This window comes from Actinomyces naeslundii, assembly GCF_001956585.1.
GTDB classification, from domain to species: Bacteria; Actinomycetota; Actinomycetes; order Actinomycetales; family Actinomycetaceae; genus Actinomyces; species Actinomyces naeslundii.
In genome coordinates this window covers 1-57671 of sequence record NZ_MSRR01000011.1, presented here as the reverse complement: position 1 = coordinate 57671, position 57671 = coordinate 1, and the positions used below count along the sequence as shown (strand labels likewise).

47 protein-coding genes (1 of these 47 running past the window's edge) are annotated in these 57671 nt (G+C 67.6%); 25 read left to right on the top strand and 22 right to left on the bottom strand.

The window, feature by feature from the left end:
* On the bottom strand, window positions 1-319 hold the 5' end (the start) of the coding sequence (locus BKH33_RS06900; protein WP_076142664.1) for a sensor histidine kinase. Its footprint begins 818 nt before the window's first position; 319 of the gene's 1137 nt are visible here — the first part of the coding sequence; the start codon lies at window positions 317-319; its stop codon lies off the left edge, out of view.
* 193 nt (window positions 320-512) lie between these two features.
* Between BKH33_RS06900 and BKH33_RS06895 the strand changes: the two genes are divergently transcribed.
* The 3 genes from BKH33_RS06895 to BKH33_RS06885 are packed head-to-tail and all read left to right on the top strand — an operon-like array spanning window position 513 to window position 3811.
* Window positions 513-1496, top strand: a complete 984-nt coding sequence (locus BKH33_RS06895; RefSeq protein WP_076142663.1) for an ABC transporter ATP-binding protein — start codon at window positions 513-515, stop codon at window positions 1494-1496.
* Window position 1497: 1 nt separating this feature from the next.
* On the top strand, window positions 1498-2640 hold the full coding sequence (locus BKH33_RS06890) for an ABC transporter permease (protein ID WP_003782258.1): 1143 nt from the start codon (window positions 1498-1500) through the stop codon (window positions 2638-2640).
* A 16-nt stretch (window positions 2641-2656) separates the two neighbouring features.
* Window positions 2657-3811, top strand: a complete 1155-nt coding sequence (locus BKH33_RS06885; protein WP_003782255.1) for an ABC transporter permease — start codon at window positions 2657-2659, stop codon at window positions 3809-3811.
* Window positions 3812-3869: 58 nt separating this feature from the next.
* Here the strand turns inward: BKH33_RS06885 and BKH33_RS06880 are convergent, their stop codons facing one another.
* The 6 genes from BKH33_RS06880 to guaA form a co-directional block, all read right to left on the bottom strand.
* On the bottom strand, window positions 3870-5720 hold the full coding sequence (locus BKH33_RS06880; protein WP_003782248.1) for a DUF885 domain-containing protein: 1851 nt from the start codon (window positions 5718-5720) through the stop codon (window positions 3870-3872).
* A 2-nt stretch (window positions 5721-5722) separates the two neighbouring features.
* On the bottom strand, window positions 5723-7207 hold the full coding sequence (locus tag BKH33_RS06875) for an amidohydrolase family protein (RefSeq protein ID WP_003782245.1): 1485 nt from the start codon (window positions 7205-7207) through the stop codon (window positions 5723-5725).
* 153 nt (window positions 7208-7360) lie between these two features.
* Window positions 7361-7636 carry a hypothetical protein gene (locus BKH33_RS06870; protein WP_003782242.1) on the bottom strand — a complete coding sequence of 92 codons (276 nt, stop codon included), beginning with the start codon at window positions 7634-7636 and terminating at the stop codon, window positions 7361-7363.
* A gap of 526 nt (window positions 7637-8162) precedes the next feature.
* The gene (locus BKH33_RS06865) at window positions 8163-9029 is read right to left on the bottom strand and encodes a hypothetical protein (protein ID WP_003782256.1); all 867 of its coding nucleotides are present in this window, start codon (window positions 9027-9029) and stop codon (window positions 8163-8165) included.
* 207 nt (window positions 9030-9236) lie between these two features.
* Window positions 9237-9647, bottom strand: a complete 411-nt coding sequence (locus tag BKH33_RS13940; protein WP_181950040.1) for an SHOCT domain-containing protein — start codon at window positions 9645-9647, stop codon at window positions 9237-9239.
* Between the two features lie 423 nt (window positions 9648-10070).
* Entirely contained in the window at window positions 10071-11657 is a 1587-nt protein-coding gene (gene guaA, locus BKH33_RS06855; RefSeq protein WP_003782244.1) for a glutamine-hydrolyzing GMP synthase, read from the bottom strand.
* 495 nt (window positions 11658-12152) lie between these two features.
* Between guaA and BKH33_RS06850 the strand changes: the two genes are divergently transcribed.
* Window positions 12153-12425: a hypothetical protein gene (locus tag BKH33_RS06850; RefSeq protein ID WP_003782246.1), complete on the top strand. Its 273-nt coding sequence runs from the start codon at window positions 12153-12155 to the stop codon at window positions 12423-12425.
* Window positions 12426-12911: 486 nt separating this feature from the next.
* On the opposite strand, the gene BKH33_RS06845 is transcribed toward BKH33_RS06850, so the two are convergent.
* From BKH33_RS06845 to iolC, 11 genes are all read right to left on the bottom strand, one after another.
* A complete protein-coding gene (locus tag BKH33_RS06845) occupies window positions 12912-14090 on the bottom strand; it encodes a zinc-binding dehydrogenase (RefSeq protein ID WP_050998494.1) in 1179 nt (392 codons plus the stop codon).
* A 157-nt stretch (window positions 14091-14247) separates the two neighbouring features.
* Window positions 14248-15528, bottom strand: coding sequence for an MFS transporter (locus BKH33_RS06840; RefSeq protein WP_076142662.1), 1281 nt, complete (start codon window positions 15526-15528; stop codon window positions 14248-14250).
* 234 nt (window positions 15529-15762) lie between these two features.
* Entirely contained in the window at window positions 15763-17217 is a 1455-nt protein-coding gene (locus BKH33_RS06835) for a sugar porter family MFS transporter (protein WP_003779293.1), read from the bottom strand.
* 195 nt (window positions 17218-17412) lie between these two features.
* On the bottom strand, window positions 17413-18285 hold the full coding sequence (locus BKH33_RS06830; protein ID WP_003779286.1) for a sugar phosphate isomerase/epimerase family protein: 873 nt from the start codon (window positions 18283-18285) through the stop codon (window positions 17413-17415).
* Window positions 18286-18591: 306 nt separating this feature from the next.
* The gene (locus tag BKH33_RS06825; protein ID WP_003779291.1) at window positions 18592-19602 is read right to left on the bottom strand and encodes a Gfo/Idh/MocA family protein; all 1011 of its coding nucleotides are present in this window, start codon (window positions 19600-19602) and stop codon (window positions 18592-18594) included.
* 62 nt (window positions 19603-19664) lie between these two features.
* The gene (locus BKH33_RS06820) at window positions 19665-20594 is read right to left on the bottom strand and encodes a sugar phosphate isomerase/epimerase family protein (protein ID WP_003779297.1); all 930 of its coding nucleotides are present in this window, start codon (window positions 20592-20594) and stop codon (window positions 19665-19667) included.
* 220 nt (window positions 20595-20814) lie between these two features.
* The gene (locus BKH33_RS06815) at window positions 20815-22308 is read right to left on the bottom strand and encodes a CoA-acylating methylmalonate-semialdehyde dehydrogenase (RefSeq protein WP_003779283.1); all 1494 of its coding nucleotides are present in this window, start codon (window positions 22306-22308) and stop codon (window positions 20815-20817) included.
* Window positions 22309-22683: 375 nt separating this feature from the next.
* Complete coding sequence (gene iolD, locus BKH33_RS06810) at window positions 22684-24591, bottom strand: 3D-(3,5/4)-trihydroxycyclohexane-1,2-dione acylhydrolase (decyclizing) (protein WP_076067126.1); 1908 nt, start codon at window positions 24589-24591, stop codon at window positions 22684-22686.
* Window positions 24592-24645: 54 nt separating this feature from the next.
* Window positions 24646-25560 (bottom strand): 5-deoxy-glucuronate isomerase, encoded by a 915-nt coding sequence (gene iolB, locus BKH33_RS06805; protein WP_003784310.1) that lies wholly within the window; start codon window positions 25558-25560, stop codon window positions 24646-24648.
* 135 nt (window positions 25561-25695) lie between these two features.
* Window positions 25696-26628 carry a Cgl0159 family (beta/alpha)8-fold protein gene (locus BKH33_RS06800; RefSeq protein ID WP_003784300.1) on the bottom strand — a complete coding sequence of 311 codons (933 nt, stop codon included), beginning with the start codon at window positions 26626-26628 and terminating at the stop codon, window positions 25696-25698.
* A 10-nt stretch (window positions 26629-26638) separates the two neighbouring features.
* Window positions 26639-27682 (bottom strand): 5-dehydro-2-deoxygluconokinase, encoded by a 1044-nt coding sequence (iolC, locus tag BKH33_RS06795; RefSeq protein ID WP_003784307.1) that lies wholly within the window; start codon window positions 27680-27682, stop codon window positions 26639-26641.
* Window positions 27683-27991: 309 nt separating this feature from the next.
* Between iolC and BKH33_RS06790 the strand changes: the two genes are divergently transcribed.
* The 3 genes from BKH33_RS06790 (at window position 27992) to iolG (ending at window position 31153) form a co-directional block, all read left to right on the top strand.
* Window positions 27992-28744, top strand: a complete 753-nt coding sequence (locus tag BKH33_RS06790; protein WP_043539623.1) for a GntR family transcriptional regulator — start codon at window positions 27992-27994, stop codon at window positions 28742-28744.
* Window positions 28745-28908: 164 nt separating this feature from the next.
* A complete protein-coding gene (locus tag BKH33_RS06785; protein WP_043539625.1) occupies window positions 28909-29985 on the top strand; it encodes a transaldolase family protein in 1077 nt (358 codons plus the stop codon).
* Between the two features lie 178 nt (window positions 29986-30163).
* Window positions 30164-31153 (top strand): inositol 2-dehydrogenase, encoded by a 990-nt coding sequence (gene iolG / locus BKH33_RS06780; protein ID WP_076069417.1) that lies wholly within the window; start codon window positions 30164-30166, stop codon window positions 31151-31153.
* A 769-nt stretch (window positions 31154-31922) separates the two neighbouring features.
* Here iolG and BKH33_RS06775 read toward each other — a convergent pair.
* A complete protein-coding gene (locus BKH33_RS06775; RefSeq protein WP_003784945.1) occupies window positions 31923-32885 on the bottom strand; it encodes an aldose 1-epimerase family protein in 963 nt (320 codons plus the stop codon).
* A gap of 102 nt (window positions 32886-32987) precedes the next feature.
* Window positions 32988-33998, bottom strand: coding sequence for a LacI family DNA-binding transcriptional regulator (locus BKH33_RS06770; protein WP_100219066.1), 1011 nt, complete (start codon window positions 33996-33998; stop codon window positions 32988-32990).
* A gap of 443 nt (window positions 33999-34441) precedes the next feature.
* Here BKH33_RS06770 and BKH33_RS06765 point away from each other — a divergent pair, with 443 nt between their 5' ends.
* From BKH33_RS06765 to BKH33_RS06690, 16 genes are all read left to right on the top strand, one after another.
* The gene (locus tag BKH33_RS06765; RefSeq protein ID WP_003784939.1) at window positions 34442-35638 is read left to right on the top strand and encodes a Gfo/Idh/MocA family protein; all 1197 of its coding nucleotides are present in this window, start codon (window positions 34442-34444) and stop codon (window positions 35636-35638) included.
* A 115-nt stretch (window positions 35639-35753) separates the two neighbouring features.
* On the top strand, window positions 35754-37409 hold the full coding sequence (locus tag BKH33_RS06760) for an MFS transporter (RefSeq protein WP_076069414.1): 1656 nt from the start codon (window positions 35754-35756) through the stop codon (window positions 37407-37409).
* Window positions 37410-37674: 265 nt separating this feature from the next.
* Window positions 37675-38601, top strand: coding sequence for a myo-inosose-2 dehydratase (gene iolE, locus BKH33_RS06755; protein ID WP_003784923.1), 927 nt, complete (start codon window positions 37675-37677; stop codon window positions 38599-38601).
* Window positions 38602-38871: 270 nt separating this feature from the next.
* Complete coding sequence (locus tag BKH33_RS06750; RefSeq protein WP_232621466.1) at window positions 38872-39318, top strand: pre-mRNA-splicing factor; 447 nt, start codon at window positions 38872-38874, stop codon at window positions 39316-39318.
* Window positions 39319-39415: 97 nt separating this feature from the next.
* The gene (locus tag BKH33_RS06745) at window positions 39416-40444 is read left to right on the top strand and encodes a LacI family DNA-binding transcriptional regulator (protein ID WP_003784933.1); all 1029 of its coding nucleotides are present in this window, start codon (window positions 39416-39418) and stop codon (window positions 40442-40444) included.
* A gap of 973 nt (window positions 40445-41417) precedes the next feature.
* Entirely contained in the window at window positions 41418-42644 is a 1227-nt protein-coding gene (locus BKH33_RS06740; protein WP_003784943.1) for a Gfo/Idh/MocA family protein, read from the top strand.
* An 88-nt stretch (window positions 42645-42732) separates the two neighbouring features.
* Window positions 42733-43731, top strand: coding sequence for a sugar phosphate isomerase/epimerase family protein (locus tag BKH33_RS06735; RefSeq protein WP_003784944.1), 999 nt, complete (start codon window positions 42733-42735; stop codon window positions 43729-43731).
* 169 nt (window positions 43732-43900) lie between these two features.
* On the top strand, window positions 43901-44725 hold the full coding sequence (locus BKH33_RS06730) for a sulfite exporter TauE/SafE family protein (protein WP_003784919.1): 825 nt from the start codon (window positions 43901-43903) through the stop codon (window positions 44723-44725).
* A gap of 156 nt (window positions 44726-44881) precedes the next feature.
* On the top strand, window positions 44882-45334 hold the full coding sequence (locus tag BKH33_RS06725; protein ID WP_003784928.1) for a hypothetical protein: 453 nt from the start codon (window positions 44882-44884) through the stop codon (window positions 45332-45334).
* Window positions 45335-45355: 21 nt separating this feature from the next.
* Window positions 45356-46372, top strand: coding sequence for a PepSY domain-containing protein (locus BKH33_RS06720; protein WP_043539782.1), 1017 nt, complete (start codon window positions 45356-45358; stop codon window positions 46370-46372).
* A gap of 199 nt (window positions 46373-46571) precedes the next feature.
* The gene (gene pta, locus BKH33_RS06715) at window positions 46572-48626 is read left to right on the top strand and encodes a phosphate acetyltransferase (protein ID WP_003784946.1); all 2055 of its coding nucleotides are present in this window, start codon (window positions 46572-46574) and stop codon (window positions 48624-48626) included.
* Window positions 48627-48737: 111 nt separating this feature from the next.
* A complete protein-coding gene (locus BKH33_RS06710) occupies window positions 48738-49922 on the top strand; it encodes an acetate/propionate family kinase (RefSeq protein ID WP_003784927.1) in 1185 nt (394 codons plus the stop codon).
* 174 nt (window positions 49923-50096) lie between these two features.
* The gene (locus BKH33_RS06705) at window positions 50097-51224 is read left to right on the top strand and encodes an ABC transporter ATP-binding protein (protein WP_232621467.1); all 1128 of its coding nucleotides are present in this window, start codon (window positions 50097-50099) and stop codon (window positions 51222-51224) included.
* A 148-nt stretch (window positions 51225-51372) separates the two neighbouring features.
* On the top strand, window positions 51373-52212 hold the full coding sequence (locus BKH33_RS06700) for an ABC transporter permease (RefSeq protein ID WP_143228586.1): 840 nt from the start codon (window positions 51373-51375) through the stop codon (window positions 52210-52212).
* Between the two features lie 32 nt (window positions 52213-52244).
* Window positions 52245-53573, top strand: coding sequence for a sensor histidine kinase (locus tag BKH33_RS06695; protein WP_003784941.1), 1329 nt, complete (start codon window positions 52245-52247; stop codon window positions 53571-53573).
* Window positions 53570-54289 (top strand): response regulator transcription factor, encoded by a 720-nt coding sequence (locus tag BKH33_RS06690; protein ID WP_003784929.1) that lies wholly within the window; start codon window positions 53570-53572, stop codon window positions 54287-54289. Before BKH33_RS06695 ends, BKH33_RS06690 begins: the two co-directional genes overlap by 4 nt.
* A 15-nt stretch (window positions 54290-54304) precedes the next feature.
* Here the strand turns inward: BKH33_RS06690 and BKH33_RS06685 are convergent, their stop codons facing one another.
* Both BKH33_RS06685 and BKH33_RS06680 read right to left on the bottom strand, forming a co-directional pair.
* Window positions 54305-54802 carry a GtrA family protein gene (locus tag BKH33_RS06685; protein ID WP_003784930.1) on the bottom strand — a complete coding sequence of 166 codons (498 nt, stop codon included), beginning with the start codon at window positions 54800-54802 and terminating at the stop codon, window positions 54305-54307.
* 109 nt (window positions 54803-54911) lie between these two features.
* On the bottom strand, window positions 54912-55475 hold the full coding sequence (locus tag BKH33_RS06680) for a ribonuclease H family protein (protein ID WP_003784935.1): 564 nt from the start codon (window positions 55473-55475) through the stop codon (window positions 54912-54914).
* A 135-nt stretch (window positions 55476-55610) separates the two neighbouring features.
* Between BKH33_RS06680 and BKH33_RS06675 the strand changes: the two genes are divergently transcribed.
* Both BKH33_RS06675 and BKH33_RS06670 read left to right on the top strand, forming a co-directional pair.
* A complete protein-coding gene (locus BKH33_RS06675) occupies window positions 55611-57329 on the top strand; it encodes a sodium:solute symporter family protein (protein ID WP_003784918.1) in 1719 nt (572 codons plus the stop codon).
* Window positions 57330-57359: 30 nt separating this feature from the next.
* Window positions 57360-57590 carry a hypothetical protein gene (locus BKH33_RS06670; RefSeq protein ID WP_076067103.1) on the top strand — a complete coding sequence of 77 codons (231 nt, stop codon included), beginning with the start codon at window positions 57360-57362 and terminating at the stop codon, window positions 57588-57590.
* Window positions 57591-57671: the final 81 nt, after the last annotated feature.

Below are 57671 nucleotides of genomic sequence, written 5' to 3'. Positions count from 1 at the left end.
TGGCCATGAGGACCACGAAAGGGATACAGCCGATAGCCGCCACCATCCGCGCGTGGCGGGTCCCGAGCGCACCGAGGCGGGCCAGGCCGTAGACGGCCAGCGGGGCCCCGACTACGGAGGCCGTCGAGAAGGATCCCACCAGGAGGTAGGCGGCCGGGACGGCGACGGTCCACCGTCCCTGCTTGACGGTCACACCCAGGCCGGCGACGGCCACAGCCGCGATCAGCCAGATCACGACAGCCGTCTCCGCCCGCCCCACAAGCAGGGCCAGTAGGACGCAGCCGCCCAGCAGCACGCCGTTGTCGATCAGGACCTTCACACCTCGATTATCGATCGATGGCCCGCACCTGCAGGCTCGGCATGCCGCTGTGAAGGTCTTGTTCGCAAGTCTCATGACAGAAGTCATGGCTGCCCGCCCAGGTCATGACGGCAGGCACTTCTGACCGCCACCACCCCCGCAGGAACATGGGAGTCATGAGCCGGGGAACACCGGTGGGAAGAAAGGAACCGAGATGGAAGTCAAAGACGGGACCAGGGATACCGGCCCGGCTGTGGAGGTCGGCTCCCTGATCAAGCGCTACGGGGAGCTGGTCGCGGTCGACGGCCTGTCCCTCAAGATCCCGCGCGGCCAGGTGCTGGGCCTGCTCGGCCCCAACGGATCGGGCAAGACGACGACGATCAACTGCATCCTCCAGCTGCTCGCCTACGACAAGGGCTCGATCCGAGTCTTCGGCGAGCCGATGACGCCCACCGCATACGAGCTCAAGCGCCGCATCGGCGTGGTGCCTCAGGACGTCGCCGTCTTCGACGAGCTCACGGTGGCGGAGAACGTCAACGCCTTCTGCGCCCTCTACGTTCGCGATCGCACCGAGCGGCGCCGCCTGGTGGCCGAGGCGATCGGCTTCGTCGGTCTGGAGAAGTTCGTGAAGTTCAAGCCCAAGAAGCTCTCCGGCGGCCTGTTGCGTCGTCTCAACATTGCCTGCGGCATCGCCCACGGCCCCGACCTCATCATCCTGGATGAGCCCACGGTCGCCGTCGACCCGCAGAGCCGGGGCGCCATCCTCGACGGCATCAGGCGTCTCAACGAGCACGGCGCCACCATCATCTACACGAGCCACTACATGGAAGAGGTGGAGCAGCTGTGCCACCGGATCGTCATCATGGACCGCGGTCGGCAGGTGGCCTCCGGAACCTCCGACGAGCTCAAGGCCATGATCGGCATCGGTGAGCGCATCCGCCTGGAGGTCGTCGACCCGGTTCCCCTGGGCGAGGACGCCCTAGAAGGACTTCGCCGGCTGGAGCATGTGCGCACGGCCACCCACCAGGACGGCGAGGTACTCATCGAGTGCTCCCCCGGGGCCCATAACCTCTCCGACGTCATGAAGGCGCTGGAAGAGGTGGGGGCGACCTGCGGCCGGGTGACCTCCGAGCCCCCGACCCTCAACGACGTCTTCCTGGAGATCACCGGGCGGGCTCTGCGCGACGAGGCGGCCTGAGATGCTGACCGTCTTCTCCTACCAGGTGCTCAGGCTCCTGCGCGACCGCATCCTGCTCGTGTGGACACTCGGCTTCCCGATCGTCCTGTCCCTCATCTTCATGGCACAGTTCTCCAACCTGAACGAGGCCTATGAGGCCAACCCCATGAGCTTCGGCGTCGTCCAGGACGGGGCCTACCGGGCGGATCCGGGACTGGACGCCGTCGTCGAGCGGATCTCAGCCGACGACGCCGACCCCCACCTCATCACCAAGGTCACCCACTCCACCGCCTCGGAGGCCGAGGCCGCCGCGAAACGGGGAGAGACCAACGGCTACCTCGCCGTCGAGAGCGGCGAGCCCGTGCTGCACGTGACTCAGAAGGGCAACGATGCCGAGACGACTCGGGTGCTGCGGGTGGTCATGGACTCCTACACCCAGAGACGGGCCGAGTACGAGGCCTTGATCAAGGCGGGAACGGCGCCCGAGCGACTGGCCACCCTTGAGACCTACCAATCCTTCACCCGCTCGCTCTCAGTGACGCCATCTCCCGTCAAGCCCGAGACCCACTACTACTTCGCGCTGCTGGCCTTCGCCTGCGGCATGGGGACGACCGTCGCCATGGTCGCCGTGCAGGGCATCATGGCCATCTCACCCCTGGGCGCGCGCCAGACCATGGCGGGTCTGCCACGGTGGAAGGTACTCACGGCCACGCTCGCGGCCTCCTGGGTGTGCGTCCTCGCCTGTCTGCTCATCGCCTTCACCTTCATCGCCACAGTCGTGGACGTGGACTTCGGACCCCACACGCTCCTGTGCCTCGTGGCGATCGGGGTCTGCAGCCTCATGTCGAGCGCAGCAGGTGCCGCGTTGGGGACGCTCGGACGTCTGGGGGTCGGGATGATCTCCGGGATTACCTCCCTGCTGTCGTTGTTCACCGGCCTGTACGGTCCCGCGGCCCAGTCCCTGGCCATTTCCGTCGAGAGCCATGCCCCGCTGCTGGCGCAGGCCAATCCCCTGTGGCAGACCGCCCGCTGCTTCTACGGGCTCCTCTACTACGACTCCCTGGAGCCCTTCACCCGCAGCTGCGCAGTCCTGCTGGGCATGACATGCCTGTTCCTGACTATCGCCCTGATCCGCGCCAGGAGGATGACCCATGAGCACCTTTAAGACGTGTGTGAGAATTATGGCCGCTCACCGGCTGTACATCCTCATCTACCTGGTGCTGCTATCCACGTTCGGCCTGTTCACAGGCATGGCCAGGTCCGAGGACTACTCCAGCCAGGTCACGACCGCCACGGCGAACGTGGCCGTCATCGACCGCGACGACTCCACGATCTCCCACGGGGTCAAGGACTACGTCGAGTCCGTCGGCAAGGTTCAGCCGCTCGAGGACTCCAGGCAGGCCATCCAGGACGCCACCGCGCAGAACCGCATCAGCTACATCCTCATCATCCCCGCCGGATACGGCAAACAGCTCCAGCAGACGGCTCATGAGGGTGCTGAGCCACCTCGAATGGACACGGTCATCGGGTACGAGTCCGCCTCCGGCGCACTCATGAACGTGCGCACCGACTCCTACGCGGGGCAGGTCGCTGACTACCTGTCAACACTCACCGACGATCCGGCTCGGGCCGTCGCCCTGGCTAAGGAGACGATGAACCGCTCCGCCCCGGCCGAGCGGATCGCCCCGGACAGCACGTCCCTGTCGCACAGCTTCCTCGTCTACGCCCGGTTCTCCTTGTACCCGCTCATGACCTTCGCGATCGTCACGATCTCCACGCTCATGACAGCGCTGGGCCGCCGGGCGATCCGTTCCCGTCTTGACTCCGCCCCGGTCAGCAGCGGGGCCCGCAACCTCGGACTGCTGGGCGCGTGCCTCGTCGTCGGGACCGTCGGGTGGCTGTGGGTCCTCGGGCTGGGGGTGGCGGTCTTCGAGGCCGGCACCGTGACGACATCAGCTCCGCTCCTGGGTGTGGTCGCAGCGGCCCTGGGCGCCTACATGCTCGTGGCGATCTCAATAGGGTTCCTCATGGGGCAGCTCGGCCTGGGCCAGAACGCGGCCAACGCCGTCGCCAATATCGGAGGCTTGGCCATGTCCTTCCTGGCCGGGGCCTGGGTACCGATCGAGTGGCTACCCGACGCCGTCGCCCGGGCCGCCAGGCTCACGCCCGGCTACTGGGCGGACCAGGCGATCTCCGGGGCCTACGATGCGACCTCGATGTCCGCCAGCATCATTCGCCCCCTGCTCGTGGACAGCGGGATCTGCGCCCTGTTCGCCGTCGCGATCCTCTCGGTGGCCATGGCCGTGGGCCGCACCCGAGCGCGGTCGTCCCTGTAGGACAACGGGTGACATCGCTGTGGACCGGTGGGTTCCTCCAGCCGGTCCACAGCGATGTTCAGCCCAGCTCGCGGGTCAGGAGGTCCAGGCCCACGCTCCCCAAGCCGATGCCGCGGTTGTGGAAGGCCCGCAGGTCGAGCCTCTCCCCCATCGCTTGGGCCCGGTCCTGCGCCCGCTCGCGGCCCGCCAACCAGACCCGCTCGCCCAGCACGTATGCCAGCCCCTGGGCGGGCCAGCCCAGCTGCTTGTCCACCTCGAACTGGAGGAAGCCCTCTCCCAGGACCGTGTGGGCGCGCAGCGCCGCCTCCACCGTGGGACGGTCCCACTGCGTGCCGCCGCCGGCACCGGGCAGGGCAGCGATCTCGGCGGGCACCGGTAGCCAGGAGTGCACACCGAGGTCCACCAGGACCCTCACGATCCGCCAGCGCCGCGCCGCCAGCCACCCGAAGCGGTCGGCGGGCTTACTCAGCAACCCGGTCTCGATCGCGAGCCTCTCGGCGTACAGGGCCCAGCCCTCGTTACAGCCAGGGACCTTCCCCAGGTGCCCCTGCCAGAGAGTCAGTGAGGGATCAAGGCTCTGCGCGCCGGAGTGGGCGTGGTGGCCGGGGACCGACTCGTGCAGCACCGTGGTGCGCTCCGCCCAGGGCCAGACCGTCTCGTCGCCGATGGCGAAGGAGCGCAGTACCCTCCCGGGCAGACTCCGGCTGAGCTCGGGCTCCTCGTAGTGGACGCCGCCACCCGGGGCGTCGAGCAGCACCGTTGGTCGGCCCAGGCCGTCCGGGACGTCGAGCAGGTGGCCGACGACGGCGTCCCAGGCCTCGTCGGCCATGCCCTGCGCCCAGCGGGGGAAGTCCTCGGGACTCATTCCGGTGGAGGGGTCGGCGCGCAGGTGCGCGTCAAGGTCGCCGGCCCGCGCTCCCGTCCCGAGGACCTCAGCGGCCAAAACGTCCTGGGCGGCGACGACGTCGACCAGCTCCTGGCGCGCCCACTGGTAGACCTCGGCGGTATCGATGGAGGTCCCGAGCATACGGCGCACCCAGCGGGCGTGGCGGCTCGGCCCGACGCCCTCGCGGGCCGGGGCGAGTGGAGCGAGCTCGCCGCGCAGGTAGCGGCCGAGGCCGACCACCGCCTGGGCGGCGTCGGCAGCGGCAGCCTGGAGGTCCCGCCCGAGGACGCCCTCCGGCAGACCGTTGCCGCCGTCGCCCGTCTCGCCGCGGGATCGGGAGGCCAGGACACGCGCCAGGTCGTCGGTCTGCCGGGCGACGGCCTCGACCTGTCCGCGAGGAGGCAGAACACCTTGGGCCGCACTGACCGCCAGGGAGTCGCGGATGCCCGCCAGGGCCCGGGGTGCGGCACGGTACCGGTCACCCAGGTCCGCCCAGTCCTGAACGGAGGAGGTGGAACCAGGCAGGTCAGTGGGCAGGGTGGTGAGCCGTCGGCGCACGCCCTGGAAGGGTGAGGTGAGGATGTTGAGCTCGGCGCCCTGGTCCGCCGAGTCGATGAGGTCGATGGAGGTCTCCAGGCGCTCGAGCAGGTGGGCGCGCAGGACGCGTACTGCCGAGGGTGCCGTTCCCCAAGGATCGCCGTTGCCGGGCCTGCTGTCTCGAGCGTCGTCCACTGGGCCGTCGCTTCTCGCCCCGTGGCCACCGGTCAGGAGCCGGGGCGTTTCGACGGCGCGGACGAGCTGATGCAGCCTGCGCTCGACCATGCTTCTCTCCGCCAGGGCCTCGGGGCCGACGTCGGGCAGGAGCGCTCGGCTCGGCAGACCGGTGGCCTCGGCCGCCGCCGGGTCCTGTGAGGCCAGGAGTCGGGCGTAGTCATCGGCCAGGTCGGTCAGCCGGACGCGAGCCGGTCCCCAGGAGCCTTTCCAACCGTCCCCCCGACTGTCCCCCGGTGCCTGATCCTGCACGCTCAGACCCCCGGGTGGCGGGCGGCCCGGGCGCTACGCTCTCGCCACTCGGCCAGGGTCGCCGAAGGACCGACTGCCTCGGTAGGAGTCTGGGAGGCGGCCAGGCCCTCGACCCGATCGGGGCGGAACTCGCGGCCGCGAGCCACCACGAGGCGCAGGTCGTGCAGGGCGGCCAGGTCCTGGCTCGGGTCCCCGGCGACCGCGATGAGGTCCGCCTCGAAGCCGGGGGCGAGCACCCCCGTGACGCCGGCGCGTCCGATCGCGGCGGCAGCCCTGGAGGTGGCGGCCAGCAGGACCTCGGTACGCGGCAGGCCCACGGACTCCAGGGCCTGGAGGCCACCGACGTAGGCGCGCTGAGGGGAGGCGGGGATGCCGGCGTCGTGGCCGGCGACGATTCTCACCCCGTGCTCCCACAGCTGGCGAGCGGGTGGGGCGAAGGACGGGTCGGCCGCGATGATGCCGGGCAGGTCAGCCACAATCGTGCAGTCGACGTACACGCCGGCGCGCGCCATCTCGTCGGCCAGGTGGGGATCGAACTCGCTGCGCCCGGCCGCCGAGACGAAGGAGGCGTGGGCGATGTAGTCGACCCCGGCGCGCACGGCCCGCTCGATGCCCTGGGTGCCGTGGGCGTGGGCGGCCGTCCACCTGCCCAGACGGTGGGCCTCGTCGAAGAGGACCCGCAGCTCCTCAGTGGTGAACTGGGCGAACCAGGGGGCGGAACCATCGGTCATGAAGCCGCCGGTGGCCATGGCCTTGATCGTGTCAGCACGCATGAGGTGGTGGTGGCGGACCTGGCGGCGGATCTCGTCCAGGGAGTCCGCGGCGCCTCCGGCGTGGTGGGCGTGTCCACCGGTCGTGGTGATCTGCGGCCCGGAGGCGATGATCCGAGGCCCGCGCAGGTCTCCGGCGTCGACGGCGTCGCGCAGGGCGACGTCGACGTAGTGGCGCGCCCCGAGGGACTGGACGCTGGTGACGCCCTCGCTGAGCAGCTCGCGGGCGGCGCGAGCGGCGTTGAGGGTGAGGCGGGCAACCTCATGGGGCCCGTAGTCGGGGTACTCGACGTCGGTGCCGGAGGTGGGCAGGTGGTCGTGGGTCTCGATGAGCCCGGGCATGAGGGTGGTGCCGGGCAGGTCCACGCGTACGACGTCGTTGGGGTCGACGTCAGGAAGGAGCTCGGCCAGGCGTCCCTCGAGCTCGGCGGTCGTTCCGACGGCCAGGATGTCCCGCCCCCGCAGGAGGACGGCACCACCCTGGCCGGCCGTACGCGCCTGGGCGACCTCGGTCTCGCTCGGGCTACTGGTCCGGATTCCAATGGTCTCAAGGCTGCCCTCCACCTGGCCGCGCCGACCGGTGAGAACGCGGTCGGCACTCACCAGGGCGGCCGAGCGCCCGTCGAGGCGCTCACCGCCGTCGGTGGGCGGAGTGATCCAGTAGGCGCCCTCCGCCTCAAAGTCGGTGGTGGTGGGCTCAGTGGGGTGATCGGTCATGGTTGATCCTCGGTCCGCAGTCGGCATCAGGCTGGCGAGCGCAGTCGGGCCGGTCGCTCAGGTGGTTCCGGCAGGGGCTGGTCCAGCGTCTGTCTGCAGATACTGTCGCAGATCCTTCCCCACCTTCTTCCGGGACGACCGGCCCCGATATCCTCACAGCCCGGTCAGGTTGCCGGCGCGGCGGGCCTCGGTCCAGCCGCGCAGCTGCTGCCAGCTGCCAGCACCGCCGGGGCCGGAGAAGAGGGGCGATCCTCCCAGGTGCTCACGATTGGCGGGGGCGTTCCAGCGCTCGGTGGGGTTGCCGTCGACCGGTTTACCGTCACCGGACTCACCGAAGGCGCTGCGCCTGGCGGCGCGCACGGCACGGGCCTCGTCGGAGTCGCGGGTGGTGGGCGCGCTGGTGGAGACAGTGGAGGAGGCGGCAGACACAGGGGTTCCTTCGGTCCCGGTTCGGCGGCCACGCGCTACGACGTCGCTGCGCTCATGGCCCTGGGGAGGGGTGAGGACGTCCGCACAGGTGGACTGCTAGCCAGTCCAGAGCGCATCCGACGTGCAAGCGTCGGGCCGCGTTCATTACGGGGGCCACCAGGAGTACAAACACCTTACGGCATACAGCGACAACAACACGCCATGACCTGCCGGTTCATGGCGTGTGAGGGAGCAAAGGACGGGGAGGGCGCAGCAGCGCGCTCGCTTCGCGCGGTGCGGACGACGAGTGGCAGCGCGGTGGCGCTTCGACCAGCACTTGTCATGGGACATCCTTCAGGGGATGCAGCCGAGGCCCAGTGCCAGCGGCGCGTTCGACGCGATCGTATGCAGACCATCACGGGAGCCCGTCAATGTCGACGCCATCACAGTCCATTTCTTGAACGGGGACAAGACCCGTCGTATATGAGGACGGGGCCGGCCGCCACCCCGGCGACCGACCCCGGCATCGAGGGCTGAGGCGCAAACGCTACTTCACGGCGACGAAGACCTTGTCGGCAACAAGGCCAGGGCTCACCGCAAGAACCCCGTTCTGGGCATTGGCTGACGGCACCGCTCGCACAACGTTGCCTGAGACGTTGGCCCCGTTGTACAGCGTCGTCAGAGTATCGATGGCGTCCGGGGCGACGGCGATGGAGTCGGCTCCATCAATGGTGACACCATCCGCCGTCACGAAGTCGACCGTCACAAACGCAGGGGTGTCCCCAGCCGGGTCGTTGCCGATGTAGGTGGCCGTGTAGTTGATGAGAACGTACTCTTTCCCGTCCGCAGGAGGATCGTTGAGCTGGTTGGCCGCAGCCACCGCAGCATTGGCGTCGAAGGTGACTGAATTGATCACCACCTTCCAGTCCTTGCTGGAGATCTCGGTGCCGAGCGGATAAGGGTTCTCGCGAGTCTTCCCCTGCGAGGAATCAGCGGATCCCGAGCCACCTGCATCCGATGACTTTCCACCAGGGGCCACTGACGCAGTGACCGCACCGGCGGAGTTGACAGCATCATCGACGACATTCGACAGGACCGTCAGGAACACCATGACACCAACGATGGTTCCGACCACCGAGACGATCACTGCGGTGACTGCCGGCCACAGCGCCTCCCCCTTCCGGAAGAGGCCGACCAAGCCAATAATGAAGGAGATCGGCAGCAGGATCCAACCGACGATGAGCGCGCCGGGGACACAGGCGAAAATGAACCCGATGACCGCCATCGCCAGGGCGACGATGCCCACGGTGTTGCGCCCCTTCTTCAACGGTGCCGGCGCTTGCTGCATCGGTGCAGGCACCTGACCTTGAGGCGGATACGGCTGAGGCGGGTTGGACTGAGGAGGATACGACATTGTGGCTCCTGATATTCGACAGTATGCCGAAATGAGACAAACGATTGCAGCGACACCCGCTGCACCGCTCATCGTAGTCAGAACCACATCAACATTGAATGCCCGGAAGTACGAAGTACAAGAATTTAGCGTTTCAATACGGACACATACTTACCGCATAATTCTCAATATTTCCGTGATTACCGAAAACATGGCGTGGAGACGAATCTACAGCCTCCCCAGCAACTTGCGCTTCGCGACAAGAAACTCTTCGTCGTCCAGGATGCCTTCCTTGCGCAGTTCATCCAGATCACGTAGACGTTTCGCAACGTCTTCAGAAGATACGCCAGGAGAACTCAGCTCTTTAGACAGCTCGGCCTCACCGGACGGCAGAACGAGAACACTCGGCGACACAGAACCACAGCCGCGCGAAAAACTGATCGACAACAGTTTTTCGTGCGATTGCGGCGAAATTCGCGAATCCAGGATCTGAGAATACTTTACCGGAGCACGCGAACCCGATATCGACATTATCCTCTCCTGGCGTCTCGTGACTTTCGCAATCAACGCCTCACCAATACGGACGCATCCATTCTCAAAAATCTCAATATACGCGTCCCCGAACACACCACTAGCCACCAGAGCTCCAGCCTGACGATCAAGCTCCTCCTGTCTACGGCGCGCCTCCTGCTCGCGCTCTTCACGCTCTCTACGTCTCCGCTGAGTTCGGATACGAGCGCCCTATCATCCTGCAGTTCACGCAGTTACCCGTCCAAACCCAGGTCTGGTCCGATCGGGAACGTACTTTCTCGACGAGGACTGAGCTCTCCCGCAGACCACTGGGGGCGGGTCTCAGTCATCTGCGGGAAAAGTACGTTCCCGGCGAGAATCGCAGTCCTCGATGTGCAGATCCACTGAGTCGCCCTGCCGAACCGCCAGTCACCTCCCCAGCCAGGACCGATAAACGCCCCAGACCGCTCAGCGGCGGACAAGGCGAGGCCACACCAGCGCTTCAGCGCCGGTAGGGCCTCGCAACGGCAGGCAGCTGCTCTGACTTGCCCGTCACTCCCACTCGATGGTGCCCGGGGGCTTGCTCGTGCAGTCGAGCACCACCCGGTTGACCTCCGGCACGGAGTTGGTGATCCGGTTGGAGATACGCGCCAGAACGTCGTAGGGCAGACGGGTCCAGTCGGCCGTCATGGCGTCCTCACTGCTGACCGGCCGCAGAACAATGGGGTGACCGTAGGTGCGCCCGTCGCCCTGAACACCCACGGAGCGCACGTCTGCCAGCAGCACCACCGGGCACTGCCAGATCTCGCCGTCGAGCCCGGCGGCCGTGAGCTCCTCGCGGGCGATGGCATCAGCGGCCCGCAGAACACGCAGGTTCTCGGCCGTCACCTCACCGATGACGCGGATGCCCAGCCCTGGCCCGGGGAAGGGCTGGCGGGCGACGATCTTCTCCGGCACTCCCAGCTCGCGGCCGATGGCGCGCACCTCGTCCTTGAACAGCTCGCGCAGCGGCTCGATGAGCTCGAAGTCGAGGTCCTCGGGCAGGCCACCCACGTTGTGGTGGCTCTTGATGTTGGCGGCCCCCTCTCCCCCACCGGACTCGACGACGTCGGGATACAGAGTCCCCTGGACCAGGAATCGGATCTCGCCGCCCTCGGCACCGACAGCCTCGACGACGCGCCGCTGAGCGGCCTCGAAGGAGCGGATGAACTCCCGGCCGATGATCTTGCGCTTGGCCTCCGGCTCGGTGACGCCGGCCAGGGCGCTCAGGAAGCGCTCGGTCTCATCGACCGTGATGACGCGGATGCCCATACCCTCGGCGTAGTCGTGCTCCACCTGCTCGCGCTCGCCCGCGCGCAGCAGGCCGTGGTCGACGAAGATGCAGGTGAGCTGGTCGCCGATGGCACGGTGAACGAGGGCGGCGGCCACGGATGAGTCCACTCCCCCGCTCAGGCCGCAGATGACGTGGGCGTCGCCCACCTGCTCTCGGATGCGGGCGACCTGCTCGTCGATGATGTTGTCCGGCGTCCAGGTGGCCGGCAGCCCCGCCTCCTTGTGCAGGAAGTTGACCAGGGCGGCCTGCCCGTGCTCGGAGTGGAGGACCTCGGGGTGCCACTGCAGCCCGTAGAGGCGCCGCTTCGGGTTCTCGAAGGCGGCCACCGGCGTCTGAGAGGTGGAGGCGGTGACGGTGAAGCCCTCGGGGGCGGCCTGGACCGCGTCGCCGTGGCTCATCCACACCACCTGGTCATCCGGGGCTCCGTCGAACAGGCAGGAGCCCTCCTCCACACGGGCATGGGTATGCCCGTACTCACGGGTGCCGGTGCGTCCGACCGTTCCACCAAGAGCCTGGGCCATGGCCTGGAAGCCGTAGCAGATACCCAGGACCGGTACTCCGGCGTCGAATAGAGCCGGATCGACGGACGGGGCACCGTCGGCGTAGACCGACGAGGGGCCGCCGGAGAGGATGATGGCCGCAGGCTGCCTGTCCAGCACGGTCGAGGCGTCCATGGAGTGCGGCACGATCTCGGAGTAGACACCGGCCTCGCGCACGCGGCGGGCGATGAGCTGGGCGTACTGGGCACCGAAGTCCACCACGAGGACAGGGCCGACGGCACTGGGAGAGGTCTGGCTGGTCGTCACCCGAACAGGATAGCCGGGGCGGCAGCGAGTCGCCTTCTGCCCTGCCGTTGCACCCGGCTGAGGCACCCACGCAGACGACCGGACAGTCATGCGACCACGCCCGGCAATGTCATGCAGTCGACGCTACTCACAACAGGACTAGACCAGTGGGGCACGTCGCACTTCTGCATCACAGGTCACGTCCCCAGATCAAAACCACCATGACGCACGGCTTCTCCGAACCCCCACTGGGGCCAGCAATGCCCTCCATGACGCCAGATCCGCCCACGCATCTCGACGACCCAACCGCAGCCTTCCCAGCGATCCCCTGTGATCCACAAGGCGCCGACGCAACACAGGTCACGATCCTTTGTCTAGACAATTAGGTGGAGCCTTCATAGAGTTCTACTCGACGGAGAAACCTCCGTCCAGCCCACGGGCTGCACGCCGTCGTGCAGGGACGCACGACTGCTGGTCAGGCGAACCTGCTCGACACACATCGAGAGGAACACTCACATGACCGCCACCACCACCGAGCGCCCCACCCAGACCGCCGAGACCACCGCCACGGCCACCACCACCCAGGCGACCACCACCAACACCCAGGCCGAGGCCAACCGCCTCACCTTCGCCGTCGCCATGATCGCCGTCATGGTCGCGGTCATGATCCTGGCCGTCGTCGGCGCCGTCACGGGCATCCCGACCATCATGTTCGCCGCCTCCGTCCTGGCCGCGATCACCATGGGCGTGGGCATCTACACCGGCATCAACCTCCTCGAGGCCCGCTGAGCGTAGAAGTCTCCAACGAGCGAGCTCGTCTGAGCTCACCACCGGGTCCGGACCACGCATCACAAGCAACACAGGCCCAGGATCCAGCCCGGCAGGGCACAGAACAACGAGGCTGCGCGGCCAAGGAAGCCCGCGCAGCCATGGCAACCCGAGGGGCACCGCACAGGCGGCGCCCCTCTTCCTCTGACTTCAGGTCCTTCTTCGCGAAACGGAAATCGCCCCTATCCGAACAAGGCGAGAACGCCCGAGATGTCCAAATCGGATACAAAGGCGGAACCCAGGCTCACACCACCGATAAGAAACCGCGTGATTCCGCGGTTCCATCAGCAGCCTGATCGAGCCACAGGTTCCTTTGTCACCGATTTGGACACGACGCGTCCTCCGCCTCGATTTCGGATCACGCATCGCGCCTCCCACTCAGAGCAGCAGGGCCCGAGCAGGAGGCGCAATCATGAGGCAGGGCGGGAGAGCTCCGGCGATGAGGGACTACAGCGCCATGTCGACGACGGCGCGCCCCTGGATCTCGCGGTTGCGCAGCGCGGTGTAGCCGGCACCGGCCTCCTCAAGCGGCAGGCGCCGCGAGACGACGTCGCGGTAGTTGATGACGCCCTTGTCGGCCAGGTCGACGACGGCCGGCAGGTCCTGGCGGGTGCGCGCACCGTAGGAGCCGAGGATCGACTGCGAGCGGCGCACAGTGCGGTTGATCTCCACTCCGGCGGTCTGCACACCGGCACCCAGACCGATCGGAACCATGCGGCCGCCATCAGCCAGGACGTCCAGGGCGGTGGTCCAGGTGGCGGGGATGCCCAGCGCCTCGAAGGAGACGTCCACGCCCTTGCCGCCGGTGAGACGGAAGACCTCCTCGCGGGCGTTCTGGGTGACGGAGTTGACCACAGCGGTGGCCCCGTAGTCGAGCATGGGGGCGAGCTTGTCGTCGTCGACGTCGATGGCGATGACCTGGCTAGCGCCGAAGGCCCGGGCGATCTGGACGATGTTGGTGCCCACACCGCCGGTGGCGACCACGGCGACGGTCTCCCCGTAGCGCAGGTCGGCGCCACGACGCACGGCCCCGTAGCCGGTCATGGCGGCGCAGCCCAGGATGGCTGCCGGCACCATGTCGATGGAGTCGGGCACGGGGGCCACGGCGGTGGAGGGGACGACGGCGTACTCGGCCAGGCCGCCCATGGAGTACATGGCCACCGGCTCACCGTCGGGGGTGGCCAGGCGGGTGGTGCCGTCGTAAAGGACGCCCTTGAGGCGGTTGAGGTCGAAGAAGGGGCCGCACAGCTCATCGCGCCCTGAGGCGCAGGCGTCGCACTGACCGCAGGGCATGAGGAAGCCCCCGGCCACCTTCTGCCCGATCTCCAGGCCGGTGTGCTCGTTGCCGGGGCCGAGCTCCACAATGGTGCCGGAGACCTCGTGACCGAGCACCGCCGGCAGCGGGAAGGCGATGGCGCCACCGATGACGTGGAGGTCGGAGTGACACAGCCCGCAGGCAGCCACCTTGATGAGAACCTCACCGCTCTTGGGCCGGGGGGTGCGCAGGGTCTCGATCTCCAGTCCGACCTCGTGGTCCCGCAGGACCGCGGCCTTCATGGTTTCAGGAATGGTCTCGGGGATGGACTCGGTTGTCTCTGAGGTCTGGACTGCCTCGTTGCTCGTCATGCTCAGTTGCCTCTCTGTCGGATGTCGACGACGTCGGGCCGTCGGGCGGCCTCCTCCGGCCACTCCCCCACCCTACGACATTTGTCCTGACAAATCATAGGTCTGAAGTCGGATTCGCGAAATCCGGTCGCAAGCCACCTTCGGACCCGTCCCGCCCTCAGACCTTGAGCTCCCGTGGCAGGCGCAGGAGCACGACGACGACGCTGGCGAATGACAGCACAAAGGCTCCCCAGTACAGGACGGACGTCCCGAGATGGATCACGACGAGCAGTGCCGCGATGAGGACACCGGCACGCGCCAGCGCCCATCCTGTCGCCGAGGCCCGCCGCTGAGCCTCGACCAGCCACGGCGGGATCCGCGGGTCGATCGCCCCCTGGCAGGCGGGCAGGACCAGTACCGACTGGCTGGCCACGAGAAACGTCAGTGAGATGGTGATCGTCCAGGCACCCGCACCTCCCCCCAGGGTCACGCCGGCGACGAGGAAGGTCGCCCCCAGGACAGCCACGACGGCGCCCAGCACCACGCGCAGGAAGCGCAGCTGCTCACCCCGGGTCACCAGTGCCAGAGCGAGGAGAGCCAGAGCCAGCCACGCCACAGCACCGACAGCGATCGCACCGGAGCCCAGACCTAGATCGGTGACGATCAGCGGGGCGAGAACCAGCGCCGCTGCTCCCAGCGGCGCCTCCTGAGCCAGGATGAGGACGGCACCGGTCAGGACGGCGGCGCGCACCTGGGGCACCCGCAGGTCAGCAGGAGTCAGGGCCTGCTGCTCGGCCAGCATCTCGGCGTCCAGGCGGGTCCAGTCGATGGCCACGGAGGCCTCCAAGGTCCCGTGCAGGCGACGCAGCGCCTCGAAGGCCTCGACGTCGCGATGCTGGCGAACGAGCCAGACCGGGCTCTCTGGCAGGCACAGGACACAGACAAGGTGGATGAGCGCGACACCGGCAAGGACTGCCCAGGCCGAGGGGATCCGAGCCGGGCTCCACCAGGCCGCCAGGACCACAAGGGCAGCGCCGGCCGGACCGAGTGCCATGGCCTGCGGCATGAGGCGCTTGTGCCCGCGCAAGGACAGCTCATGACAGACTATGGGCGCCACGACGAGTACCCCACCTGCAGCCAGGCCCACGAGCCCAGCTCCAATGAGGGCGAGTACGCCGTCGAGCCCTGCCAGGAGCCCCGCGCCAACAGCGGCCATGAGAGCCACAATCATCCCGGTTCGCCTACGACCCAGGCGCCGGGTGAGCGGCCGGGCCCCGAGGGTCCCCAGGACCATGGAGACGCCGACGACGCACACCAGGGCCAGTCCGCCGCCGCGGGCCTCCGCGACGGCGAGAGCGAGTGCCCCCTCGAGGGCCCCGAGGAACAGACCTGCCGCCCATGCGTACAGGCGGAGGCGAGCCGGGGTGGGTGGCGCGCTGCGCGGCGGATGCGGGTTCATGGACCAGTCACCGTGTACGTCATGGGCGGCAGATATGTGTAGAGATCTATTCAGTGCAGGCATCAACCGGGACTGATGCAGTAGAACGGGAACTGAGACAGTGTGTCAGAACCGGACGATCGGCTTCAATCCGATCCCCTCGGATCTGCAGAACGTCCACGTCCCAGCCGCCTCCAGGAATCCCAGGGACCGCTGGGACGCTGCTCGTGCCTGCCTCGACACGCCGGCTCCGATCTACTTGCCGTGCTTGAAGATCTCGCCACTCATGACGTCAGTCTCCAACTGCTCCAGAGTACGGCCCTTGGTCTCAGGCACGAATGCGAGGACGAAGACGAAGGCGATTGCGTTGAGAACAGCGAAGACGACGAAGGACATAGACAGCCCGATGCTCGCAATGACGCTGGCGAAGAACAGGCCCAGGAAGGAGTTGGTCATCCACAGCACGAAGACCGACAGCCCCATGCCAAAGGCACGCATCTTCAGTGGGAAGATCTCCGAGAGCGTCACCCAGGTGGCCACATTGAGGCACAGCTGCATCGACCCGACGAAGAACACGATAAGTGCGAGCAGCACGAAGGGCTTCGCATCACTCTCCGGCAGCAGGCCGGCTGCGGTGGCGATGAGCACGTGCGTGATCGCGACCAGGCCGTAGCCCCACATGAAGGTCTTACGGCGGGAGAACCGGTCCATCATCTGCAGGGCGACGATCGCGGCGATCACCGAGATAGTGGCGGGAGCGATGTTGGCAATCAGGGCCGCACCCGTGCTGAACCCGGACTCCTCCAGCACCTTCTCACCGTAGTAGAGGATGGAGTTGATGCCCGTGGTCTGCTGGAAAAAGCCGATACCGCAACCGATGAGGAGGATGCGCACCAGGTTCTTGTTGGAGAAGATCTCCGAGATCGTCATGTTGACCCGGTCTGCCTCCTCTTTGCTGGCAGCCTCGATCTCCGCCAGCTCGGGCTTGGCCCGCCCCTCAGGCCTGAGGCTGTCGAGGATCTTGAGGGCCTCCTCCTCGCGTCCCTTGTCGGCCAGCCAGCGCGGCGACTCCGGCAGTCGGGTGACCCCCAGCAGCAGGAGGAGCGCAGGGACAGCCGCCAACGCGAACATGACACGCCACACCCAGGGGTACTGCTGGCCCCAGACATTGCCGATGATGGCGTTCATGATGATGGCCAGGAGCTGACCTGTCACGATCATCATCTCATTGCGGCCAGCCAGCGAGCCGCGAATCTCGTAGGGTGCGAGCTCGGCCAGGAAGACCGGCACGACGACGGAGGCCGCACCGACAGCAAGCCCCAGGATGACACGACCGACCGCCAGCATGAGCAGGTTGGTGGCGATGACGACGATGAACACACCCACGATGAACAGGGAGGCCATAACGGTAATCGTGGCCTTACGTCCGATCCTGTCGGAAATCCGGCCACCGGTCAGGGCGCCGACTGCGCTGGCGAACAACAGTGAGCTGACCGCGATGCCGAGGCCGAAATCAGTGAGATCCAGCTGATCGGGCCGGACCATAAAACTCTGGGCACCATTAATAACGCTGGTGTCGTAGCCGAAGAGCAAACCGCCCAACGTAGCGATCAGGGCAACGACGGTCAGACGGGCGCGATAGGGGCCCGGCGTAAGTGGGGGCAGCTTGACAGCACCGCCTTGTTCAGCGGCAGTTGGGCTGTGTGACACAGTGACTCCTTTGTCGGTTCAAGAGATGGCGCCAACGCTAACGCGTTCAGCGAGCAAATGACAGGACAAATTATGCTGGACGATTCGTCCCACTTTTCGCTATTAATAAATAGAAGTGTCGGATTCAGGACTCTCAGAGGACGGGACACGAGTCGGTCGCCTCGCAGCTCACAGGGCGACCGACCCCACCAGGGCTCAGGCGCCCAGCTCCTCGGTCAGCCGGGCCAGCACTCGGCGGTTGATGTCATCGGCGTGCTCGTGCCAGCCGAAGACGCACACGGAGAGCACGCCGCCGAAGCCGATGTCGCGCAGCGTGGAGAAGACGGCGTCCCAGTCGACCTCGCCGTTGCCGATCTCGTTGTGCTGATGGACGGTGACGTCAGCGCCGGGTGGGTTGACGATGTAACGGTTGCCGTCATTGGCACGGTGGTTGAAGCCGTCGGCGATGTGGACCTCGCGCAGCTTGCCGGCCTCGTGGGCGGTGCGGATCATGCGCTCGACGTCGCCGGCACCGTCGGAGAGGTGGAAGGCGTGCGGGCAGCAGAACTCGTAGCCGATCCAGTCCTTGTTGACCGCGCGCACGAGGTTCAGGGCGGGGTCGTGCAGCTCAACGAAGTCGTAGGGGTGGGCCTCCATGTTAAGGCGGATGCCGTAGCGCTCGAAGTCGGGGATGAGCTCCTCGATCGAACGGAACCACTGCTCCTCGCTGCGACGGGCCTGGTTGCGGTCTCCGGAGAACTCCGAGGTGATCTCCCGGACGTCGATCTGGTCGGCCAGCTCGAGCAGGCGCCGCCAGTTGGACACCTGGGCGCGCCGCTCCTCCTCGTCGGGCGAGGACCAGTTGAAGACGGGGTTGAGGGTGCGCACCTTGACACCCGTCTCCTTCTGCGCCTTGTTGAGATCGGCGACGAAGGCGTCGTCAGCAGCGGGGCGGTGGTGCCAGAAGTGGAAGTCCGCGTTGGGCGAGAGCTCGACGTACTCGAAGCCCAGCTCGGCGGCCTTGTAGAGCGTGCGCACCGTGGACATGGTGCGGTAGTACATGTTCGGGTCAAGGGCGATGTCTACCAAGAAGGTCTCCTCTCAGGGGCCGACGGCCATGTCGACAACACCCATAATGTCATGACAAACCCGTCGGGGGAAGTAGTTGAGGGTGGCAGTTTTCAATCTTTTCGACGACGTCCGGGAGCTCCCCTTCCTGCCGCCGAATAGTCGTCGTCCCGGGAGGCGGGGCCGAGTGCCTCCCAGGACGAGCGAGGTGGACGGACCCCGTCGCCGTCTGCCCGGCGCGCGTGCCGGAGCGCCGGCGAACACGCAGCAATCGCAAGCACCTCGGCAGTAGCAGTGCGCCGGGAGGGACGACGACGGGGAGGCTTGTCAGGCGTAGAAGGCGGGCTTGGCGATGAGCTCGACATCGACCATCGGGGAGGACTCGTCCTCCAGCGAGGCGACCGCCGCGTCGACCACGGAGGTGGCCGCATAGCCGTCCCAGGAGGTCGAGCCGGTGTGCTCGTCGCGGGCCACGGCGTTGATCCACTCCTGCACCTCACGGTTGAAGGCGGCCTCGAAGCGGTCGATGTGCGACTGGCACATGGCGTTGCGGTCGCCGTGGATGTCGCGGATGTGGATCCTCTCCTGGTCACCCAGCCTCACTGCGGCGGTCTCCAGCACGAGCTCGCACTCGATGGAGTAGGCGTACTGCAGGTTGACGTTGACCTCGTCGTCGATACGCACGCCGGACTCGGTGTACATGACGACGACGACCGGGTCGATGAGGTGGTCGAAGCGGTGAGTGGTCGACTTGGGGCGCTCCACACGCACCTTGACGATCTCCTCACCCAGGAGCCAGCGCATCGTGTCGATCTCGTGGATCGCCGTGTCGTCGATGGCCATACGCGAGGTGTAGGACTCCGGCACGGTGGGGTTACGGTGACGGTTGTGGACCAGGAGAGCCTGGCCGTTGTCGCCGTCGTCGAGAACCTTCTTCATCTCGTTGTAGGCGGCGTCGAAACGGCGCATGAAGCCCACGGTGACGAGCTTCTTGCCGGCCTTCTGCTCGGCATCCATGATGGCGATGCAGTCCTCGGCGGTGGTGGCCAGGGGCTTCTCGCACAGGACGTACTTGCCGGCCTCGATGGCCTTGATGACGTCGGGGGCGTGGACCTTGCCGAAGGTCGCGATGAGGACGGCGTCGACGTTCGGGTCGTCGATGAGCTCATCGGCGCTGTCGTAGGCCTTGGCGCCGTAGGGCTCCGCGGCCGAGACCGCGGCCTCGTGGTTGATGTCGGCAACGGCGACGATCTCGCCGCCGGACAGGACACCCGCGATGCGGGCCAGGTGCGCGCGGCCCATGCCGCCGGCGCCGACGAGTCCGATGCGTGCAGTCATGATGTGTCTCCTCGTTGAGGTGGTGTCAGCGGTAGGTCGGCCGAATCGAGCGGCAGGAGGCCTCAGGCCAGTCCCAGACCGCACTCGGCCAGGTACGTGCGCATGTTGATGGCGTTCTGCTTGGGGAAGGAGGGGTCGCAGGGGTAACAGTCCTGCTCGCAGATCGCGTAGATCGGCTTGTCCAGGGCCGCCAGGGCATCGACGAACTCGTGCATCTCGGGCAGTCCGGCGGGTGGGCAGACCGAGGCGCCCTTGGTGACGGCCTCACCGAAGGGCCAGTCCTTCTCGTGGGCCTCGCGGGTGATGTCCTCGTCGAAGGCCTTGATGTGGACGTAGGTGATGCGCTCGGGGTACTTCCGGCACAGCTCGACGGGGTCGCCGCCGCCGTAGACGACATGCCCGGAGTCCAGGCACAGGTTGACGTAGGTCGGGTCGGTGGCGTCGAAGATGCGCGCGATCTCCTCGGGCGTCTCAATGTGGGAGTCGCCGTGGGGGTGGAGCACCATCTTGAGGCCGTACTCGTCCAGGAGCATCTGGCCCAAGGCGTTGGCGTGCTCGACGTAGAGCTTCCAGGCGTCGTCGGACAGGACGCGGTCGTCGGTCCACTCCCAGGTCTTGTCGTCGCGGTAGAGCGGAGGCAGGTGGACGATGTACTCGGCACCAACGGCGGCGTGGGTCTCAGCGATGGCTCGGAAGGTCTTGAGCGTGGTCTCCCAGGCCTCCTGCTTGTGCAGGATGCCCCAGCCGGTACCGGCCACCACTCTCATGCCGAACGCGTCGCACCACTTCTGGAGCTCCTTGGGGTCGGTCGGGAAGTAGCCGAAGGGGCCGGTCTCAATGACTTCGAAGCCGGCCTCGGCCATCTCCTCCCATGCCTGACGGGGGTCCATCTGCTTGGGGTCCTCGGGGAACCAGACACCCCACTGGTCAGGGCAGACGCCGATGGTGAGCTTGGAGTACCTGGGATCGTTGGTGTTGACGGCTTTGGACATCGTTGTCTCCTTCGCGAGGCGGTCTCCGAATCGTTTCGGACGTGACACCCACTGTACGCCCCCGCCGATCAAGAGTCTAGGTCTTTGTACTAACAAAGATGTCTGATCTCTGGTGGTCCCAACAATGCGCGGACGCACCGTAGGTCTCGCGGACTGATCCTGCGATCAGTCTTTGAGGCCTACGGTGCGTCCGCGGCGATGGATGGCGGGGCGGCCGCGCTCACTCCTCGCGCTGGAAGGACATGGTCGCGGCGTAGGTCTTCTCCGAGGGCCAGCGACTGGTGACCGCCTTGGCACGGGTGTAGAACCGCACGCCCTCGGGGCCGTGGATGTGGGTGTCGCCCAGGAGCGACTCCTTCCAGCCACCGAAGGAGTAGTAGGCCACCGGCGTCGGGATCGGTACGTTGATGCCGACCATACCGGCCTCGACGTCGAGCTCGAAGCGGCGGGCCACGCCGCCGTCGTTGGTGAAGATGGCCGCACCGTTGCCGAAGGGCGAGGAGTTGACCTGCTTGATGGCCTCCTCGTAGGTGTCGGCGTGGACGATCGCGAGCACCGGCCCGAAGACCTCCTCGGTGTAGAGCGAGGACTCCAGGGGGACGTTGTCCACGATGGTCGGGCCGAGGAAGTGGCCCTTCTCGTGACCGGGGATGACCAGCGGGCGTCCATCGAGGACGATCTCGGCGCCGCGGGACTCGGCGTCGTCGATGAGGCCGGTAATGAACTCCTTGGACTTGGCGTCGATGACCGGACCCATCTCGACACCCTCGTCCATGCCGTAGCCGACCTTGATCTTCTCGGCGTGGGCCTTGACGCGGCGAGCCAGGTCCGGACCGCAGCCGCCCACGGCTACGACGACGGGCAGGGCCATGCAGCGCTCACCGGCGGCCCCGAAGGCGGCGGCGGAGATGTGCTGGGCGGCGAAGTCCAGGTCGGAGTCGGGCATGACGATGGCGTGGTTGTTCGCCCCGCCCAGGGCCTGGACGCGCTTGCCGTGGGTGACACCGGTGTTCTGGACGATGTGGGCCACCGGGGTGGAGCCCACGAAGGAGATCGCGTCGATCCCGGGGTGCTCGAGGACCTTGGAGACCATGGTGCGGTTGCCGGAGACGACGTTGAAGACGCCGTCGGGCAGGCCGGCCTCCTTGTAGAGCTCGGCCGTCAGCAGCGCCGCCGAGGGCGTGGCCGAGGCCGGCTTGAGGATGAAGGCGTTACCGGTGGCGACAGCGATGGGGTGCATCCACATGGGCACCATGGCCGGGAAGTTGAAGGGGCAGATGCCGGCGACGACGCCGACCGGCTGGCGCAGGGTGTGGATGTCCACGCCGGTGGAGATGCCCGAGGAGAACTCGCCCTTGAGCGCCACGTTGATGGCGGTGGCGAAGTCGAGGGTCTCACGGCCGCGCTGGATCTCGCCGATGGCGTCGGAGTAGTTCTTGCCGTGCTCGGCCACGATCATCTTGGCCATCTCGTCCTGGTGGTCCAGGACCAGCTGGCGCATGCGGAACATGATCTCCGTGCGCTTGGCCAGCGAGACCTTGGCCCACTCCTTCTGGGCGCGGCGAGCGACCTCGACGGCGTGGTCGAGGTCGGCGTCGGAGGCCTGAAGCAGCTCCGCCTCAACCTCACCGGTTCCCGGGTTCTCGACGGCGAAGCGGCCGATGGGAGTGCCCTCGTACGGCTTTCCGTCGATCCAGTGCGTGATCGTTCTCATCGTTATCGACTCCTGATTGTCGGTTTCGCGGGCCCGTCCCCGCCTATGGGGTTAACCGGGCACAACCCCGACCAAGGTCTCAGTGGAGGGCCGGTCGGGCGCCCAGCGCCTTGCATGTGCCCCCAGCCTAACGTCCTACGCAGCAGATGACGTCGTTTTGTCAGAACAAAATGGGGGCGTTGACCACATCGTGATCCTTCCAGACCCCCTGCGTTCCTCGACGACGCCCCGAGGCCCCAGCCAGAAGCCCGCGTACGCGCACCAAGGCGGACGGCGGGGCCCACGGCCTTGACCGCCGTGGACCCCGCCGTCGCGGTTGGCGCAGGAGCTGCACGCCGTTCCGCGCCTACCCTGCGATCCCTCCAGGTAGTGCCCTTACAGGTAGTGACGCTGGGGCTTGCGGTCGCGCTGGTAGTCCTCGTAGGCGCGCTGGGTGGACTCCAGGGCGGAGACACCCGAGACCGGGACGTCCCACCAGCTCGACCCGGGCGGATTGGGGCCGTAGAGGTCGGTCTCGATGTGGATCATCGTGGGGCGGTCGGAGGCCTCGGCCTTGCGGTAGGCCTCCTTGAACTCCTCGATGGTGTGGACCTCGAGGACGTCCAGCCCCCAGGAGCGGGCGTTGACGGCGATGTCGACACCGTCGATGACCTGCTCATCGGCCAGGTGGCTGCCCTCGCCGCGCTGGCGGTACTTGGTGCCGAAGCGCTGGGAGCCGCGGGACTCCGAGAGCGCACCGATGGAGCAGAAGCCGTAGTTCTGCAGCAGGACGTAGATGACCTTGATGTTCTCCTGGACCACGGTGGCCAGCTCCATGGGGAGCATCTGGTAGGTGCCGTCACCCACGATGGAGACCACCTCGGCCTCTGGCCGGGCGAGCTTGACACCCATCGCGGCGGGAACCTCATAGCCCATGCAGGAGAAGGCGTACTCCACGTGGTACTGCAGCGGGCTGCGGGCCTGCCACAGGGCCTGGAGGTCGCCGGGCATGGAGCCGGCGGCGTTGATGACCACGTCCTCCTCCCCCATGAGCTCGTTGAGGGCGCCGAAGACCTCGGTCTGGGCGGGCAAGGGCCCGTGATCCAGGTGGTAGCAGCGCTCAGTGGCCTTGAGCCAGGCCTCCTTCTCGGCGGTGATCTCATCGGAGTAGGCCTGGTCGACGTGGTAGTCCGCGAGCGCCTCGGTCAGGGCGGTCAGGGCCTCACGGGCGTCGGCCACCACCATCTCCGCACTCTCCTTGGCGGCGTCGAAGGGGGTGACGTTGATGTTCACGAACTTCACGTCGGGGTTCTTGAACTGGGTCTTGGAGGCCGTGGTGAAGTCGGAGTAGCGGGTGCCCACGCCGATGATGAGATCGGCCTTGTCGGCGATGTGGTTGCCGGAGTCGCACCCGGTGGAGCCCACGCCGCCCACGGCGCTGGGGTGGTCGAAGTTGATGGCGCCCTTGCCGGCCTGGGTGTCGCCCACCGGGATGCCGGTGGCGGTGGCCAGGGCGCGCAGCTCCTCGCTGGCGCCGGCGTAGATGGTGCCTCCGCCGGCGATGATGAGGGGGCGCTTGGCGGCCTTGATGAGGGCGACGGCGCGCTCCAGCGCAGCGGGCTCGGGCACCGGGCGGCGCACGTGCCACACGCGCTTGCGGAAGAACTCCACGGGCCAGTCGAAGACCTCGGCCTGGACGTCCTGGGGCATGGCGACGGTGACCGCGCCGGTCTCGGCGGGGTCGGTGAGCACGCGCATGGCGTTCAGCAGCGAGGGGATGAGCTGCTCGGGCCGGTTGATGCGGTCGAAGAAGCGCGAGACGGGCCGGAAGGCGTCGTTGACGCTGACGTCCAGGCTGGTGGGGTCCTCGAGCTGCTGAAGCACGGGGTCGGGGACGCGGGTGGCGAACTGGTCGGAGGGGAACAGCAGCACCGGCAGGCGGTTGGTGGTGGCCAGGGCGGCGCCGGTGACCATGTTGAGGGAGCCCGGGCCGATGGAGGCCGTGCACATGTAGGTCTGGAGACGGTTGGTGGTCTTGGCGAAGGCGGCTGCCGCGTGCACCTGTCCCTGCTCGTTGCGGGGCATGATGTAGGGCATCTCCTGCTCGCCGTCGGCGCGGGCGATCTCGTTCTGCAGGAGGGCCTGGCCGATGCCGGCCACGTTGCCGTGGCCGAAGATGCCGAAGGCACCGGCGATGAGGCGCTGCTCGACGCCGTCGCGCTCGGAGTACTGGTTGGACAGGAAACGGATGGTGGCCTGGGCGACCGTCAGGCGGATCGTGCCGGCGTAGGCTTCGTTGCTCATCGTGGTTCTTCTCTGCTCTTCTCAGGTGGTGGGTGCGGTCGAAAGACGGGTCGGCTAGTCGTTCATGGGGGTCATGGGCAGGCGCGGGTCGACCTCCTGCCCCTCCCAGGTCTGGCGCACCCAGGTGTGGTGGGGGTCGTCGGTCATGAGCCACACCGAGTCCTCGGCGGGGCCGGCCATGACGTTGAGGTAGTAGAGGTCGTAGCCGGGGGCGGCCACGGAGGGCCCGTGGTACCCGTAGGGCATGACGACGACGTCGCCGCCGCGGACCTCGGTGCACACGTCGATGTCGTGCCCGGGTGAGGGGTAGATGCGCTGGAGCGCGAAGCCCTCGGCGTCACCCTCGCCGGAGCGGACCTCGTAGTAGTAGATCTCCTCCAGGACCCGCTCGACCTCGGAGTGCTCGTCGTGCTTGTGGGGCGGGTAGGAGGACCAGTTGCCCCCGGGGGTGAGGACCTCGCAGGCCAGCAGGTGGGAGGTCTCGACGTCATTGCCCAGGGCGTAGTTGTTGACCTGACGCGAGGAGGGTCCGGCGCCGCGCAGGCCGGTGCCGACCTCGGAGCGCGGGCAGTAGCGCAGCGGCTTGTCGGCGGTGGCCTTGGAACCGGGCAGGGCGATGCGGGCGCCGCCGGCGCTGGTGAGGGTCACCTCGGTGCGGCGGGGGACGTAGACGTAGTCGGTGATGTCGGTGAAGACCGACTCGCGTCCGGCCACCTCGAAGCGCTCTCCGCCGGCCTGGACGGCGCAGCCCCCGGACAGGGGCAGGACGAGGTACTCGTGCTCGCCGGCGGGAACGGTCAGGCTGCTGCCGGGGGCGAGCGCCAACACTCGCAGGGAGGACCACTCCCAGCCGGCCCTGTCGGGGGTGAGGTCGAGCTCGTAGCTGTCGTGGGCGAGGTCGCCGGCGCGGATGACGTAGCGGGACTGGCCCGACGTCTCGGGCTGGGCGGGGCGGTCGGTGTGACCCATGGTGTGCTCCTTTAGCTCCTGGGTGGTACTCGTGCGGATTGTCTCGTATCTGTGGTCCGGTCGGGGCCGATTGACGGTGGTCGCGGTGGCTGCGGCGACTACGGGCCGGGGCGGCGGCCCGTGTGTGTCAGGCGCTCACAGCAGGGCGACGGCGGCGTCGACGGCGGCCTCGACGTCGTCGTTGCGGGGGTAGAGCAGGGAGCGGCCCACGACCAGGCCCCTGACGCCCGGCAGCTCGAGGGCCGCGGCCCAGGAGGCCCGAGTGGCCTCGGGGTCGGCGGAGACCTCGCCGCCCAGGATGAGGCTGGGCAGGGATGTGGAGGCCATGACCCGCCGCATCGAGGCGGGCTCACTCACGCAGGGCAGCTTGAGCCAGGTGTGTGCCGAGCTGCGCCCCAGCGCCTGAGCGATGCAGATGGAGCGGATGACCGCCTCCTCGCTGAGGTCGTTGACGATACGGTCGTCCTCCCAGCGGGAGATGAAGGGCTCGATCATGGCGTTCAGCCCGCGCTCGGACAGGGAGTCGATGGCCTCAGCACTGGACTTCAGGGTGGAGGCGCTGCCGGGGTCGGCGTAGTTGATGCGGGTGAGCATCTTGCCGCCGTCAAGGTGCGAGGCCTCGATCCCCTCGACGTCGTAGGCGCCGAAACGGTCGTCCATCTCGAAGGAGGCGCCCTGGAGACCGATCCGGTTCATCGAGCCCCAGACGAGCTTGCCGTCCAGGGCTCCCAGGAGAGCCAGGTCCTCGATGATCTCGGCGGTTCCGAGGAAGCCGTTGACGCCGGGACGGGACAGTGCCGCCACGCAGCGCTGAAGGAGGTCCTCACGGTCGGCCATCGCCAGGGGCCGCTCGCCGGCACCCAGGGCCCCGCGGGCGGGGTGGTCACAGGCGATGACCATGAGGCGCCCGGCCCCGGCCAGGCCGGCGCGGGGGCGCTGGGCCAGCACCCGTCCGATACGGCCGGGGTCGGTGGCCCGGATCTCGGTGACGGCATCCGTCAGTGGCCTGGGACCACCGCCGGAGGCCGTACCGGAGACGGAGGGGGTGGAGGTGGGGGTCGTGCTCATCAGTGTCTCCTCACAGGTCCGTCAGACCCGGGGCGACCTCGTCGCGGCGGGCGCGCATGAGCTCGAGAAGCTCGGGCTCGGTGGGCATGGCAGTGGAGCACTCCAGGCGCGAGGAGACGATGGCTCCGGCGGTGGAGGCCGCGAAGATGGTCTTCTCCAGCGACCAGCCCGACAGCAGGCCGTGACAGATGGCCCCACCGAAGGCGTCTCCGGCACCCAGGCCGTTCTTCGTGGTCACCGAGGTCACGGGCATCTCCACCCGCTCGTCTCGGGTCTTGGCCAGCGTCCCCTCCAGACCCTGCTTGACGATGGCCAGCTCGACACCGGCCTCCAGGAGGGCGTCGGCTGCGCGCTCGGGCTCGCTCTCGCCGACGGCGACCTCGCACTCCTCACGGTTACCGATGGCGACGGTGACCTTGGGCAGGATCTTGGAGACCTCCCGGTGGGCCGTCTCCTTGTCCTTCCAGAACATGGGGCGGTAGTCGAGGTCGGCGATCGTGAAGCGCTTCCGGTCACGGGCTCCCAGGGCCGCGTGGTGGGATGAGCGCGAGGGCTCCTTGCTCAGTCCGGTCACCGAGATCCAGAAGATGGAGGCGTCACGAATGGCATCGAGCGGCAGGTCCTCCCAGGTCAGCTCCAGGTCCGGGGCCGAGGGCTCGCGGTAGAAGTAGAGGGGGAAGTCATCCGGCGGGAAGATCTCGCAGAAGGTGACCGGGGTGTTGTAGGCGGCCTTGGTGACGACATGGCGATCGTCGACTCCCAGACGGCGCATCTCTGTGTGCACGAAGCGCCCGAAGGGATCGTTGCCCACGCCGGTGACGACGGCAGATCTGTGCCCGTAGCGGGCGGCGGCCACGGCCACGTTGGTGGGACTGCCTCCAAGGAACTTACCGAAGCTCTCCACGTCCTCCAGGCCGACGCCGACCTGAAGCGGGTAGATGTCGATGCCGCAACGTCCAATGGTCAGGACGTCAAGCGGCTTCTGGTCCTCGGACCGCGTCTCGGGCACAGCCGCCCCGGTCGTCTCGCTGGTTGCAGTCGTTGCTGTCGTCACGGTGATCGCGTCTCCACATCCTTGGGGCCCGCAGGACTCCAGGAGTGGGGCCTGCGCCGGGCGTCATTGCGAAGCCTGCCTCACAGTCAGGCGCCAGGTCAAGCATTTGTTAGAACATTTGGCATCAGACGATCGTGCGGTCAACCCGAGCTCGCCGACCGCGCGGGACCCGCCTCAACAGGCACGACGGCGATGGCGACACCTGCCGCCACTGCCGCCATTGCGGTCGCCATGACGACGGTACGTGACATCGGAGTGAGCCATCCGTATGCTCAAGGCATTATCACGTCTGACGCACAGGCTCATCTCATGCCCGATTCAACACTCCCTTTCGCCCTCGACATCACGATTGACCGCGACTCCAAGACCCCACTGCACACACAAATTTCTGAGCCTTTGGCCTCTCTGATCCTTGACGGCACCCTGCCGGCCGGCACCCGGCTCGAGGACGAGCTCTCCATGGCCAAGCGGCTGGAGGTCTCCCGTCCCACGGCACGCCAGGCCCTGCAGCACCTGGTGGACCGCGGCCTGGTCAAGCGCCGTCGGGGTGTGGGCACGATCGTCTCCCCCATGCACGTCCACCGGCCGATGCAGCTGACCAGCCTCCTGGCGGACCTCTCCGCGGCCGGCCACGCCACCTCCACCACCGTGCTGGACTACACCGAGCACGAGGCCGACGCCGAGGCCGCCGAGCACCTCGAGGTCGAGGAGGGCACCGCCGTCGTGTCCTGCACCCGCATCCGCTGCGCCGACGGGGAGCCGATCGCCGTCCTGTCCAACCTCATGCCGGCCTCCATGGCCCCCACCCGCGAGGAGCTGGAGAAAGGCGGCCTCTACGACCTCCTGCGCACTCAGGACATCATCCCCACCACCGCCAAGCAGGTCATCGGCGCCCGCAACGCCACCACCCGCGAGGCCGAGCAGCTCCACGAGCGTCGCCGCGCCGCCCTGCTGACCGCCACCCGCATCACCTACGACCAGTCGGGACGCGTCATCGAGTACGGCCAGCACATCTACCGCGCCTCGCGCTACACCTTCGAGACCTCCCTGTTCTCGAGCTAACCCTCCCGCCGGCAGCGGCACCGGCGGCGGAGCCGTCACCACTCCCAGGAATCTTTGTCCTGACAATTGTTGACAGACAGCGCCGGACACACTTCAATAGGGGCTACCGGACCGCGGCTGCAAGGACGCCTACGCGGATGAACCCGAAAGAGAGCACAGAACCGATGAGCATCGAATACACCCCTGGACCCCTTCTCGACGCCGCCCGCAACACGCCCACCGCACTGTGGAACGACTCGGCCGACCCCGACGAGCTGCGCCAGTCCATCTCCTTCGGCGGCGTGGGCGCCACCTGCAACCCCACCATCGCCTACACCTGCATCAACCAGCGCAAGGACGTCTGGCTCCCCCGTATCGCCGAGCTCGCCGAGGAGATGCCCGAGGCCACCGAGTCCGAGATCGGCTGGCAGGTCGTGCGCGAGATGAGCATCGAGGCGGCCAAGCTGCTCGAGCCCATCTTCGAGGAGCACAAGGGGCGCAACGGCCGTCTGTCCATGCAGACCGACCCGCGCCTGGCCCGTAGCGCCAAGGCCCTGGCCGACCAGGCCGAGGAGTTCTCGAACCTGGCCAAGAACATCATCGTCAAGATCCCCGCCACCTCGGTGGGCGTCAAGGCCATCGAGGACGCCACCTACCGGGGCGTGTCGGTCAACGTGACAGTCTCCTTCTCGGTGCCCCAGGCCGTGGCCACCGGTGAGGCCATCGAGCGCGGCCTCAAGCGCCGCGAGGCCGAAGGCAAGGACGTCTCCACCATGGGCCCGGTCGTCACCCTTATGGGCGGCCGCCTGGACGACTGGCTCAAGATCGTGGCCAAGCGGGACAAGCTCTTCCTCGACCCCGGCCACCTGGAGTGGGGCGGCGTGGCCGCTCTCAAGCGCGCCTACCAGGAGTTCCAGGCCCGTGGCCTGCGCGCCCGCGTGCTGTCGGCCGCCTTCCGCAACGTGCTGCAGTGGTCCGAGCTGGTGGGCGGCGACCTGGTCGTCTCCCCGCCCTTCGCCTGGCAGAAGCTCATCAACGACTCCGGTTACAAGGTCGTCGAGCGCATCGACGAGCCCGTCGCCCCCGAGATCATGGAGACGCTCCTGTCCATCCCCGAGTTCGTGCGCGCCTATGAGCCCGACGGCATGACGCCCGAGGAGTTCGACTCCTTCGGCGCCACCCGTCGCACCCTGCGCGGCTTCCTCCAGGCCGACGCCGACCTCGACGCTCTGGTGCGCGACGTCATCATGCCCCAGCCCTGATCGATCCGGTTGGGTCCGTCCGGGTCTCGGTGGGGGCCCGGACGGCCGCAGGCGGCACCCGCCGCACCGGGTGGGTCGACGACGCGCTCAGACACGTTCCGCGCCGTCGACCCGCCCTCCCCCCCCACCACCACACACCATCACCTACGCACGTATCTCTCACGCAGAAGGAGCAAGGATGCTCTCCATCGCCGTCATCGGCGCCGGCCGCATCGGCCACGTCCACGCCAAGACCATCGCCGCCCACCCTCAGGCCGAGCTCGCACTGGTCTGCGACCCCTTCGAGGACGCCGCAGAGAAGCTCGCCGCCACCTACGGCGCCCGGTCCTGCAAGGACGCCGAGGAGGTCTTCGCCGACCCCGAGATCAACGCCGTCATCGTCGGCTCACCCACGCCGCTGCACATCCCCCACCTGCTGGCGGCCGCCAAGGCGGGCAAGGCGGTGCTGTGCGAGAAGCCGATCGCCCTGGACATGAAGGACGTCGAGGCCGCCCAGGCCGAGCTCGACGCCGTCACGGTCCCCGTCATGTTCGGCTTCAACCGCCGCTTCGACCCCAGCTTCGCCGCCGCCCGCGCTGCGGTCGAGGCCGGCAGGATCGGCGACATCGAGCAGCTGACCATCATCAGCCGTGACCCGGCGGCCCCGCCGGCGGAGTACATCAAGGTCTCCGGCGGCATCTTCCGGGACATGACGATCCACGACTTCGACACCGCCCGCTTCTTCCTGGGCGAGATCGAGGAGGTCTACGCCGCCGGCCAGAACCTCGACCCGGCGCTGAAGGACACCGGCGACTTCGATGCCGCCGTCGTCACCCTCAAGGCCACCTCGGGCGCCGTGGCCACCATTATCAACAACCGCCACTGCTCCTCCGGCTACGACCAGCGCCTCGAGGCCTCGGGACGCGAGGGCGCCCTGTTCGCCGAGAACATCCGCGCCACCACGGTGCGCCTGTCCAACGGCGAGGTCACCGACGCCCAGGAGCCCTACCTCGACTTCTTCCTGGAGCGCTACGCCGACGCCTACCGCATCGAGCTGAGCGCCTTCATCGAGGCCGTTGAGTCCGGCACCACGCCTCCCACCAGCATCGGCGACGCCATCGCCGCCCTGCGCCTGGCCGAGGCCGCCACGGAGTCGGCCCACTCCGGTCAGCCGGTGCGCCTGAACTGACACCCGGGCGAAGCACGCCCCTGGTAGACGCCGGTGGGCGTCGTCGAGCAGTCCAGCTTGACGACGCCCACCGTGCGTTTCCAGCACCTGCGGGACCTTGCGGGCTCAGCAGGCCGCTGTGTTGTCTTATGACTTCTGAGAGTTCGGATGTCATGACGTCTCAAGACACCGGTGGGGCCGGTTTCCCAGGCGCGAGAGCCGCTGCTCGCTCCGCTGGCAGGGTGCGGTCGCCCAGGTGGCTTCCGGCGTCGCCTGGACGCAATGCACGAGGGTGGGGTGCTACCGGAGGAGGTTCGTGTGTACTCGACGTAGGTCGGGCTTTCGTGCAGTACGCACAACCCCTGGCCAGTAGATCCCCGCCCTCGTGGAGTAGGCCGTCCCGGGAGCGGAGGACGGGCCGGGCAGCGTTGCGTCGGTGCCACCGGGACCCGGGACAGGGGCCAGGTGGGGCGGATGGGGCAGAGGTGCCCGACCCTCACCACCAAGACCCCGTGGAGTCGCTCCCGCCAGCGGCCCGGTGTCCACTCAGCGGACATCAACGGGCCGGGCGTCGATGCTCACAGCGGGGATCGTTGGAATTCTGCGATTGTTCGTCGGGATTCGACGTCGGTGCGGAGTTGATGTCCGCGCCATGGGCACCGACGACCCACGGGCTCTCCTTCATCGACCCGCCGTCGCCTCCAGGGCAGCCGCCCCACCCCGGATTCCCGCCCGAGCGAGCGTCTCAGAAGTGAGGAGACAAGACAGGCTCGGCAGGCGGATTGCGTTCTCAGTCCTCCTCGTGCAGGCGGTAGGTGAAGGAGTGGGACTGCCCCACCGCCAGGGCGACAAGGCCCTCTCCACTGTTGAAGGCGTTGGGCGGGCAGGTCATGGGCTCGATGGCCACGCCGGGGCGGCCGAGCTCATCGGCGGTGTAGGCCTGCACCCAGGGCACGTCCGAGCTCATGACGACGGCTCGGTTCCCCTGCCCGCCGCGCAGGCTCACCTGCCAGGTGCCCTCGGGCAGGGCGGTGTAGGCGTTATCCGTCCGGGTGGCGCCGACGAGCCGGCCGCCCCGCCAGTCCCAGTCGGTGCCCTCCACACTGCGACGGTGCGTGGGAGCCATGCGCTCGTCGACGTCGAGGACCTCTCCGGCGGGGATGGTCAGAACGCAGTCGTCCAAGGGCACCGAGCGCGTCAGGTAGGGGTGGCAGGAGACGCCGTAGGGGGCGGGACCGAGCTCGCCGTCGACCTCGGGGGCTCCGGGAACCGGCGGGACGGGCCTGGCCGCACCGACGTTGGTGGCGGTCACCGTGATGCTCAGTCCGCGCTCGGCGCCGAGCCGGAAGCAGGCGCTGACCTCCAGGCTCCAGGGGTAGCCGTAGGAGGCGAGCAGGCTCAGCTCGAGAACGACCTGGCTGCGTGGAGCGCCGTCGTCGGGGCCGGAGGGGTCATCGTCGACGACCTGCCAGTCCATCCAGCCGGCCAGGCCGTGAAGGGCGGAGCCGCTGGCCGGCTCGTTGCAGGCCACGAGGAACTCGGTACCGCCGTAGTCGTAGCGGGCGCCGGCGATGCGGTTGGCCCACGGCAACAGGGTCTTGCCCTGCCAGCCCGCGGGCAGCGTGGCCTCGGCGTCGAAGGGCATGATGAGGTCGCGTCCCTGCCTGCGCAGGTGGACGAGCATGGCGCCTGACGTGGCGATGCGCGCCTCATAGTCGCCGGCGACCAGGTCGATGAGTTCTCCGTTGATCATGGTTCCTGTCCCAGTGTGCGGGGGCATGCACCCCTCGGTCCTGACATCCAGGTCATCACCGTACGCCACATACCGCGTAGCGCACGGGCACTGTTCCGACGTTCATGCGGCGCGGGCCGTCGTGTCGCGAACAACGAGCTCGGGTACCACCCGGTAGAGGTGCCCGCCCAGACGCCGGTCCGCACCGGCGACCCCCACCGGGATCTGGCCGCCATGGTCGGGGTGCATACGGGCCAGCAGCGCCCGCACTGCTACCTCGGCGATGAGGCCGGCGTTTTGGCGCACCGTGGTCAGGGAGAAGGCCGTGGCCGCCGTCACCGGAATGCCGTCATAGCCGGTGACTGCCACGTCCTGCGGGACGCGCACGCCTTGGCGGCGCAACTCCATGAGGGCCCCGACAGCGCAGTGGTCGTTGAAGCACAGCAGGGCCTCGGGCAGCTCACCGGACTCAATGAGGTGCTGGACCGCTCTGGCACCACTGTCCTCATCGCCTCCTCCGGGCACCACCTGGGCGCTGTCCGCCAGCCCGCGCTGCTCCATGGCCTGGCCGAAGCGCTCGACCCGCCGCCTCGCGGCGGTCTCCGCCCCACCGTCCACGTGGGTGATGCGGCGCCGCCCAGTGCCTATGAGGTGATCGACGAGCAGCTGGATGCCGACGTCGTCGCGGGAGTGGATCTCATCGACGTCACTCAGCTCGGTGCTGCTGCCGATGAGCACCGCCGGGGTGCGGTCCACGATGTGAGCCAGGGCGTCCATGGAGATGTCGGGGTCGATGAGGATGATGCCTTCGCAGCGCTCCAGCAGCAGGGAGCGCAGCCCATCGGCCACGCCGCGGTGCGGGGTGGAGGTGGCCAGGACCAGCGCGTGCCCCAGAGTGGAGGCCGCTTGGAAGAGCCCGTCCACGATGAGCCCTTGGTAGGCCTGCCCGATGGCGAAGCTGGCCCCGATGAGCCCGGTGTGGCTACGGCGCAGGAACTGGGCGCGCGGGTCCGCCTGATAACCGAGCTCGGCGGCGATGCGCAGGATCTCCTCGCGGGTCTTCTCGGCGACGCCGTCGGAGCCGTTGAGTGCCGCCGAGACGGTGGAGATGGAACGGCCGGCGTGCTCGGCCACGGTCCTGATCGTGACCCGGCCATCGCGTCCTCGAGGTCCTTGCACCGCAGACGCCTTCCTTTCCACACCGTTGTGCCTACAGATCCCGCACGTTGCGCGAGACCCGGCACCCGACCTCGGGCACCGTTCGCCCCATCCTATCCGACGACGCCATTTCAGCAGGTAGATGGCCACTCGTAGGCCCGCAATCAGCCCGCCCGGACCGCACCCGCGATACGGTCGAGCAGCACGCACCCCGCACCGGCAGGCGGATGAAGGCCGCTCGGGCGAGTCCGACCAACATCCCGGGTCACACTGGATGAATTTTCATTCAACCTTCATCTTGTCAGGACAAAGTCACTCTGATATGTTTCTGAGACGTCATTAACGACGAGTGTTTCCCGGGGCCTCCGGATACACCTCCACACACGCAGCAGCCGACAGTGTTGTCGGAAAGGACCGTAATGACCGACAAGAGAATACTAGGCATCGGAGTCATCTCCCTGGGATGGATGGGACGGCTTCATGCCCGTAGCTACCGCGCCATCGCCGAGCGCTTCCCCGAGCTGGGCGTGACTCCGCGCCTGGTCGCGGCCGCCGACCCGGTGGACCAGGTACGCCAGGAGGCAGTGGACAGCCTGGGCTTCGAACGCGCCTACGCCGACTACCACGACCTGCTGGCCGACCCCGAGGTGGAGGCGGTCTCCATCTGCGCCCCCAATTTCCTCCACCACGAGATGGCCCTGGCGGCCGTCAAGGCCGGCAAGCCCTTCTGGATCGAGAAGCCCATGGGGGTCAGCGCCGCACAGTCCCGCGAGATCGCCCAGGCTGCCGAGAAGGCCGACCTGGTCACCGCCGTCGGCTTCAACTACCGACACACCCCGGCGATCGAGTACATGCGCTCCCTGGTACGAGGCGGCGAGCTCGGCCGCATCACGAACGTGCGCGTGTGGTTCATCGCCGACTACAACTCCTCCCCTCTGGGCCCCCTGACCTGGAGGGCGTCGAAGGAGAAGGCCGGGGCCGGCGTCGTCCCCGACCTCATGAGCCACGGAGCGGACCTGGCCCAGTACATCGTGGGACGCATCGCCTCGGTCACCGCAGTCACCGACACCTTCATCACCGAGCGCCCCATTCCCACCAAGATGGGCATCGGCCACTCCGGCTTCGAGATCGGCGACGAGGTGGGTCCGGTGGAGAACGAGGACTACGTCTCCATGCTGGTGCGCTTCGAGAACGGCACCGTCGGCACCATGGAGTCCTCCCGCGTCAGCGTGGGCCCACGCGCCGAGTACGTCGTCGAGGTCTACGGCACGAAGGGCTCGGCCCGCTGGAACTTCGAGCGCCTCAACGAGCTGGAGATCTGCCCCGTGCTCGACGGCGGCGCCTCCCACGGCTACACCCGCGCCATGGCCGGCCCCCAGTGGGGCCAGTGGCAGCGCTTCCAGCCGGCCATCGGCACCTCCATGGGCTTTGACGACATGAAGGCCATCGAGGCTGCTCAGTTCATCGAGTCGATCATCACCGGCGAGCAGGTCGCCCCCTCGGCCGCCGACGCCTGGTGCGCCGCGGAGGTCGACGAGGCCGTCGTCGCCTCGGCTGCCGACGGCCAGTGGCACGAGGTGCCCCGCGTCGAGGGCCGGACCACCTTCGACGCCTGAGACGCGCCGAGCGCTCCGAGCCGAGCCGGCTCACCCCATCCTTCATTCCACCATCACCACCTATCACTACGACCCCCTGCGGCACTGTCGCCGCAGGGCTGAGAGGAGACCCCCTATGTCACAGGGAGTCACGACGTCCCTGCGCGGACTCACCAGGGAAGAGCTCAATGAGGCGGTCGCCAAGACCCCGGCCTCGGGCAAGCACCGCGGCGTCGTCGCTATCGCCGCCGTGGCCACGCTCGGCTCGCTGCTCTTCGGCTACGACACCGGCGTCATCTCCGGCGCCCTGCCGTACATGTACATGCCCTTCGACGCCAAGGGCCTCCAGCTGACCTCCTTCGAGGAAGGCGCCATCGGCGGCACCCTGCTGGTCGGCGCCGCGCTGGGCGCGCTGCTGGGCGGGCTCATGTCGGACCGCTGGGGCCGGCGGCACAACATCACGGTCCTGGCCGCCCTGTTCTTCATCGGCGCGATCGGAACCACCATCGCCCCCAACGTGTGGGTCATGTACCCCTTCCGCGTCGTCCTGGGCTTCGCCGTCGGAGCCGCCTCCGCAACCGTCCCCGTCTACCTGGCGGAGACGGCGCCCAAACGCATCCGCGGTTCCATCGTGGCCATCGACCAGCTCATGATCGTCACCGGTCAGCTGCTCGCCTTCTCGATGAACGCCATCATCAACTCCCTCCAGGGCGGCCCGAAGATCACCATCGCCAACGACCCCAGCGGGCACTTCTCCCCGGGCACCTACGTCTTCGATGAGATCACCAAGCTCCAGGCCTCCAAGGGCGGTTCAATGAGCGGGGCCGAGTACCACGCCTTCCTCGACCAGCTCAGCATCAGCGCCGGTAACGGCGAGGCCTGGCGCTACATGCTGGTCCTGTGCTCCATCCCGGCCGTGGCCCTGTGGATCGGGATCCGACTCATGCCCGAGTCCTCGCGCTGGTACCTGGCCAAGGAGCGCCTCTACGACGCCATCGGCTCCCTCAAGCGCGTGCGCGTCCCAGAGAAGGACGGCTCCATCGAGGACGAGATCATGGAGATGGTCGAGGCTCGTCAGCACGAGAAGCAGGAGGAGTCCCAGCGCAAGGGCTTCAGCCACGTCATGGCCACGCCCTGGCTGCGCAAGCTGCTCCTGGTCGGCATCTTCCTGGCCGTGGTCAACCAGACCACCGGCGTCAACACCGTCATGTACTACGCCCCCAAGGTGCTGGAGTACGCCGGCATGTCCACCTCCGCGTCCATCACCGCCCAGGTGGCCAACGGCGTCATGTCGGTCATCGGCTCGGCCATCGGCATCTGGCTCATCCTGAAGTTCCGTCGTCGCCAGGTGCTCATCGGCGACGTCATCGGCGTGGGCGTCACCCTGCTGGGCATCGCCGCGACCTTCCAGTTCTTCATCGCCCCGCACATGGCGAACCACACCACCCCGCCCGCCTGGGCCGCCTACCTCATCCTGGGGCTCATGTCCGTCTTCATGCTCATCGTGCAGTCCTCCAACGGCACCATCGTGTGGACGATGATGGGTGAGATCTTCCCGGCCAACGTCCGCGGCATCATGAACGGCACGGCGATCTTCTGCATGTGGACCGCCAACGCCATCATCACCTGGACCTTCCCGCCCATGATGGAGACCCTGGGCGGCGGCGTCACCTACACCATCTACGGTGTGCTCAACCTGGTCGTGGCCGTCATCCTGTTCAAGATCATGCCGGAGACCAAGGACAAGTCCCTGGAGGAGATCGAGGTCGAGATGGAGAAGCTCTACTCCTGACCCCACCCCCGCGACACGCGCTCCCGGGAGGGCCCGAAAAGGGCTTGTCAGGACAAAGTCCTGTTGCTAGGTTCGTTGCACGGGCCCATCGCCCGGCACCGGCGCCGGCACCCGCCTCCCGGGAGCGCCCCGACCGCGACCACGAGCCGACGGCACACCAGTCACCGGCTCATGACCCGCCACTCACCCACTGACCACCGAATCACTGACTACCACCGCACTGGCAAGACACCCGGCCAGCCCCTCAACCAGACACGGAGCAACGATGTCCTTCTCACTCGACCCCGCAACCGCAATCTCCGACCCCCACGGCATCTCCTGGGGCATGCACCCGATCACCTGGCGCAACGACGACATCCCCGAGGTCGGTGCCTTCAACACCCTGGAGGACATGCTCCTCGACCTGGCCGACACCGGCTTCGCCGGAACCGAGTGCGCCGGTTTCTTCCCGCCCAAGGAGGAGGTCAAGGCCGCCGCCGACGCCCGTGGCATCAAGATCGTCGCCCAGTGGTTCTCCTCCTTCATCCTGCGCGACGGCGTCGAGGCCGTCATCCCCGAGTTCGAGGCCACCTGCGCCTACCTGGAGTACCTGGGCGCCACCCGCGTCGTCGTCTCCGAGCAGACCGGCTCGGTCCAGGGCATCCGTGACGTCTGCATCTTCACCAACAAGCCGGTGCTCACCGAGGAGCAGTGGCCGGTCCTGGCCGAGGGCCTCAACCGCCTGGGCGACGTCGCCCACGCCCACGGCCTCGAGCTCGTCTACCACCACCACCTGGGCACGGTCATCCAGACCAAGGAGGAGACCATCCGTCTCATGGAGCTGACCGACCCGGCCAAGGTCTCCCTCCTGTTCGACACCGGCCACGCCTACGTGGGCGACGGCGACGTCATGGGCCTGCTGGAGGCCACCATCGACCGCATCAAGCACGTCCACTTCAAGGACGTGCGCCCCGAGAAGATGGCGGAGTCCAAGGCTGCCGAGCGCTCCTTCCTCGACTCCTTCCTGGCCGGCATGTTCACCGTTCCCGGCGACGGCACGATCGACTTCACCGTGCCCTACAAGTTCCTGGTGGACCACGGCTACCGCAACTGGATCCTGGTGGAGGCCGAGCAGGACCCGGCCATCGCCAACCCCCTGGAGTACGCCCGCAAGGCGCGCGCCTACCTTGAGGGCACACTCTTCAAGGCCTGAGACGTCGCGGGGCGCGCACGGACTCCCCCTCCGTGCGCACCCCACCGGCTGACGCCTCACCTCGATGCTCCCGACCACCGCCGGTCGGGAGCGTCGTCGTTCCCAGGCGGCCTGAGGACGTCGACCAGAGCGATCAGCCCGGTCCGCCGGGGCCCGACAACCGTCACCCTTCGCACGGGCGAACCGGTGGTCTTATTCTGGAAAGGGCACTCTTGACCGCGATGACGCACAGGAGGAAAGGTCGTGTCCTCGATACGGGTTTCAGGCACAGTGAATGGGTTCTTCTCCGATGTCCCCCGCTGGGAGCGCGAGAATCCCCGCCTCACCTGGAGCGACGGTCTGCTGGTCGCCTACTGCGTCCTCTTCTGGGTCGTCGCGGGCCAGGGGATGCTTGAAAACCTGCTCAAGGACGACTCGCCCGCCTCGAGCGCACTCGTCTGCGGCATTACCGGGATCACTGCCTGGGCGGCCCTGCCCCCGCTGCAGCTCGTCACCCCCTGGCCGGCTGCCAGACGGGCGCTGCGAGCCGCAGTCTCAATCCTCTCGATCGGCGCAGGAGCAGCGGCTCTCGGGCTGCTTCACGGGATCGGGCTGACGACCCAGCACACTACTCTTTGGGACTACCTGCTCAGCGCGACCCTCCCCGCGACGGCACTCATCTTCCTGGGCATCTCCGGGATCGCCACGCTGCTGCGCACCGTTCCGGCTCACCCTTGACCCAGCCTGTCGGCCTGTAGCCTGCGCACTATTCGGGCGCGCACACGAGCACGCCCCGCAGTAGACAGCCCGGCGCCGCAGGAAGCAGGATGAGACGGTGTCCAAGGCCCATGCCGCCACCCAGAGCGACGTCGCCCGCGCCGCCGGGGTCTCGCGCAGCCTGGTCTCACTTGCCCTGAGCGGTTCCCCCAAGGTCGCCGCCGGCACCCGCGAGCGCATTGAGGAGGTGGCCGCCTCTCTCGGCTACCGGGTCAACGTCTCGGCCTCCTCGCTGGCCCGGAAGCGCTCGAGCATCATCGGCCTGGTACTGCCCAACCTGCGCAACGCCTTCTTCGAGCAGGTCGCGGCCTGCCTGGGACGGGCGGCCGCCCGGCGCGGCCTCACCCTGTTCGTCACGGTCGGCTCCGATCAGCCCGAGGTCCTGCACCAGGCCGTCGAGAGTCTGCTCGGCGTGCGCGTTGCGGGCATCATCTTCGTCTCACCCTGGCTGCCCGGCGAGGACCTGGTGGCCATCGGCGAGGAAGTGCCCGTATGCGTCATCGGGCGACGCAGTCCCGGCGGGCGGGTCGACTCCGTGCGGGTTGATGAGGAGGCCGCCGCGCGCCTCGTCGTCGACCATCTGGCAGCCCTGGGCATGCGCACCATGTGCTACATCGGCCCGCGCCTGACCGACGCGGCCTCCCGACACGACCGTGAGCACTCGCTGGCCCGTGCCGCTGACGCGGCCGGTCTGGCCTTCGAGGTACGCAGCTGCGGCGAGGACGCGGGCCCCGCCACCCGGGCGGTCCTGCAGGACCACCCCGAGCCGCTGGGCCTGGTCATTCACAACGACGTCCTGGCCATCGACGCCGTGCCCGTCCTGCGCGAGAGTCGCCGTGAACCCGGGGTCGACGTCGCCCTGGCCTCCTACGACAACACCTACCTGGCCCTGCGCGAGGAATTCTCACTGACCAGCGTCGACCAGCCCGAGGACCTCCTGGGCGAGCGGGCCGTGGATCTGGTGTGCCGACGCGCCGGGCTCACGTCCGACGACGGATCACAGGTCGGGGCAGCCACCGGAACCGAGGCCCACAGCGTGGTCCTGGAGCCAGAGCTCGTCGTGCGAGCCTCATCCCTGGGGCGCTGACGAGCGATACCGTCTTGTCTCCTCACTTCTGAGACATGCGAGTGTCATGACTTCTGAGACGCTCGCTCGAACGGGACCCCGGGATGGGGCGGGTCGTCCTGAGGCGATGGCGAGCCGATGAAAGAGGCTTGGCAGGTCGTACTGGTAGGTCGTAGGTGTCCACACAGCGGACTTCAACACCGCACAGGCGTCGCAAGCAGAGAAAAGACCACAGAACTCCAGGGATCCCCTCCGGGCATATCGACAGCGGAGAGAGTTAACGTCCACTGCGTGGACGCCGGGCCTCGCGCGTGATCGAGCCCAGGGTCCTTGCAGCGGGATTCTGGCGCCCCCGCCCAGGTCCGGCCCCATCTTCCTTGTCTGGCCCCTTCTGGCTCCTGCACAAGGACCTGATGGCACTGACTCAACGCCGGCGCCCGGCCCGGCCCCTCCTCGGGCCGGTCTACTGCACGAGGGTGGGGGTGTACTGATCAAGGGTTGTGTGTACTGCACGAGAACCCCACCCCTGTGGAGTACCCCCGAACCTTGCCCAGTAGCCCCCGCCCCTCGTGCAGTACACGCCAGGCACCACCCCAACGACCCAACCAGCCCCCTGCCGGCTGGGCGAGTGACGACAATCAAGCCTGATCCACCCGTCGCCCCAGTGTCTTGAGATGTCACGGCATCCGAAACTCTTAGAAGTCATGAGACAACACGGCTGACGAGCACTACGTCCGGCGCCGAGCCGGCTCACGCACCGACCGTCGTCGGAAGCGGCGGCGCCTCGATTCGCCTGCCGGACCGAGGACCACGGTCCCAGACTCTCCGCCCGCCCCTCGGAACGGCCTCCTTTGTCAGGACGAAGATCTCCTCACCGGTTGACATCGCCACCGCCGGAACGCAGACTGAGGTCATCAGTTCACGCGCGTGAATTCATGTCAGCACAGGACTTCAACCAGTCACCCGCTCGTCAATGAGGACATCCGAGGTAACCATGAGCACCACTCCCCTGTCAGTCGCCGTCATCGGCGCCGGTATGGCCGGCACCACTCACGCCAACGCCTGGCGTCAGGTCGGCACCGTCTTCGATCTGGGCCTACCGCAGGTCCGTCTGCACACCATCGCCGACGCCTACCTCCCCTTCGCCGAGGACGCCGCTCAGCGCTACGGCTACGAGTGCGCCGTGGACGACTGGCGGGCAGTGGCTGAGGACCCGGACATTGACATCGTCTCCATCGTGGTGGGCAACGCCCTGCACCGCGAGATCGCCGAGACCCTCATCAAGGCCGGCAAGCACGTCCTGTGCGAGAAGCCCCTGGCGGACACGCTCGAGAGCGCCCGCGCCATGGCCCAGGCCGAGAAAGAAGCCGGCGTCGTCACCGGCGTGGGCTTCACCTACCGCCGCAACGCCGCTGTGGCCGAGCTCGCCAAACTCGTCGCCGAGGGCCACCTGGGCGAGATCAACCACTTCGACGGCCGCTACTGGTGCGACTACGGCGTCGACCCCTCCACTCCCATGGCCTGGCGTTACAAGGGCCCCATGGGCTCGGGGGCCCTGGGTGACGTCGGCAGCCACCTCATCGACACCGCCGAGGTCATCTGCGGCCCCATCATCTCGGTCTCGGGCGCCGCCATGATGACCTCCATCAAGGAGCGCCCCGTGGCCACCGGCCACGTCACCCGCGGCACCGCCCTCGACACCGGCGACTCCGCCAGTGTCACCTACGAGCCGGTGGAGAACGACGACGTCGCCACCTTCACCGCGCACTTCGCCAGCGGCGCCGTGGGCACCTTCTCCTGCTCGCGCGTGGCCTGGGGACTGCCCAACTCCCTCATGGTCGACGTGCTGGGCACGAAGGGCCGAGCCTCATGGGACCTGGCCCGCTGCGGTGAGATCAAGATCGACGACGTCAGCTCCCCAGCCGGGCTGGGCGGGGCCCGCCGTGTCCTGGTCAATCCCGACTTCCCCTACTTCGCACGGGGCTCCTCCATGGCCTTCGGCGGGGTCGGCCTGACCCAGATCGAGCAGTTCACCTACCAGGCCCACGCCTTCCTCCAGCAGATCGCCGGCATCACCCCCGAGCAGGGCGCCCTGCCGCGCTGCGCCAGCTTCGCCGACGGCTACCGCGAGATGCTCCTGGCCGACGCCGTGGCCCGCTCGGCCGCAGCCGGGGGCGCCGCCATCGACGTCGCGGACCTGCCCGAGCTCGCGAGCCTGTAAGAGAGGCCGTCAGCCGACCCACCGCGCCGACAGCCTCAGACACACCACCACACAACGACGTACCGAACGACGCACAAGGAGACCTCTCATGCCACTGACCTACGGCGCCTACACCGCCTGCCTGCAGGACCGCTCCCTGCCCGAGGCCCTCGACGTCCTCAAGGAGGCCGGACTGACCGGGGCGGAGGTGAACGTCGGAGGCTTCATCCCCTCCCCGCACTGCCCCGTCGACGCCCTCCTGGCCTCACCCACCGCCCGTGACGAGTACCTGGGCCTGTTCAAGGACAAGGGGATGACGCTCTCGGGCCTCAACACCTCGGGCAACCCCACCTCGCCGCTGCCCAACGAGGGCCTCAAGCACGCCGAGGACATCCGGGCGGCCATCCGCCTGGCGGGGCTGCTCGGGGTCAAGGAGATCGTTACCATGTCCGGCACCCCGGGCACTGACCCGAGCGCGAAGTACCCCACCTGGGTCGTCAACCCCTGGAACGGGATCGACATGGAGATCCTGGACTACCAGTGGAGCGTCGTCGTGCCCTTCTTCAAGGAGATCAACGCCCTGGCCCGCGACAACGACGTCCAGGTCTGCCTGGAGCTGCACCCGCGCAACCTGGTTTTCAACGTCCCCTCCTTCGAGCGGCTCGTCGAGGAGACCGGGGCGACCAACATCAAGGTCAACATGGACCCCTCCCACCTGTTCTGGCAGCAGATGGACCCGATCGCGGCCACCAAGCGCCTGGGCTCCCTCGTGGGACACGTCCACGCCAAGGACACCAGGATCTTCCCCGGCGCCGCCTACCGCGGAGTCCTGGACACCGACTTCGGCCACGTGCCCGCCGAGGCCGAGGACAAGGTCCCGGTGGCCTACGGCTACTGGTGCAACGCCTGGCCCGAGGACCCGGCCTGGCGGTTCGTCGCCTTCGGCCTGGGGCACGACACCGACTACTGGGCCGAGTTCCTGGCCGCCATCGCCGAGGTGGACCCGGAGATGAACGTCAACATCGAGCACGAGGACGCCGAGTACGGCAACGTCGAAGGACTTCAGATCTCCGCGCGCAACCTCCTGGAGGCCGCAGCCGGGCTCTGAGCGGCCCTGGCAAGCGGCCGCGCCGCACGCACTCCACGACGCCGACGGCGAGGATCCCACCATCCGGCCCTCGCCGTCGGCGTCCGCCCGCTAGGCTGAGCAAAAGTCCTGACAAAACCCGATCCTTCACGTCCTTCTCAACTCCTTCTCAACGCTGCGAGGCAGGCTCGTGCTCCCCACCTTGACCGCCACCACCTGGATCCTGCTCATGGTCGTCGCGGCCCTGTGCGGTATCGCCAAGACCGCCCTGCCCGGGGCAGCCACCGTCGCTGTGGCACTGTGCACCGCGGTACTACCGGCCAAGGAGTCCACCGGGGCCATTCTGCTCATGCTCATGACCGGGGACCTGCTGGCCGTGTGGAGCTATCGCCGCGACGCCGACTTCCGCATGCTGCGCAGGCTCGTCCCCGCGGTCCTGACGGGGGTCGGCGCCGGCGCCCTGTTCCTACACCTGGCCTCCAACGACTCCACCCGGCGCCTCATCGGCGTCATCCTGCTGCTCCTGGTGGCCATCACCCTCATCCAACGACGCTCGACGAGCAGGAGGGCGTCCGACGGCGCCTCCGCGACGCAGGCGTCGCCACCCGCCCCGACACTCGAGATACAGAAGGCAACCACGACACTTGCCACCCCCACGACCAGCGGCCGCCTTTCCCGTCTGGTCTACGGCAGCCTGGCCGGCTTCACGACGATGGTCGCCAACGCCGGTGGACCGGTGACCTCCATGTACTTCCTGGCCTGCCGGTACCCCGTCAAAGCCTTCCTGGGGACGACGGCCTGGTTCTTCTTCCTGGTCAACCTCGTCAAGCTGCCCTTCTCCATCTCGGCCGGGCTGGTGAACACCACCACGATGTCGCTGACCGTGATCTGCGCACCGATCGTCATCGTCTCGGCCCTGGCAGGCCGCCGTCTTGCCGAGCGCATGGATCAGCGGGTCTTCGAGCCGGTCATCGTCGCACTGACCATCATCTCCGCTCTGCCCCTGCTGCGCTAGGACAGAGCGACACCGGCGGCCATCCCATTTCTCCGGTTCACGGAACAGGGCCTCACCAGCGAGTATTTCGCTCAAGAAGGCCTGTCTGACATCACATCTCGGTCTCACGCTGGAGCGTTGACGCGATTTATCCTGAACGTTACCGTATTCATCAGTATGAAGAGTGCGCCCGGTATTGATTATGTAGACATTTCGTCAGGCAAGCATGCCGACGACATCGTCGATGGCGCCGCCCTCCAGGAGACCTCATCCGCCACCGCCGATCCTGGCCTCCCCGAGAGCCCCGGCACCGCCGAGCCTGCCACCTCTCGGGCCGATGCGGACACGCCGGTCCTGATCAGCGCCGACGTCCAGGCAGTCATGCTGGGGCTGTGGGCCTCGGGCCTCAGGTGCGTCATCGTCTACGCCCTGGCCCCCGCCATCGGTCCTCTCGGTCCGCTGGCCGTCGGTACGGCCCTGGTCATCCAGGTCGCTGGTACCGCCGTGAGCCTCAGCGGAGCCCGTTCACTGTGGAGGCGTCGCTATCGTGGACGCCACGTCTACGTCCTCATCTCGATCCTCACCTGTCTGTGCACCCTTGCCGCCCTGCTGGCCCCCGCAGGGTTCTAGATCCTCCCACGCAGCCCCGCCATGAACCCCACGGTCGCCCCATCCACGTCCCCGCCGTCCCTCGTCTCCCGGACGATGTCACTCGTGCGACGCTGGTTGTCGGCGGTAGCCGGCCTGGTCCTACTGGCCATCACTCTCAGCGGCACATCCCTTCCGTATCAGGCGGAGATCGCGAGCTCGTTGAGCTCGAGCTCCTACCCCCGCGGCGCCGGCCCCGACGAGGTCTCGCTGCCCCAGGCCGTTGCGACGATCGAGAGCAATCACCCCGGCGAGCCCGTCCTGTCCGCCACTCGGAGCAGCGACACCATCGAGGTCAGGACCAAGCGGTCCGCCTACGTGGTCGGAGCCTCCACCGGCGCCGAGATCGGCCGGACGGCCGTTGCCCCGGTGTGGAGCTCGGTCCTGGACAACCTGCACCGTTGTCTCCTGTCCTGTGAGGGGCCCGGCCACGTCCGCTGGATGTCCCAGGAGATTCCCCACACCCGCTGGCGGGGCGAGCACCAGGGCCTGGCCGTCGGCGGTCTCGTCGTGGGAACCTCGGGCGTGGTCCTTCTGGTCCTGGTCGTCAGTGGGCTCAGGGTGTGGTGGCCTCTGCAGCGCTACCGGCGAACCGTCCTGTCCACCCGCTGGCGTGCGCAGCGCCTGTCGCGGGACACCGACCTGCTCAAGGCGGCCGGGCTGGTTCTGCTGCCCCTGCTGTTCCTGTGGGGCTACTACGCCAGCGCCTACGGCATCCACCCCACCGAGCCGACCTCCCGCACCCCTGCTACAGCGGTCGGAGCCCCGACCGGGAACACACGTGCCGGTCAGGATCAGGGCACCGGTCCGAGCCGCGCCGTCGCAGCGGCGCAGGAGACGCGTGGTGGTGATCCCGTCGCCCTCTTCCTCCCCGAGCCGAACGACCCGTCGTCGACGTACACGGTCTGGCTCTCCCAGGGCACGCCGAGCAGCCGCCAGCGGCCCGTCACCAGCGTTACCGTGAGCATCGACCCCGATACCGGGCGAACCACAGTCCCATCCGGTGCCGGCAGGGAGTAAACCGCCCGAGCCGACTAGTCCCCCAGCCCCCTCGAACCCCACTCCGAGCCCGACGCATGTGCCCGTTCCCACATCACAAGACACACTGAGACCGGGCCTTTGGTCGCAGACAACCCGCAGGTGGGGGCACAATCGGACCCGTACGGCACCGGAATGAGCCGGCGCCCCTGACTCCAAGACAACGCGAGAAGGACCCAACGTGGCGCGCAGTATCTACATCGCCTCACCCAACGCCGGAACCGGGAAGTCAACGGTGGCCCTCGGACTGGTCTCCTGCCTGACCAAGGTGGTCGCCAAGGTCGGCGTCTTCCGTCCCTTCGTGGAGAGCCGTGAGGGCGATGCCTTCCTCACCCTCCTGCTGAACCGTGCCGGCTCCACCACGCCCGCCGAGCAGTGCGTCGGCGCGACCTGGGACGAGTTCCACGCCGACCCCGAGGAGGCTCTGGCCCGCATCGTCGACGCCTACCGAGCCCTGGCACGCGAGCACGATGTCGTCATCATCGACGGCTCGGACTTCACCGACGTCGCCGGCAACCCCGAGCTGGCCCTCAACGCCAGGGTCGCCGCCAACATCGGTGTACCAATCCTGCTCGTGGTCTCCGGTCAGCACGACGTGGAGGACGTCGTCGGCTCCGTGGAGGTCTCCATGACCGAGATCGCCGACAACCACGCCCGCACCGTCGCTGTCGTGGCCAACAAGTGCCACCCCGAGAACCGCCGGCCCATCACCGAGGCCCTGGCCGCGATCGAGGGCATCACCTCCACCACGCTGCCCGAGGTGCCGCTCCTGGCCGCCCCGGCGGTGCACGAGGTGCTGGACGCCGTCGAGGGCACTCTCATCGCCGGCGACAAGACCCTCCTGGACCGCGAGGCCGAGTCCGTCCTCGTGTGCGCCATGGACGTCTCCCACGTCCTGGAGCGCCTGACCGCCGGCCAGCTCGCCATCGTGCCGGCTGACCGCTCCGCCATGCTCATCTCGCTCATGGCGGCCCAGGCCTCCTCCAGCTTCCCGATCCTGTCCGGCCTCGTGCTCAACGGCGGCTTCGAGGTGGCACCCCACGCGCTGCGCCTCCTGGAGGGCCTGGACGTCAACATCCCGGTCATGACCTCTCCGCTGGACACCTTCACCGCGGCCTCGGCGGCCGGTTCCCTCCAGGGCCTGCTCGCCCACGGCTCGGAGCGCAAGATCGACGTCGCCGTGACCACCTTCGAGCAGGAGGCCGACGTCGATGCTCTCCTGTCCGCCCTGGAGGTCGAGCCCTCCGAGGTCGTCACCCCCATCATGTTCCAGGCCGAACTGGTGGAGCGCTCACGCACCAACCGCAGGACGATCGTCCTGCCCGAGCCCGAAGACGACCGGGTCCTGCGGGCCGCCGACGCCATCCTGCGCCGCGGCATCGCCGACCTGGTGCTGCTGGGTGACGAGACCACGGTGCGCGCCCGCGCCACCGAGCTGGGCCTGGACATCACCGCCGCCCGGGTCATCGCCACCAACGACCCCGAGCTGCTGGAAAAGTACGCCGAGGAGTTCGCCCGCCTGCGCGCCAAGAAGGGGGTCACCCTGGAGCAGGCCCGCGAGAAGGTCCAGGACGTGTCCTACTTCGGCACGATGATGGTCCACATGGGCGACGCCGACGGCATGGTCTCCGGCGCGGCCCACACCACGGCCCACACGATCGTCCCGTCCTTCCAGATCATCAAGACCAAGCCGGGGACCTCGATCGTCTCCTCGGTCTTCCTCATGCTCCTGCAGGACCGGGTGCTTGTCTACGGCGACTGCGCCGTCAACCCCGAGCCCAACGCCGCCGAGCTGGCCGACATCGCGATCTCCTCGGCCGCCACGGCCCGTCAGTTCGGCGTCGAGCCGCGTGTGGCGATGCTGTCCTTCTCCACCGGGACCTCCGGCAAGGGCGCGGATGTCGACAAGGTCCGCGAGGCCACCGAGCTGGTACGGGCCAAGGAGCCCGACCTCGCCGTCGAGGGCCCCATCCAGTACGACGCCGCCATCGACCCGACCGTGGCCGCCAAGAAGGCCCCCGACTCGCTCGTGGCCGGGCGGGCCAATGTCTTCATCTTCCCGGACCTGTCCAGCGGCAACATCGGTTACAAGGCGGTCCAGCGCTCCTCGGGCGCCATCGCCATCGGCCCGGTCCTCCAGGGCCTCAACAAGCCGGTCAACGACCTCTCGCGCGGCGCCCTGGTGGAGGACATCATCAACACCGTCGCCATCACCGCCGTCCAGGCCCAGGGCTGAGCCCTTCAGCGGCACGGGGCCCGGCCCCGTGCCGCTGAGGCTCGCCCAGGATCCTCATCAGTCATCCAGTCATCCCCGCACTCATCCCCGACCGTTCTTGAAAGGCACCCCGTGACTCAGCGCACCGTCCTCGTTATCAACTCAGGCTCCTCCTCCATCAAGTACCAGCTGGTCGACCCCGACTCAGGGGCGTCGCTCGCCTCTGGCCTGGTGGAGCGCATCGGTGAGGAGACCGGCGCCATCACGCACAAGCACGGCGAGGAGCGCACCGAGATCACCGAGCCGGTCCCCGACCACGGCTTCGGCCTGTCCGAGGTACTGCGCCTGTTCGAGGAGCAGGGCCCATCGCTGGCCGACGCCCACATCGTGGCCGTGGGTCACCGCGTCGTCCAGGGCGGGCGCTACTTCTCCGGCCCGGCCCTCATCGACGACGACGTCGTGGCCCGCATCGAGCAGCTCGTGCCACTGGGCCCGCTGCACAACCCTGCCCACCTCAAGGGCATCGAGGTGGGCCGCCGGCTCCTGTCCGACGTACCGCACGTGGCCGTCTTCGACACCGCCTTCTTCCAGGACCTGCCCGAGGAGGCCGCCCGCTACGCGTTGGACCGCGAGGTCGCCGACACCTATTCCATCCGCCGTTACGGGGCTCACGGCACCAGCCACCAGTTCGTCTCCGGAGCGGTCTCGCAGCTCCTGGACCACGACGACCTCAAGCAGGTCGTCCTGCACCTGGGCAACGGGGCCTCGGCCTCGGCGGTCGTGGCCGGGCACGCCGTGGACACCTCCATGGGGCTGACGCCGCTGGAGGGGCTGGTCATGGGCGGGCGCACCGGCGACATCGACCCGGCCGCCGTCTTCCACCTGGCGCGCGTGGCGGGTATGTCGATCGACGAGATCGACCACCTGTTCAATCGCGGCTCCGGTATGAAGGGCCTGGCCGGGGACAATGACATGCGAGAGGTGTGGAAGCGCATCGGCGCCGGCGAGCAGGAGGCCCGCGAGGCCATGGACATCTACCTGCACCGCCTCGTGAAGTACGTGGGCGCCTACACCGCCGTCATGGGGGGCCTGGACGCGCTGACCTTCACCGCCGGTATCGGCGAGAACGACGCGAACCTGCGCCGTGAGCTCGGCGAGCGCCTGGGCTTCATGGGCATGGAGATCGACCCCGAGCTCAACGCCGTCCGCTCCGACGAGCCGCGTGTCATCTCCACCCCGGACTCGAAGGTCACCGTGCTCGTGGTGCCCACCAACGAGGAGCTCGCCATCGCCCGCCAGTCGCTCACCCTCATCTGAGGACCTCTCAGATTCCGTAAGGGTCCGACGTCGGGCCCTTGCGGAGCAGCTGCTCACTGCGCGGTGCCGCATCCGCCCTGACACGGGCCGGCTGCGGCACCGCACTCGTCCCCCGAGGGGGACAAATAGGACAAAAGTGCTGCGCTCATAGGATTTGACCGATTGCATGGGCTCATGAGCATCGCCCCTCCGACGGTATCGCTGACCTCTCCGATGACTGCCACAACGCCCGCACCACCTACTGTCTTCTCACCCGAGCAGGACATCAGGATCACTCACCCCGTCGCCAGCCCCACCCCGGTCTCACCTCCCGTCCCCACAGCATCCTCCCCTCCCAGCTCACGTCTCGTCGCCCCCACTGCGCCAGAGGCCTTCCCCACCCCTACCGGAGAGCTCGCAGTGACCACCGACGACCTGACCCGCTCCTACAACGGCGTCAACGTCGTCGACGAAGTGAACCTGCGGGTGCCCGCCGGTGGTGTCTACGGGCTCCTGGGCCCCAACGGGGCCGGCAAGTCGACCACTCTGAAGCTCCTGCTAGGGCTGATCCACCCGACATCGGGCCGCATCAGCGTCCTGAACAGTCCGTCAGAGCCACGCCACTCTCCACCGCCAGGAGCGATCGGTTCCCTCATCGAGAACCCCTCCTACTACCCGAGCCTGACCGGCCGGGAGAACCTCGCCATGATGGCCTCCTACCTGGGACTGCCGAACAGCCGCGTCACTCACGCCCTGAATACCGTCCACCTGAGCGGACATGAGAACACGCGGGTCAGACGCTACTCGACGGGGATGAAGCGGCGCCTCGGGCTGGCCATGGCACTTCTGACCGATCCCCCTCTCATGCTGCTGGACGAGCCCACCAACGGACTCGACCCGGCCTCCGCAGCAGAGGTTCGTCAGATCATCGCCGCCCTGGCCCACCAGGAGGGCATGACGATGATCATCTCCACCCATGTGCTGCCGGAGATCGAGCAGCTGGCCGACACCGTTGGCATCCTGTGTGCCGGACATCTGCGCTACCAGGGCCCTCTGTCCGGATTGGACAGCGACGGCGTCATTGAGCTGGCGGTCTCCGCGCCCACGGCCGTCTCCACCCTCCTGACCTCCCTAGGAGTGGTCCATGAAGTACGCGGCGGGATAGTGCGTACCGCCATCATGCCCGACGCCGACATCGGCAGACTTATCGCCAGCATCGTCTCCTCAGGAACAGCCGTCTACCGAGTTCAGACCGCGCTCAAGACCCGGGAGCAGGCCTTCCTGGAGCTGGTCTACTCCACACACGCCGCCTCGGCGCCCTGAAACGTGCAGGCACTCATCGTTGACCGCACCATACGTTCCGAGCCGGCTGAACCGGCTAGACCTCCATCGCCCACAGCCTTATTATCCATGAGGATAATTGGTGACGGGCACCACCGCATCACCCACCTTCCCAGCCCCGAGTCACGCCATGCATTCGTATTCGACGCCTCTCACCAGTCCCGGTCTCCCAACGACATCACCGCATCCAACCGACCTCACCGCGCGGCCGCCCGATGCGGTACGTCGTCGGCCATCGGTGCGCGCCGCCTGGTACTGGGAGAACCGCAAGGCTCCCAACCGTTGGTACTGGGGTGCCGTGACAGCACTGTGCACCCTGGCATCCCTGTCCGGATACCTGCAGTATCGCACCCACCAGAGCGAGTTCCAGGCCCGAGGTAACACCTGGGACATCATCTGGCCACAGTCCACGCTTGTACTCTCCATGTGGCTTCTGCCGCTGGTCATGAGTGGCTTCGCGGCGCAGATCACCACCGGTGAGCACCAGGGAGACAACTGGCAGCGAATGAGAGCCAACCGTCTGGAGACGGCCATGGTCGCAGGCAAGCTGCTCCATTGCCTGCAGGTTGCGGTCGCCACCACTGCGATCCTCATCCTGACCACGGCCGTCACCGGCCTGGTCGCCGGATTCAGCCTGCTTGGTCTGACCGCGTACTTTCCCCGTTTCGGCGCCACCGTACTGGGAATGTGGGGCATCCTGACCTTCGTCACCTGGCTGGGGACAATGCTGAGGTCCTTCGCCACCACAATGATCACTGTCACCCTGGGGGCGATCGTGGGGACGGCAATGCTTCTGACGGCACAGCCACTGAGCGTCCTCAATCCCATGACCGCACTGATCCGAGCCACCGCATCCTTGAAACCCGAGGCCATGACCTCGCCTGGTGCTGCCGCCGTCGACAGTCTCATCAACCTGGCATGGGTGACAGTCTTCGCCATCTCCCTGCTCCAGACGGTCAGGCGGCGGTGAGACAACGGTGAAACGCAGATGAGACGCCAGTCATGAGCAGCACATCCATCGAGCGGCTCCCCGAGGCAGGGCCCAGGGTCCCGCGCACGCGCCTGGACCGCATCGCCGAGTGGTACCGATCCAGCCCCGTGGGGACATGGGGCATGGTTGTCATCAACGCCGTGCTCCAGGGCGCCGGCATCGTGCTCGCCTTTTCTCTCGGCTTCAACGTCCCCATGATCAAGTTCGTGCTCACCGCGGTGACCGGCCTGTCCCTGATCTGGCGACGGCGCTGGCCTCTGGGGATCGTCATCGTCAACAACGTGGCCCTCATGATCAAGATGATCAAGAGTGACTCCGGAGAGTTCCTCCTCCCGCTGCTGATCGCGGTCTACACCCTGATCGCCATCGCGAGCATCCGCCAGCGGCTCCTGGGCATTGCCGCCACTCTGGTCTTCATGTTCATCCCCTATCTCGCATCGTTCAACGGGCCACTGCCGGGGCTCATGAAGGAGAGAGTGCCGCTGTCGGACTTCATGTGGGAGGGCGGACTCCTCATCGCCGTGCTCACCGTGGCATCGATCTCCCGCTCGCATCGGGAGTCCCTGGAGCACGGGGACACCCAGCTCGCCTCCCACGCGGCCGAGCAACAGCTCGTGGTGCAACGCGATGCCGCGCGGTACCAGGCCCGAGTGGCCGCCGAACTCCACGACTCCGTGGGCCACTCCCTCACTGCGATCATCGCCCTGTCCGAGGGGCTGCACGGTGCCAGTGGTATCCCGGATGTCGACGAGGCCATCGACCTGGTCAACTCCCTGGCCCGCGACGGCCTGGCCGACACACGAAACGCGGTTGCCTCGTTGCAGTCCTCACCAGCCCTCCTCGACGACTACGGATCCGGTACGGTGACCAGCTCGCGCCCAGAGGTCGTCGCAGACGTACGCGGCTGGGATCAGCTGGGGGACCTGCTGACCACGGTACGAGCGACCGGCCTCAGCGCGGCCCTGACCGAGACCGGTCGGCGCCCCAGTAACACGGCCGTGGGCCGAGCACTCGGGGAGCTTGTCTACATCGTCATCCGGGAGGCTCTCACCAACGTCATGCGGCACGCCGAGGGCGCCACGCGTGTTGTCGTCTCCCTGGACCACACCGGCTCATCCACCCGGGTCACCGTATCCGATGACGGACAGGTCACCGTCCACGCCGACTCCTCGCAGGACTCCCATGAGCCATCGACCGGCCACGGACTGACCAATCTGGCCTCCGTGATCCAAGAGCGCGGCGGTGCGCTTGAGGTCGGCCCCAGCATCGCCCCAGGATCCGGCGGGTGGGTGCTGCGTGCCGTCGTCCCGGTCCACATACCCGATCTGGAGGAAGCATGACCCTCGCCTCCTTTCCCTCATCGCCGGCCCCTCCGGAGCGTCGCACCCCGATCACGGTGATGATCGTCGATGACCAGAGGGCCACCCGCATGGGTCTGTCCCTCATCATCAACCGGGCCGACGACCTGGAGGTCATGGCCGAGGCAGCCCATGGACAGGACGCTCTCGACCAGCTCGCCGATCTGTGCCAGGAGCGCCAGCCACTTCCCGACGTCATCCTCATGGACGTGCGCATGCCGGTTCTCAACGGGATCGATGCCACGGCGCGTATCACCCAGCTCTACCCCTCGATCCGGACGCTGGTGCTGACCACCTACGACCAGGACGAGTTCGCCTTCGGGGCGCTGTCCGCAGGCGCCTCGGGCTTTCTGCTCAAGGACACCCGCACGGCCCAGCTCCACCAGGCGCTGCGAGCGGTTAGCTCCGGGGACGCGATCCTCACCCCGCGCATCACCCGCGAGCTGCTCAACCGGCACATGCTCCGCCCCCTCGCCTCGCCCCAACAGCGCGCGGCGCGGCGACGTCTCAACCATCTCAGCCCGCGTGAACGAGAGGTGTCCGAGCTGGTGGCCGAGGGACTGACGAACGCGGAGATCGCCCAGCGACTCGTCCTGGCACCGGACTCGGTCAAGAAGAACGTCACCCGGATCCTGACCAAGCTGGACCTGCGCGACCGGGTCCAGCTCGTCATCCTCGTGCGCGACGCTCAGTCCTGAGCCGCTGCCACTCCCTCAGGCCGCCGTCACCAGAGCCGGAGCCAGGACGGGCTGCTCCGCCGGGGCCCGGTAGACGAGGCGGGACTGAGCCAGGTAGTTGACGATGAAGAGCGTGGAGTCCACGAGCACCTTGGCCAGCCACAGGGGCGCTCCGGTACCGGTGAGGACCGCAATGCCCGCGCAGGACGTCGCCGCGACCCCACCCTGGACAGCCGCATAGCCGCCGACCGAGCGCCAGAAGGTCTCCGGGGCGGCCCGGAACAGGCGCCGGTTGAGCAGGAAGCCCAGGGTGCACGAGACGACCCGGGCCCCGACGACGGCGTAGAGGACCGAGCCGGTCAGCGAGTTGAGGATGAGGACCAGAACGTAGTCCACGGTCCAGCCGGAGAAGGAGACGGCGGCGAAGAGGACAACCGTCGGGATGCGGCGGCGCAGGCCGGCCAGCCGGCTCCCAGCGGTGGTAAGAGATGCGGGAGAGGTGGCCGATGCGGGGAGGGCGGGGCTCGTCGTCATGGCTACAAGCCTCGTCTGAGGCCTTATGCCGCGTGTTTGATGCGCCTGTGCCGTTCCTGTGAGAGACGGTCGTCGGAATCCTGAGGACGTGCCGCCCCGATCTTCCGACTCAGAACAGGACGTCGGTCTGCGGCGCGGCGGGGGCCTTCGACGGCGCCGCGTCAGAGGCCACGTCGGGTGCCGCTCCCTGTGTCCGTTCGCCCCGGGTCCAGCCGGGACCGGAGGGAACGGGGCGACCCTGCCGGTAGGCGGTCGCGGCACCACGGGCCCGGGAGTCGGCGGCCTCGTTCAGGGGATGGCCGACGTGCCCGCGCACCCACTCGAAGTGCACGGTGCGGCCCGCGAGCGCGGCATCGAGGTCCTTGACGAGGTCGGCGTTGAGGACGGGCTTGCCGTCGGCCTTGCGCCAGCCGCGCTTCTTCCAACCGTGGCGCCACTTGGTCAGGGAGTTGATGACGTACTGGGAGTCGCACTGGATGAGGAGCTCCTCGCCGGCGAGTCCGGCGGCCTCGGTGGCCCGCAGGAGCTCCAGAACGGCCGTGAGCTCGCCGCGGTTGTTGGTCGAGCTCTCCCAGCCCCCGGCGGCCCAGCAGTCATCGTCCACGTACCAGGCCCAGCCGGCCGGTCCCGGGTTGCCCAGGGAGGAGCCGTCGGCAGCAGCAGTCAGCGTCATGGAGGGCACTCTACCCAGCGACGCCGGTGACCCCGGACAGGGCGCAACCTTCTATGCCGATGTCGTCACCGTGCTAGTCTGCCGGCCAGTAAGAATGATCTTACTCACTGAAACGAAACCTCGAGAGGTACACCGATGTCCTCCACGCTGCACGCCCTGTCAGCCTCGTCAGCGGCATCCGGCACACTCATCGCCGCACGCTGGTACGACTACATCCCCATCGCCATCTACTTCGCCTTCGTCATCGGCGTCGGGCTCATCGCCCGTGCTAAGGCGGCCACGGCCGATGGCTTCCTCACCTCGGGGCGGTCCCTGCCGGCCTGGGTGACCGGTATCGCCTTCGTCTCGGCAAACCTCGGTGCCGTCGAGATCATGGGAATGTCCGCCAACGGCGCCGAGTACGGCATGCCGACCTTCCACTACTTCTGGATCGGCGCGGTTCCGGCCATGATCTTCCTGGGTCTGGTCATGATGCCCTTCTACTACGGCTCCAAGGTGCGCTCGGTGCCCGAGTTCATGCTCAAGCGCTACGGCACCGCCGCCCACCTGGTCAACGCGCTCAGCTTCGCCCTGGCCCAGCTGCTCATCGCCGGCATCAACCTGTACCTGCTGGGCAAGATCATGAACTGGCTGCTGGGCTGGCCCCTGTGGGTGGGGCTCATCGTGGCCGCCGTCATCGTCTTCTCCTACATCACCATGGGTGGGCTCTCCGCGGCGATCTACAACGAGGTCCTCCAGTTCTTCGTCATTGTGGCGGCCCTGCTGCCCCTGACCCTCATCGGCCTGCACCGCGTGGGCGGCTGGCACGGCCTGACCGACAAGATCACCGCCGCCGCCAAGCTCGCCGGCACCGACCCGGCCCAGCAGCTGCACTCCTGGCCCGGCAACTCGATCTCCGGCTTCGACTCCAATGTGATGTCGGTGATCGGCCTGGTCTTCGGCCTGGGCTTCGTGCTGTCCTTCGGCTACTGGACGACGAACTTCGTCGAGGTGCAGCGGGCCATGGCCTCGGACTCGATCTCCTCGGCCCAGTCGACCCCGATCATCGGCACCTTCGTCAAGATGTTCGTGCCCTTCCTCGTCATCGTCCCGGGCATGGTCGCCGGCGTCATGGTCACGGAGGTCCAGCAGCTCAAGTCCGGGGCCAACACGAGCTACCAGTACAACGACGCGGTCCTCTACCTCATGCGCGACCTGCTGCCCAACGGTCTGCTGGGTCTGGCGATCACGGGTCTGCTGGCCTCCTTCATGGCGGGTATGGCGGCGAATATCTCCGCCTTCAACACCGTGTGGGGTGTGGACATCTACCAGCACTATCTCAAGAAGGACGCCGACGACGCCCACTACCTCAAGGTCGGCAAGCTCTCGACCCTGACGGCCTCCGTGGTCGCGATCCTCACCGCATTCATCGCTGCGAGCTACCCCAACCTCATGGACTACCTCCAGATACTGTTCTCGATGTTCAACGCGCCGTTGTTCGCGACCTTCATCATCGGGATGTTCTGGAAGCGGGCCACCTCACAGGCCGGTTGGATCGGCCTCGTCGGCGGAACCCTGGGCTCCCTGGCGGTCAACATCCTCGTCAAGTACGAGTTCCTGGTCCTGCCGGGGCAGGGCGGCGCCTTTCTCGCGGCGGGCGTGGCCTTCTCGGTCGACGTCGTCATCACGGTGCTGGTCTCCCTGGTCACGGAGCCGAAGCCCGACTCCGAGCTCAAGGGCTTCGTCTACGCCCTGACCCCCAAGAGCGAGCGCACCGACCCGCACCTGCACGAGCTGCCCTGGTACCGCCGTCCGATCCCGCTGGGGATCATCGCCGGGGCCCTGGTCATCGCGCTTAACAGCATCTTCCACTAGACCCGCTCGGACACACGAAGGAGAACACTCATGAGCAATCGTTCACTCACGGACATCCGGGCGGTCATCACCGGGGCACTGGGGCTCATCGGCCTCTACCTGGTGGTGTGCTCGGTCCTGTTCAACAGCGCCGAGGAGATGAGCAAGACCGGAGGCATCAACGCCAACCTGTGGGCGGGCCTGGGTCTGCTGGCCATCGCAGCGGGCATGGGCCTGTGGTGGTGGATCAAGCCGAACCCCTCCGGGGGCGAGCAGGGCTGAGACCGACTGTCCGGCACTGAGTCCGAACCGGTCGATATCACGTACGGTTCCTGGCCAAGCCGATCGACGGCGTCGCCGCAG

Bases quoted from the DNA above. Each gene is read 5' to 3' on its own strand.
- BKH33_RS06895 (WP_076142663.1), top strand. From the start codon at position 513: ATGGAAGTCAAAGACGGGACCAGGGATACCGGCCCGGCTGTGGAGGTC.
- BKH33_RS06890 (WP_003782258.1), top strand. From the start codon at position 1,498: ATGCTGACCGTCTTCTCCTACCAGGTGCTCAGGCTCCTGCGCGACCGC.
- BKH33_RS06885 (WP_003782255.1), top strand. From the start codon at position 2,657: ATGGCCGCTCACCGGCTGTACATCCTCATCTACCTGGTGCTGCTATCC.
- BKH33_RS06875 (WP_003782245.1), bottom strand. From the start codon at position 7,207: ATGACCGATCACCCCACTGAGCCCACCACCACCGACTTTGAGGCGGAG.
- BKH33_RS06865 (WP_003782256.1), bottom strand. From the start codon at position 9,029: ATGTCGTATCCTCCTCAGTCCAACCCGCCTCAGCCGTATCCGCCTCAA.
- BKH33_RS06850 (WP_003782246.1), top strand. From the start codon at position 12,153: ATGACCGCCACCACCACCGAGCGCCCCACCCAGACCGCCGAGACCACC.
- BKH33_RS06845 (WP_050998494.1), bottom strand. From the start codon at position 14,090: ATGACGAGCAACGAGGCAGTCCAGACCTCAGAGACAACCGAGTCCATC.
- BKH33_RS06840 (WP_076142662.1), bottom strand. From the start codon at position 15,528: ATGAACCCGCATCCGCCGCGCAGCGCGCCACCCACCCCGGCTCGCCTC.
- BKH33_RS06825 (WP_003779291.1), bottom strand. From the start codon at position 19,602: ATGACTGCACGCATCGGACTCGTCGGCGCCGGCGGCATGGGCCGCGCG.
- BKH33_RS06820 (WP_003779297.1), bottom strand. From the start codon at position 20,594: ATGTCCAAAGCCGTCAACACCAACGATCCCAGGTACTCCAAGCTCACC.
- BKH33_RS06815 (WP_003779283.1), bottom strand. From the start codon at position 22,308: ATGAGAACGATCACGCACTGGATCGACGGAAAGCCGTACGAGGGCACT.
- iolD (WP_076067126.1), bottom strand. From the start codon at position 24,591: ATGAGCAACGAAGCCTACGCCGGCACGATCCGCCTGACGGTCGCCCAG.
- iolB (WP_003784310.1), bottom strand. From the start codon at position 25,560: ATGGGTCACACCGACCGCCCCGCCCAGCCCGAGACGTCGGGCCAGTCC.
- BKH33_RS06800 (WP_003784300.1), bottom strand. From the start codon at position 26,628: ATGAGCACGACCCCCACCTCCACCCCCTCCGTCTCCGGTACGGCCTCC.
- BKH33_RS06790 (WP_043539623.1), top strand. From the start codon at position 27,992: ATGCCCGATTCAACACTCCCTTTCGCCCTCGACATCACGATTGACCGC.
- BKH33_RS06785 (WP_043539625.1), top strand. From the start codon at position 28,909: ATGAGCATCGAATACACCCCTGGACCCCTTCTCGACGCCGCCCGCAAC.
- iolG (WP_076069417.1), top strand. From the start codon at position 30,164: ATGCTCTCCATCGCCGTCATCGGCGCCGGCCGCATCGGCCACGTCCAC.
- BKH33_RS06775 (WP_003784945.1), bottom strand. From the start codon at position 32,885: ATGATCAACGGAGAACTCATCGACCTGGTCGCCGGCGACTATGAGGCG.
- BKH33_RS06765 (WP_003784939.1), top strand. From the start codon at position 34,442: ATGACCGACAAGAGAATACTAGGCATCGGAGTCATCTCCCTGGGATGG.
- BKH33_RS06760 (WP_076069414.1), top strand. From the start codon at position 35,754: ATGTCACAGGGAGTCACGACGTCCCTGCGCGGACTCACCAGGGAAGAG.
- iolE (WP_003784923.1), top strand. From the start codon at position 37,675: ATGTCCTTCTCACTCGACCCCGCAACCGCAATCTCCGACCCCCACGGC.
- BKH33_RS06740 (WP_003784943.1), top strand. From the start codon at position 41,418: ATGAGCACCACTCCCCTGTCAGTCGCCGTCATCGGCGCCGGTATGGCC.
- BKH33_RS06735 (WP_003784944.1), top strand. From the start codon at position 42,733: ATGCCACTGACCTACGGCGCCTACACCGCCTGCCTGCAGGACCGCTCC.
- BKH33_RS06725 (WP_003784928.1), top strand. From the start codon at position 44,882: ATGAAGAGTGCGCCCGGTATTGATTATGTAGACATTTCGTCAGGCAAG.
- BKH33_RS06720 (WP_043539782.1), top strand. From the start codon at position 45,356: ATGAACCCCACGGTCGCCCCATCCACGTCCCCGCCGTCCCTCGTCTCC.
- BKH33_RS06705 (WP_232621467.1), top strand. From the start codon at position 50,097: ATGAGCATCGCCCCTCCGACGGTATCGCTGACCTCTCCGATGACTGCC.
- BKH33_RS06700 (WP_143228586.1), top strand. From the start codon at position 51,373: ATGCATTCGTATTCGACGCCTCTCACCAGTCCCGGTCTCCCAACGACA.
- BKH33_RS06695 (WP_003784941.1), top strand. From the start codon at position 52,245: ATGAGCAGCACATCCATCGAGCGGCTCCCCGAGGCAGGGCCCAGGGTC.
- BKH33_RS06690 (WP_003784929.1), top strand. From the start codon at position 53,570: ATGACCCTCGCCTCCTTTCCCTCATCGCCGGCCCCTCCGGAGCGTCGC.
- BKH33_RS06685 (WP_003784930.1), bottom strand. From the start codon at position 54,802: ATGACGACGAGCCCCGCCCTCCCCGCATCGGCCACCTCTCCCGCATCT.
- BKH33_RS06680 (WP_003784935.1), bottom strand. From the start codon at position 55,475: ATGACGCTGACTGCTGCTGCCGACGGCTCCTCCCTGGGCAACCCGGGA.
- BKH33_RS06675 (WP_003784918.1), top strand. From the start codon at position 55,611: ATGTCCTCCACGCTGCACGCCCTGTCAGCCTCGTCAGCGGCATCCGGC.
- BKH33_RS06670 (WP_076067103.1), top strand. From the start codon at position 57,360: ATGAGCAATCGTTCACTCACGGACATCCGGGCGGTCATCACCGGGGCA.